The organism is Aureispira sp. CCB-E (assembly GCF_031326345.1).
Taxonomy (GTDB): domain Bacteria; phylum Bacteroidota; class Bacteroidia; order Chitinophagales; family Saprospiraceae; genus Aureispira.
Genome location: NZ_CP133671.1, coordinates 6780515 through 6838185, shown reverse-complemented (window position 1 = coordinate 6838185; position 57671 = coordinate 6780515). Strand labels below are relative to the sequence as shown.

General features: G+C 37.4%; 27 protein-coding genes (2 of these 27 running past the window's edge). 17 read left to right on the top strand and 10 right to left on the bottom strand.

The features are described from left to right. From QP953_RS26420 to QP953_RS26405, 4 genes are all read left to right on the top strand, one after another. Nucleotides 1-13255, top strand: partial view of a gliding motility-associated C-terminal domain-containing protein gene (locus tag QP953_RS26420; RefSeq protein WP_309553421.1) — the 3' portion only. Its footprint begins 4442 nt before the window's first position; 13255 of the gene's 17697 nt are visible here — the last part of the coding sequence; its start codon lies off the left edge, out of view; it ends in the stop codon at nucleotides 13253-13255. Between the two features lie 69 nt (nucleotides 13256-13324). Next, a complete protein-coding gene (locus QP953_RS26415; RefSeq protein WP_052596811.1) occupies nucleotides 13325-14251 on the top strand; it encodes a type IX secretion system membrane protein PorP/SprF in 927 nt (308 codons plus the stop codon). Between the two features lie 95 nt (nucleotides 14252-14346). Next, nucleotides 14347-17001 carry an OmpA family protein gene (locus QP953_RS26410; RefSeq protein ID WP_309553420.1) on the top strand — a complete coding sequence of 885 codons (2655 nt, stop codon included), beginning with the start codon at nucleotides 14347-14349 and terminating at the stop codon, nucleotides 16999-17001. A gap of 450 nt (nucleotides 17002-17451) precedes the next feature. Next, entirely contained in the window at nucleotides 17452-22341 is a 4890-nt protein-coding gene (locus QP953_RS26405) for a LamG-like jellyroll fold domain-containing protein (RefSeq protein WP_309553419.1), read from the top strand. Nucleotides 22342-22480: 139 nt separating this feature from the next. Here QP953_RS26405 and QP953_RS26400 read toward each other — a convergent pair whose 3' ends face one another. Next, on the bottom strand, nucleotides 22481-23113 hold the full coding sequence (locus tag QP953_RS26400; protein WP_052596807.1) for a TetR/AcrR family transcriptional regulator: 633 nt from the start codon (nucleotides 23111-23113) through the stop codon (nucleotides 22481-22483). Between the two features lie 219 nt (nucleotides 23114-23332). Here QP953_RS26400 and QP953_RS26395 point away from each other — a divergent pair, with 219 nt between their 5' ends. Then, nucleotides 23333-23752: a DUF3995 domain-containing protein gene (locus tag QP953_RS26395; RefSeq protein ID WP_063833096.1), complete on the top strand. Its 420-nt coding sequence runs from the start codon at nucleotides 23333-23335 to the stop codon at nucleotides 23750-23752. Nucleotides 23753-23832: 80 nt separating this feature from the next. Next, a complete protein-coding gene (locus QP953_RS26390) occupies nucleotides 23833-24966 on the top strand; it encodes an FAD-dependent monooxygenase (RefSeq protein ID WP_309553418.1) in 1134 nt (377 codons plus the stop codon). Nucleotides 24967-25240: 274 nt separating this feature from the next. Here the strand turns inward: QP953_RS26390 and QP953_RS26385 are convergent, their stop codons facing one another. The 3 genes from QP953_RS26385 to QP953_RS26375 form a co-directional block, all read right to left on the bottom strand. Next, a complete protein-coding gene (locus tag QP953_RS26385) occupies nucleotides 25241-26311 on the bottom strand; it encodes a hypothetical protein (RefSeq protein WP_309553417.1) in 1071 nt (356 codons plus the stop codon). 20 nt (nucleotides 26312-26331) lie between these two features. Beyond that, a complete protein-coding gene (locus tag QP953_RS26380) occupies nucleotides 26332-27189 on the bottom strand; it encodes a hypothetical protein (protein WP_309553416.1) in 858 nt (285 codons plus the stop codon). Nucleotides 27190-27425: 236 nt separating this feature from the next. Further along, nucleotides 27426-28907 carry a hypothetical protein gene (locus QP953_RS26375; protein ID WP_309553415.1) on the bottom strand — a complete coding sequence of 494 codons (1482 nt, stop codon included), beginning with the start codon at nucleotides 28905-28907 and terminating at the stop codon, nucleotides 27426-27428. An 897-nt stretch (nucleotides 28908-29804) separates the two neighbouring features. Here QP953_RS26375 and QP953_RS26370 point away from each other — a divergent pair. The 5 genes from QP953_RS26370 (at nucleotide 29805) to QP953_RS26350 (ending at nucleotide 42143) form a co-directional block, all read left to right on the top strand. Beyond that, nucleotides 29805-32456, top strand: coding sequence for an AAA family ATPase (locus QP953_RS26370; protein WP_052596799.1), 2652 nt, complete (start codon nucleotides 29805-29807; stop codon nucleotides 32454-32456). A 233-nt stretch (nucleotides 32457-32689) separates the two neighbouring features. After that, a complete protein-coding gene (locus QP953_RS26365; RefSeq protein WP_309553414.1) occupies nucleotides 32690-38329 on the top strand; it encodes an MG2 domain-containing protein in 5640 nt (1879 codons plus the stop codon). 297 nt (nucleotides 38330-38626) lie between these two features. Further along, nucleotides 38627-39334, top strand: coding sequence for a SatD family protein (locus QP953_RS26360; RefSeq protein WP_052596795.1), 708 nt, complete (start codon nucleotides 38627-38629; stop codon nucleotides 39332-39334). Nucleotides 39335-39453: 119 nt separating this feature from the next. After that, nucleotides 39454-39888, top strand: a complete 435-nt coding sequence (locus tag QP953_RS26355) for a hypothetical protein (protein ID WP_052596793.1) — start codon at nucleotides 39454-39456, stop codon at nucleotides 39886-39888. Nucleotides 39889-40010: 122 nt separating this feature from the next. Next, entirely contained in the window at nucleotides 40011-42143 is a 2133-nt protein-coding gene (locus tag QP953_RS26350) for an OmpA family protein (RefSeq protein ID WP_052596791.1), read from the top strand. A gap of 62 nt (nucleotides 42144-42205) precedes the next feature. Here QP953_RS26350 and QP953_RS26345 read toward each other — a convergent pair whose 3' ends face one another. The 4 genes from QP953_RS26345 to QP953_RS26330 all read right to left on the bottom strand — a co-directional run bounded on the left by QP953_RS26345 (nucleotide 42206) and on the right by QP953_RS26330 (nucleotide 48058). Continuing rightward, a complete protein-coding gene (locus QP953_RS26345) occupies nucleotides 42206-43822 on the bottom strand; it encodes a type IV pili methyl-accepting chemotaxis transducer N-terminal domain-containing protein (RefSeq protein WP_309553413.1) in 1617 nt (538 codons plus the stop codon). 339 nt (nucleotides 43823-44161) lie between these two features. Then, nucleotides 44162-45760 (bottom strand): type IV pili methyl-accepting chemotaxis transducer N-terminal domain-containing protein, encoded by a 1599-nt coding sequence (locus QP953_RS26340; protein WP_081909544.1) that lies wholly within the window; start codon nucleotides 45758-45760, stop codon nucleotides 44162-44164. Between the two features lie 206 nt (nucleotides 45761-45966). Continuing rightward, nucleotides 45967-46746: a hypothetical protein gene (locus tag QP953_RS26335; protein WP_052596786.1), complete on the bottom strand. Its 780-nt coding sequence runs from the start codon at nucleotides 46744-46746 to the stop codon at nucleotides 45967-45969. A gap of 73 nt (nucleotides 46747-46819) precedes the next feature. Further along, nucleotides 46820-48058 carry a DUF819 family protein gene (locus QP953_RS26330; RefSeq protein WP_309553412.1) on the bottom strand — a complete coding sequence of 413 codons (1239 nt, stop codon included), beginning with the start codon at nucleotides 48056-48058 and terminating at the stop codon, nucleotides 46820-46822. Between the two features lie 554 nt (nucleotides 48059-48612). Between QP953_RS26330 and QP953_RS26325 the strand changes: the two genes are divergently transcribed. From QP953_RS26325 to QP953_RS26300, 6 genes are all read left to right on the top strand, one after another. Further along, a complete protein-coding gene (locus tag QP953_RS26325; protein ID WP_052596781.1) occupies nucleotides 48613-49050 on the top strand; it encodes a 5' nucleotidase, NT5C type in 438 nt (145 codons plus the stop codon). Between the two features lie 172 nt (nucleotides 49051-49222). Further along, nucleotides 49223-49939 (top strand): DUF998 domain-containing protein, encoded by a 717-nt coding sequence (locus tag QP953_RS26320; protein WP_309553411.1) that lies wholly within the window; start codon nucleotides 49223-49225, stop codon nucleotides 49937-49939. A gap of 3 nt (nucleotides 49940-49942) precedes the next feature. Beyond that, nucleotides 49943-50338, top strand: a complete 396-nt coding sequence (locus tag QP953_RS26315) for a hypothetical protein (protein WP_309553410.1) — start codon at nucleotides 49943-49945, stop codon at nucleotides 50336-50338. A gap of 179 nt (nucleotides 50339-50517) precedes the next feature. Then, nucleotides 50518-51465: a cation diffusion facilitator family transporter gene (locus tag QP953_RS26310; protein ID WP_309553409.1), complete on the top strand. Its 948-nt coding sequence runs from the start codon at nucleotides 50518-50520 to the stop codon at nucleotides 51463-51465. A gap of 174 nt (nucleotides 51466-51639) precedes the next feature. Then, nucleotides 51640-52464: an Omp28-related outer membrane protein gene (locus QP953_RS26305; RefSeq protein WP_052596773.1), complete on the top strand. Its 825-nt coding sequence runs from the start codon at nucleotides 51640-51642 to the stop codon at nucleotides 52462-52464. Between the two features lie 6 nt (nucleotides 52465-52470). Beyond that, nucleotides 52471-53286 carry an Omp28-related outer membrane protein gene (locus QP953_RS26300; protein WP_309553408.1) on the top strand — a complete coding sequence of 272 codons (816 nt, stop codon included), beginning with the start codon at nucleotides 52471-52473 and terminating at the stop codon, nucleotides 53284-53286. A 58-nt stretch (nucleotides 53287-53344) separates the two neighbouring features. On the opposite strand, the gene QP953_RS26295 is transcribed toward QP953_RS26300, so the two are convergent. Continuing rightward, nucleotides 53345-54127 (bottom strand): enoyl-CoA hydratase-related protein, encoded by a 783-nt coding sequence (locus tag QP953_RS26295; protein WP_309553407.1) that lies wholly within the window; start codon nucleotides 54125-54127, stop codon nucleotides 53345-53347. A gap of 240 nt (nucleotides 54128-54367) precedes the next feature. Continuing rightward, a protein-coding gene (locus tag QP953_RS26290; RefSeq protein WP_309553406.1) for a C25 family cysteine peptidase crosses the window boundary here: on the bottom strand, nucleotides 54368-57671 show its 3' portion. The gene runs 1754 nt beyond the window's last position; the window shows 3304 of its 5058 coding nt (coding positions 1755-5058); its start codon lies off the right edge, out of view; the stop codon is at nucleotides 54368-54370.

The following is a 57671-nucleotide window of genomic DNA, read 5'->3' as shown; positions in this document are numbered from 1 at the left end:
AGTTAACCCTAATCCTGCGGCAGTAAGTCCTGGTTATACACCGCTATGCTCTGGGGATACAATTTTCTTATTTGCCAATGCAACTGCAAACATATATAACTGGACAGGACCAAATGGATTTGTTTCTAATTTAGAGAATCCATTTATAGCTAATTCTGCGGCTTTGAATGCAGGAAGCTATACAGTTAGTATTACAGATGCTAACGGTTGTAGTAATTCAGGGATTGTACAAGTAGCAGTTGACGAACGACCTGTTACTCCAACGATAACAGGCAATGGACCTGTTTGTGAGGGTGATAATATTCAATTGAATATAGGAAGTTATACGGGAACAACAGTTCAATATACTTGGTCAACTCCAACAGGAGTAGTGACAACAGGAGTGCCTAGTTTAAATATAAACAATACTACGGTTGCAGACAGCGGACTTTATAGTGTTGTTGTTGCTGTTGACGGTTGTACATCTTTGGCAGATTCCATCAATATAGTGGTTCGACCCAACCCTATTGCGCCTAATGTTCCTTCTAACTTTAGTGTTTGTGAAGGAGATGGAATAGCTTTAACTACAACTACGAACGCTAACATATATAACTGGACAGGACCAAATGGATTTAGTTCCAATTCTCCTAATCCAACAGTTATTAGTCCCGCTAGTTCAGCAAACGCAGGAACATATACTTTAGTAGTTCAAGATTTTAATGGGTGTACCTCGCCTGCTGCTAGTACTGTTGTAACAGTAAATGCAGCACCAACTCAACCTTCTATGACAACGAATTCTCCAATATGTAATGGAGCCGACTTAGTGATGAGTACAAGTGCGGTGGGCAATTCTTATATTTGGAGAGCACCAAATGGAGCAGATACGACAACAGCAAGCAGTACATTAACAATAGTACCAACAAGTAGTTTGTATCAATCAGGTAACTGGACGTTATCTGTTGTGAATGCAGCAGGTTGTGTATCGCCAGCGTCTATAGCTTCTGCGGTTGAAATAAACAGCATCCCATCAACAGCAAGTGCAGGGAATAATGGACCTGTATGTACAGGAACAGATGCTTCATTAAGTGCAGGAACAGTAAGTGGAGCAAGTTATGCTTGGTATACGGATGCAGGGACAAGCAATCAATTCTCTACCTTACAAAATCCAACAGTAAACAACTTAACGAATGACAGTACGTTCTATTTATTAGTAACGGTAAATGGCTGTCCTTCCGCTTTGGATTCTACAACAGTAGTGGTTTATCCATTGACACCAAGCCCATCGTTGCCAGCAGATTTTGCGGTATGTGAGGGAGATGACATAGCATTGAGTACAAGTACAGTAGCATCGAGTTACGATTGGAGTGGACCAAATGGTTTTACCTCGAATGCTCAAAATCCAGTAGTAATCACCAATGCAACAGGATCGAATGCAGGAGTATACACCTTATCTATAGTAGATGGTAATGGTTGTTCTTCCGCAGATACTAGCGTACAAGTAACGGTAAATGCAGCACCAGCTCAACCTTCTATGACAACGAATTCTCCAATATGTAATGGAGCTGACTTAGTGATGAGTACAAGTGCGGTGGGCAATTCTTATATTTGGAGAGCACCAAATGGAGCAGATACGACAACAGCAAGCAGTACATTAACAATAGTACCAACAAGTAGTTTGTATCAATCGGGTAACTGGACGTTATCTGTTGTGAATGCAGCAGGTTGTGTATCGCCAGCGTCTATAGCTTCTGCGGTTGAAATAAACAGCATCCCATCAACAGCAAGTGCAGGGAATAATGGACCTGTATGTACAGGAACAGATGCTTCATTAAGTGCAGGAACAGTAAGTGGAGCAAGTTATGCTTGGTATACGGATGCAGGGACAAGCAATCAATTCTCTACCTTACAAAATCCAACAGTAAACAACTTAACGAATGACAGTACGTTCTATTTATTAGTAACGGTAAATGGCTGTCCTTCCGCTTTGGATTCTACAACAGTAGTGGTTTATCCATTGACACCAAGCCCATCGTTGCCAGCAGATTTTGCGGTATGTGAGGGAGATGACATAGCATTGAGTACAAGTACAGTAGCATCGAGTTACGATTGGAGTGGACCAAATGGTTTTACCTCGAATGCTCAAAATCCAGTAGTAATCACCAATGCAACAGGATCGAATGCAGGAGTATACACCTTATCTATAGTAGATGGTAATGGTTGTTCTTCCGCAGATACTAGCGTACAAGTAACGGTAAATGCAGCACCAGCTCAACCTTCTATGACAACGAATTCTCCAATATGTAATGGAGCTGACTTAGTGATGAGTACAAGTGCGGTGGGCAATTCTTATATTTGGAGAGCACCAAATGGAGCAGATACGACAACAGCAAGCAGTACATTAACAATAGTACCAACAAGTAGTTTGTATCAATCAGGTAACTGGACGTTATCTGTTGTGAATGCAGCAGGTTGTGTATCGCCAGCGTCTATAGCTTCTGCGGTTGAAATAAACAGCATCCCATCAACAGCAAGTGCAGGGAATAATGGACCTGTATGTACAGGAACAGATGCTTCATTAAGTGCAGGAACAGTAAGTGGAGCAAGTTATGCTTGGTATACGGATGCAGGGACAAGCAATCAATTCTCTACCTTACAAAATCCAACAGTAAACAACTTAACGAATGACAGTACGTTCTATTTATTAGTAACGGTAAATGGCTGTCCTTCCGCTTTGGATTCTACAACAGTAGTGGTTTATCCATTGACACCAAGCCCATCGTTGCCAGCAGATTTTGCGGTATGTGAGGGAGATGACATAGCATTGAGTACAAGTACAGTAGCATCGAGTTACGATTGGAGTGGACCAAATGGTTTTACCTCGAATGCTCAAAATCCAGTAGTAATCACCAATGCAACAGGATCGAATGCAGGAGTATACACCTTATCTATAGTAGATGGTAATGGTTGTTCTTCCGCAGATACTAGCGTACAAGTAACGGTAAATGCAGCACCAGCTCAACCTTCTATGACAACGAATTCTCCAATATGTAATGGAGCTGACTTAGTGATGAGTACAAGTGCGGTGGGCAATTCTTATATTTGGAGAGCACCAAATGGAGCAGATACGACAACAGCAAGCAGTACATTAACAATAGTACCAACAAGTAGTTTGTATCAATCGGGTAATTGGACGTTATCTGTTGTGAATGCAGCAGGTTGTGTATCGCCAGCGTCGGTTGCATCTATGGTGACTATTAATAATGGAACGAACCCAACAGCATTTAATAATGGACCTGTTTGTCGTGGTGATGCTGTTCAACTAAACACTACTACTATTAATAATGCTTTGTATGAATGGTATAGCGATGCAGCTTTAACAAATTTAATTTCTACTCAGCAGAATCCGACAGTTGCCAATATAACGACAGATAGTACTTTCTATTTAGTTGTCACTGTGAATGGATGTCCATCTTCGGCTGTTGCGACTACCGTAACGTTGCATCCAACACCAGCAACACCAAATATTCCAGCAAATTTTGTAGTTTGTGAAGGAGAAACTATTGCTTTGAGTACATCGACAGTAGCGTCAAGTTACAATTGGACAGGACCGAATGGTTTTGCCTCTAACTTGCAAAATCCAGCAGTTATTCAACCAGCAACAACAGCTGATGCTGGCAGTTATACCTTATTCATAGTAGATGCTAACGGCTGTCAATCGGCAGATACGAGTGTCGTAGTAGGTGTTAACAGAGCACCTGCTGCACCTGTGTTAACTAATAATTCTGCAATTTGTGATGGAGATACATTATTATTATCAACCACAGCGAGTGCAGATACATTCCGTTGGATAAGCCCCAATGGAATTGATACTATTACAACTGTTAATAGTTTGATGATTGTTCCAACAAATGGGACTTATTATCAATCTGGAGATTGGACTTTAATTACGCAGGTAGCGAATAACTGTCCTTCGGAGCCATCGGCACCTTCATCGGTAGTTATTAACTCCAGTACAGCAGCACCAACAGCATTTAATGATGGACCAGTCTGTGTAGGGGGAGATGTTACTTTAAGTACTCCAAGTGCACCAGGAGCATTTTATCAATGGTATACAGATGCTGCCTTGACGAACTTAGTAGCTACTACAGCTTCTTTTACGGCAATCAATATTACACAAGATAGTACTTTTTATTTAGTAGTAACTGTTAATGGATGTACGTCACCTGCAGGTTCTACTGTGGTTAATGTCATTGGACAACCCTCTGCACCTAATGTGCCAGCAGATTTTGAGGTTTGCGAAGGAGATGATATTATATTGGGAACAACAACAATAGCAGCTAGCTATAGCTGGACAGGACCAAATGGTTTTACATCTAACTTACAGAATCCAGCAGCAATCACCAATGCCTCTTTAATTGATTCGGGTATTTATCGTTTGGTAGTGACTTATTCTAATGGTTGTGTTTCTGCGGATACAACTGTTCGAGTGGGGGTAAATAGTAATCCTCCTGTCCCTAATATAGTTAGTAATGGTCCGATTTGTTTTGGTGATACATTAGTGTTATCATCAAGTACAAGTTGTGGTCAGTCTCAATGGATAGGACCCAATGGAAATAGTCAAAGTACTTTAGGAACACCAGGCGGAAGTAACGTATTATGGACAATAGGGAGTACCACAAGTATACCTATGAACAATGCGAATTATTTGCCAGGAAATTGGTATATGATCTGCATTGATACTGTAACAGGGTGTCGCTCAGAATCGAATACAATTAATGTAATTATTAATGCCAATCCAGACACTCCTGCGGTATTTAACGATGGACCAGTTTGTGAGGGAGGGAATTCAAATTTGAGTACAGCCACGGTATCGGGTGCGAGTTATGCTTGGTACAGCGATTCTAGTTTGACGAGCTTAGTGTCTACGGCTCAAAATCCGATGATTGTTAACATCAGCACGGATACGACTTGGTATTTAGTAGTGACGGTAAATGGTTGTTCTTCTGTAGCTGGTTCGACAACTGTCATCGTACATCCAACACCAGCAATACCAAATGTACCCGCCAATTTTGCGGTATGTGAAGGAGATAACATAACATTGAGTACAAGTACGGTAGCATCAGGTTATAATTGGAGTGGACCGAATGGTTTCACCTCAAACGTTCAAAATCCAGTAGTAATCACCAATGCGACAACATCGAATGCAGGCGTATATACCTTGTCGATTATAGATGGAAATGGTTGTGAGAGTGGTGATACGGCGGTAACGGTTACGGTAGATTCAATACCTGCGACGCCTGTACTAAGCAGCAATTCTGCGATTTGTTCTGGAGATACTTTAGAATTGAGTACAACAGCGTTGGCAACGAGTTATGAATGGATTGCGCCAGATGGATCAAGGATAACAACAGGGACAAATATCTTGTCAATAAGTTCTAATAATAGCTTGTATCAATCGGGTGATTGGATGTTGGTAACAACCAATGCATCAGGATGTACGTCTATGTCATCGTCAGTAGCGACAGTAGTTATCAATGCGAACCCAGCACAACCCGCGGTATTTAACGATGGACCAGTTTGTGAGGGAGGGAATTCAAATTTGAGTACAGCCACGGTATCGGGTGCGAGTTATGCTTGGTACAGCGATTCTAGTTTGACGAGCTTAGTATCTACGGCTCAAAATCCGATGATTGTTAACATCAGCACGGATACGACTTGGTATTTAGTAGTGACGGTAAATGGTTGTTCTTCTGTAGCTGGTTCGACAACTGTCATCGTATATCCAACACCAGCAACACCAAATGTACCCGCCAATTTTGCGGTATGTGAAGGAGATAACATAACATTGAGTACAAGTACGGTAGCATCAGGTTATAATTGGAGTGGACCGAATGGTTTCACCTCAAACGTTCAAAATCCAGTAGTGATTACCAATGCGACAACATCGAATGCAGGCGTATATACCTTGTCGATTGTAGATGGGAATGGTTGTGAGAGTGGTGATACGACGGTAACGGTTACGGTAGATTCAATACCTGCGACGCCTGTACTCAGCAGCAATTCTGCGATTTGTTTTGGAGATACTTTAGAATTGAGTACAACAGCGTTGGCAACGAGTTATGAATGGATTGCGCCAGATGGATCAAGGATAACAACAGGGACAAATATCTTGTCAATAAGTTCTAATAATAGCTTGTATCAATCGGGTGATTGGATGTTGGTAACAACCAATGCATCAGGATGTACGTCTATGTCATCGTCAGTAGCGACAGTAGTTATCAATGCGAACCCAGCACAACCCGCGGTATTTAACGATGGACCAGTTTGTGAGGGAGGGAATTCAAATTTGAGTACAGCCACGGTATCGGGTGCTAGTTATGCTTGGTACAGCGATTCTAGTTTGACGAGCTTAGTGTCTACGGCTCAAAATCCGATGATTGTTAACATCAGCACGGATACGACTTGGTATTTAGTAGTGACGGTAAATGGCTGTTCTTCTGTAGCTGGTTCGACAACTGTCATCGTACATCCAACACCAGCAACACCAAATGTACCCGCCAATTTTGCGGTATGTGAAGGAGATAACATAACATTGAGTACAAGTACGGTAGCATCAGGTTATAATTGGAGTGGACCGAATGGTTTCACCTCAAACGTTCAAAATCCAGTAGTAATCACCAATGCGACCGCATCGAATGCAGGCGTATATACCTTGTCGATTGTAGATGGGAATGGTTGTGAGAGTGGTGATACGACGGTAACGGTTACAGTAAATGGTAACCCACCTATTGCTACGATTACAAGCAATAGTCCTGTTTGTTTCGGAGATACATTGACTTTGAGTTCTAGCACGAATTGCGGTCAGTCACAGTGGATAGGACCAAATGGAAATAGCAGTGGTACTTTAGGAACACCAGGAGGAAATAATGTTCTCTGGACAATAGGAAGTACTACGAATATTCCGTCTACAGATGTAAATTATTTATCAGGAGATTGGTATATGATCTGTATTGATACGATTACAGGTTGTCGTTCTGAATCAAATACTATTACTATTGAGATAAATCCAATACCAGTTGTTTCTGCGTTTAATAATGGACCAATCTGTGCTGGAGAAGATGGAGAATTGAGTGCTACGTTTATAACAGGAGCGTCGTACCGTTGGTACAGTGATGCTACTTTAACAACATTGATTTCTACATCTAGAACTCCCATCATTTCTAGTATGATGAGTTCTGAGACCTACTATGTGGTCGCGACGATAAACGGTTGTACCTCATTGGCGGACTCTACAACTATTGTTGTTAATCCAACACCAGTAATACCAAATCCAACGTATACACCATTGTGTCAACTAGATACTTTATTCTTGCAAGCGAATGCCGTTGGACCAATTGCAACCTATTGGTGGACAGGACCGAATGGATTTACCTCTCATTTAGAGAATCCTGTCATTCCAAATATTTATCCATTCAATGCAGGAAGTTATATTTTGACTGTAACGGATTCGTTAGGGTGTGAAGCTGTTTCTACGGTTGAGGTAACCATTTATCCGAAGCCTCAAACACCTACTATTGCACACAATGCTCCATTCTGTGAAGGGACTAATGATTTGACATTAACAACTCAAGCTTATTTTGGAACAGACGTGCGTTATATATGGACCTTACCTAATGGTAATTTGGATACCACTTTTGTTCCTTCTTTGGTACTACCTAATGCAACTGTTCAAGATACAGGAGCTTATAGTTTGGTGGTATGGATCGATGGATGTCTGTCATTGCCTGCTGAAGAGATCATTAGAATTTATCCAACTCCAGCTACTCCAAATGTGCCTGCGGACTTTGCAGTATGTGAAGGAGAGGCAATTGTATTAACAACAACAACGAATGCAACCAGCTATTTTTGGACAGGACCCAATGGATTCCAGTCTAATTTGCAAAGCCCAAGTGTTGTGAATGCTACTTTAGTAGATGCAGGAAGTTATCATCTATATGTAACCAATACATGGGGATGCCAAAGTTTGGATACTTCTGTACAAGTTACAGTAAATGCCAACCCACCTGTTGCTACGATTACAAGCAATAGTCCTATTTGCTTCGGAGATACATTGACATTGAGTTCTAGCACGAATTGTGGACAATCACAATGGATAGGACCGAATGGAAATAGTCAAAGTACTTTAGGAACACCAGGAGGAAATAATGTCCTTTGGACCATAGGAAGTACGACCAATATTCCATCTACAGATTCAAATTATTTGTCAGGAGATTGGTATATGATCTGTATTGATACGATTACAGGCTGTCGTTCAGAGTCGAATACCATTACTATTGATATTAATCCAATACCTAGTACTCCTGCAGCCTTTAATAATGGACCTATTTGTATAGGAGGTACTGCACAATTGTCAACAACTACTGTTAGTGGTGCTATGTATGCATGGTATGCAGATGCTACGTTAACTACTTTAGTGGCAACTAATCAGAATCCTACGATTAGTAATATTACAACAGACAGTACTTTCTACATAGTAGTTACTGTAAATGGTTGTTCTTCTCTAGCGGGGTCAACTACTGTCAGCACATACCCTGTTCCAGCTACTCCAGCTGTGCCAGCAGATTTTGCAGTATGTGAAGGAGACAATATTGTGTTGAGTACTACTACAGTCGCAGCAGGGTATAATTGGACAGGACCGAATGGGTTTACATCCAATCTTCAAAATCCATCCGTTGTGAGTGCAAGCTTGGTAGATTCTGGAACTTATACTCTATTTATTATAGATGCGAATGGTTGTCCAAGTGGAGATACTAGTGTTCAAGTTAGTGTACACCCAAATCCTGTACAACCTGTATTGAGTAGTAATAGCGCTATTTGTGATGGAGATAGTTTGGTACTAAGTACAACTGCAACCGCAACAACTTATCGATGGGTGGCACCTGATGGTGCAGATACTTTGACAACGGTCAATACGTTGGTTATTTTGCCATCTAATGCGTTCTACCAAGATGGAAATTGGGCTTTAATGACGATGGATGCGAATGGTTGTCAGTCTATTTTGTCAAACCCAGAATCTGTAACCATTCACAGTATTCCAGCAGCACAAGCCGTATTTAATAATGGACCTGTGTGTCGAGGAAGTTCTGTGAATTTATCAACTTCATTTATAAGTGGTGCGACTTATGAGTGGTATGCAGATGCTGCACTAACTATCTTAGTTGCAACAAGCCAAAATCCAACGATTAACAATATTACAACAGATAGTACTTTCTACTTAGTTATTACTGTTAATGGCTGTACTTCGGCTGCTGGTGCGACAACTGTAGTGGTGCACCCAACGCCAACAACTCCAAATGTGCCGTCAAATATTACGGTATGTGAAGGAGATGCAATTGTCTTAACGACAACAACAAATGCGAGTGCTTACGTATGGTCAGGTCCCAATGGTTTTAGTTCTAACCAGCAAAGTCCAACTGTAATTAATGCTGCTACTGTTGTAGATTCAGGAAAATATAGTTTGTATGTTATAGATGCGAATGGTTGTCGTTCAGAAGACACGAGTCTTCAAGTTGTTGTTAATCCAACACCAACTACACCTTTGATTGTATCTAATAATACACCTATTTGTGAAGGAAGTAATATTGTTTTGTCAGCCAATGCTGGCGCAGCAGGAACGACCTATGAATGGTTTAATGCTTCTAACGTGTCAGTTGGAACAGGACAGACTTTAACGATAGTTGGGGCTACTGTGGCAGATGCTGGCGACTATTATGTTATCACAACTCTCAATTCTTGTTCAAGTGCTGCTTCAAGTACTACTACAGCAATCGTTGATCAGGTACCAAGCACCGCAGCGTTTGCAGGAAATGACATCAATCTTTGTAATAGTTTCACGACGACTTTAGATGCTACGCCACCAAATAGTGCTACTGGTTTCTGGACAACCAACTCTGGAACAACTATTGCCAACCCTAATCTAGCCAACTCGGCAGTTTACAATTTGCCAACAGGAACAAGTACTTTCTATTGGACATTGAGCAACGGAGCTTGTATAGATTTTTCAGTTGATTCTATGGTTGTTGAGGTAACACCAGCAAGCACAGATGTAGCAGATGCAGGGCTAGATCAAAACTTATGTGGACAAACTAGTGCTACCCTAACTGCTGCTAATCCAAGTACTGCAACAGGACAATGGACACAAAGTGCTAGTCAAGCAGGACAAGGAATTGTTATTACGAATCCAACGAATCCAAATACGACAGTTACAGGATTGCAGCAAGGAAATAATTATACCTTTACATGGACGCTAAGTAATGGAAATTGTACAGATTATAGTACAGATATGGTTCAAATTAATGTCGATGTATCGCCTCCTGATAATGCTTATGCAGGAGTAGACATTTTATTGTGTAATCAAAATACGGCAAATCTAGATGCCTTTGTTTCTCAATATGGTACAGGGATGTGGACCAGTACTTCGTCAGCAACGATCATTGATCCTACTTTAGCAAATACAACGGTCATTAACTTGCCACAAGATACAAGTGTTTTTGTTTGGACATTAAGCAATGGGACTTGTCAGAATTATTCTACAGATAGTGTTTTGGTAGTCGTTTCAACAACGACAGATACAGCAGAAGCAGGCAACAATCAAGTTGTTTGTAGTGTTAATGCGTTGACATTGGGGGCAACAATGCCTAGTTCTGGATTTGGTACATGGTCACAAACAGCAGCACAAGCGGCACAAGGAGTGGTTATTGTAGACGTAAATGATCCGAATACACAGGTCGTTGGTCTAAATGCGGGAACAACCTATGCCTTTACATGGACGTTGAGCAATGGAACTTGTCAAGACTATTCTAGTGATGTTACAACAATATCGGTTAATGCAACACCACCAGACAATGCCTTTGCAGGAAATGATATTAATTTATGTGGGGTAGCAACGACCACTAACCTCGCTGCATCAGTACCTACGGTTGCGATGGGATTATGGACTACTACTTCAAGTGCTACGATAAGTAATCCAACACAACCTAATTCAACTGTTTCTGGTTTGAGTGCTGGACAAAACATTTTTATCTGGACATTGAGTAATGGAACTTGCCAAGACTATGATAGTGATACCGTCATTGTCACCGTGACAACTCCTTCTTCAGATGTGGCAGATGCAGGCTTAGATTCTGCGTATTGCGCACAAAGTGTTGTTACCTTAAATGCTGCTGCACCAAGTGTAGGAGGTGGCTATTGGTCACAAACGCCTTCGCAAGCAAGTTTAGGTGCTGTAATAGATAATCCAACAGATACCGCAACTACTGTGAGCAATTTAATGCCAGGGGTAACCTACACCTTTACATGGACCTTGACGAATGGAGGTTGTGTTGATTATTCTTCCGATCAGGTATTAATTACGATTGATGTCTTGCCAACCAATGTTGCTTATGCAGGAGAAGATACTATCTTGTGTGGAGGCAACGCTGTACAATTAGATGGGCTAGCTCCGCCGATAGGGACAGGTTTTTGGACAACCAATGACACCGCTACAATTGTGACACCTGTTGATCCTAATTCTTTGGTCGTAAATATAGCAGAAGACACAACCACTTACTATTGGACCTTGTCAAATGGAGCCTGTGTTGATTATTCTGTAGACTCTGTTACGGTAATCATTTCACCAGCAAGTACAGACTTGGCTTTTGCAGGATATGATGAAGTTTTGTGTGGAGTAGATTCGATTATGTTATCAGCAGCAGTTCCAACAACAAGTACTGGAATTTGGACACAATCTGCGGGGCAGGCGAGTCAAGGTATTGTAATTACGAACCCTACGAATCCTAATTCTTCTGTAACAGGAATTCAAGCAGGGCAAGTGTACACCTTCACATGGACATTGTCCACTTTTGGATGTGCCAACTTTAGCACTGATGACGTTCAATATACTATTAATGCTTTACCTCCAGAGGTAGCCTATGCTGGTCCAGATATTGTTTTGTGTACTGGTAATTCTGTTACAATGGATGCAAACAATCCAATTTTTAGCACAGGAGTTTGGTCTAGTAATTCATCAGCAGTTATCGTAAATCCTACATTGAGTAATTCTAATATTGTAAATATACCAACAGATACGGTAGCGTTTTATTGGTCGTTGAGTAATGGAAGCTGTGCAGATTATTCTATAGACACTATATTGATTATCGTCACGCCAACCTTCTCGGTAGATACTGCCAATGCAGGTTTAGATATTAATCTTTGTAACGAGGATACAGCACAACTGATGGCAATAGCGCCGAATGTAGCTACAGGTCGTTGGACACAGCCGTTTAATCAATCTAGTGCAGGGGTTGTTATTACAGATCCTAATGCAGCGATGACTACGGCAACAGGGCTACAACTAGATTCTACCTACACCTTTACTTGGTCGGTATCGAATGGACCTTGTCGAGATTATGATAGGGATCAAGTAATTGTTCAAGTAAGTACTTTACCTACAGATGCTGCCTATGCAGGAGAAGATTTTGTCATCTGTGGAATTGATACGGCGATTGTTAGTGCAACAGCACCAAGTATAGGGACAGGAATGTGGACAACAACAACGACGGCAACTATTGTGACACCTCCAAGTACTAGAACAGAGTTGTTAAACTTAAGTCTAGGGTCAAATGAATTTATTTGGACCTTGTCAAACGGTGCTTGTAGAGACTACTCTTCAGACACGATAGTGATTACGATGGATTCTGCACCAATTGCTAATGCCGATAGTTTTGTAGTTATTTATAATAGCAATGGTAATACGATTGATGTTACTCCGAATGATGGGCTGAATAATAATTGGGTAATTACAATATCAGAATCCATCGCTAGCGGTACACTAGATAATTTGGGAACAGGTGAATTTGATTTGTTTTTGCAAGATGTCTTAGTAGATCAACGTTTTATTTATCAACTGTGTAATCCGAATTGTCCAGCTATTTACTGTGATACCGCTTTGGTTACAATAGATGTGCAAGGTGGGACGGAATGCAACTTCCCGAATATGATTACACCTAATAATGACGATGCTAATGAGACTTTCATTGTACCTTGTTTAGATGGTTTGGAAGGAACTAAGTTTGCTGTTTATAATCGTTGGGGAGATCTGATGTACGAGAATGATAATTATAAAAACGATTGGGGAGGAACTCATAATGGTGTTCCTGTGCCAGATGCAACTTATTTCTATATTATGGAATTAGCAGACGGCCAGCGTTTCCAAGGTTTTGTTGAAGTAAGACGATAAGAGAAAAAAAGCTAGTGAGATTGAATCTCACTAGTCTTTATAAAAAATAAAAAATAAAAAATAAGAATCATGCTTAGATTGATTTTAGTTATTGTTTTGGTCTGGACTAGTGTAGGTGTATGGGCGCAACAAGATGCTCAGTATACGCAGTTCATGTTTAATAAATTATATTTTAATCCTGCTTATGCGGGAAGCAAGAAAGCGCTGTGTATTGCTGCTATTTATCGAAACCAATGGATGGGAATAGATGGAGCACCTCAAACAGCAACTCTAAACATCCATGCGCCTGTATGGAAACGTCGAATGGGGCTAGGATTGTCTATAACCAACGATAGAATTGGTTTGACCGATCGTTGGAACTTTGACTTGAGTTACGCTTATCGAATTCGATTTAAGAACGAATCTTTTTTGAGTTTAGGCTTAAGAGGTACAGTCTCTTACATGACAATTCGTTGGGATAATGCCAAATTAACACAGACAGTTGATCAGTCGGTTCCTGCAGCTGTGTCCAGTAAGGTTTTGCCAAATTTCGGAGCGGGAGCATATTATCAGGCTCGCAATTGGTATGTTGGTTTTTCAATGCCTCGACTGTTTAGAAATCGAATTGACTTTAACAACAATGCCAATTCGTCTATTGAGCCAGAGTTAGAACAGCATTATTTTTTGATGGGAGGAGCTTCTTTTGAAATTGCTAAAAATGTGCGTATTCAACCCAATGTATTGCTTAAATATGTTCCTGACACGCCTTTTGATGCGGATATAAATTTGAGTTTTGTCTTTTTCGAAAAAGTATTGGTAGGGGTTACGTATCGAGTTGGGGATTCTATAGATGGGTTGATCCAGTGGAGAATAGTTCCTCAATTTACTATTTCAGCTGCGTATGATTTTACCTTAACTCCTTTACAACAATACAATGCGGGAAGTATAGAGGTGATGTTAGAGTACTGTTTTTGTTGTATGAAAGGCAAGCGATTACACAATCCTCGCTTTTTCTAAAAAACAATCTTTTAGTAGTCTAATGATTAAACAATTGTAGTAGGGTAGCTAACTACCAATTAAAACTATGTTAGTTAAAATTAAAATTATTAAGCATGAAATATAGTATACTTATTGTTGTGTTGATATACTGTTGGCAACCAGTATGGGCGCAAAAAACAAAAGGAAATAGTGCTAAAGCGGAGCGGTACTTCAAAAACCTAGGGTATGCAGAATATATTGCCCTGATGGGAGGCGGAGAATGGACTAAGTACGATAGAGAGACATTATCTAAATTAGGGGTAAGCTATCGCAAAGTAGGGGATTTTAAAAATGCAGAGAAGATTTACCGCACTTTAATTGAGCAAGGAGATGATACGCCGCTATATAGGTTGTATTACGCACAAGCTTTGCAAGCCAATGGCTATTATTTTAAGGCAGGAGAGGAGTACAAAAAGTGCCATCAGGCTTTAAAGGCAGATCAAATTACAGTAGAAGATGAGCGAGCAATAGAAGGATACGAAGCTTGTAATCAAGTTGCTGATTTCAAAGCCAAAGGAGCTGTAAAACTTCGAAATGTAGAGGAATTAAATACAGCTAACTTAGATTTTAGTCCTATGTATTATCAAGATGGGCTAGTATTTGTTTCTACCAGAAAGATGGCTTCTTTAGAAAAAGTAGATCAGTGGTTGAATGAAAATTGTATGGATTTGTATTATGCACCTTTAAATGGTACTCGATTTTCAGAACCTAGCACCTTCTCAGATCAATTGAATACAAAATTTCATGAAGGACCAGTTACTTTTACGGATGATGAGCAGCGAGTATTTTTTACTCGCAATAATTATCAAAATGGAAAGCGTGGGAAAAGCAAGGACAGAATTACCAAATTAAAGATTTATTCCGCTGTTCTCAAAAAAGGATTGTGGAAAGAAGTAACAGAATTGCCTTTTAACGATGACAACATTGATGTTTGTCATCCAGCATTATCGGCTGATGAACGTGTTATGGTTTTTTCTAGTAGCGAAGGAGAGAACAGTCAAGGAGGAATGGATTTATATGTGAGCTATTGGGTAGGCAATAACTGGACAACACCTGTTAATTTAGGACCAGATATTAATACCGCAGGCGATGAAGTGTTCCCTTATATTTATGCAGATGGACGTTTGTATTTTTCCTCTAATGGTCATGGAGGTGTAGGGGGCTTAGATTTGTTTATGGCAATGTCAATGGGAAATGATACCTTGACCAAATGGTCTTTTCCGATGAACATAGGGGTACCTTTTAATTCTCCACACGATGACTTTGGGTTTATTTTAAATCCAGAAGGTACAGAAGGGTATTTAACGAGTAATCGTTTAGGAGGAAAGGGACAAGATGATATTTATCATTTTCAATTGAATGAAGCTTCTTTAGAATCAGTTAAACCAAAGCCTTTGATGCCAATTGAAATTTGTGTTTATGACAAGGCTACGAACGCCAGAATAGAAGGGGCTACTGTAACGATTCGTAAAGCTAACTCTGCTACTTTGTCGGATGATTTGCGTGAAAAAATAGGAATTAAAAACGGGCAGAATATTATATTAAGCCTTACCCCTGTCCGAGAGGGATCCAATGAATATGTCATTCAGTTGAAAGGTGACGAGGATTGGATCGAAGGATTAAATGAAGAAAAAGGTGAAGTGTATGAAACCGATGATGAAGGAACTTTCTTATACAGTTTATATGCCAGTCAAGAGTATGTTTTTGAAGTGAAAAAAGAGGGGTATTTGGAGGTGCAAGAATACTTCTTGATGCCTGCGGATATTGAACTTGAGGAATTTTGTGTAGGTATGAGTAAAGGAACAGATGTCTATGCAAACTCTTGGAATTCCAATAATTCGAACAATTCCAATAACCCAAATGATCCTAACAACCCTAATGGTACGATTAATCCAAATGGCAGTAATCCTAATTATAACATAGACCCTAGTAGTTTGAGAGGCCCAGACGGAAAGCCATTGCCCAAAGGACAACCTTATGTAACAGGAGTGGTCTTAAATAAGGAGTACAACCGTCCATTGCCTAGAACAGAAGTTACTTTATTAGATCGTTGCACAGGAGAAGAGTCTGTCATTACAGTAGACAAAACAGGATTATTTGCTTTTCCATTGGAATGTGGGTGCGACTATGTGGTAAAAGCACGCAAAAATAACTTCATAGGCTCCAATAAGATTCTTTCTTTAGTAAAAGCCGAAGATTGTAAGCCTGTTGTAACTGAATTGTTGATGACGCCAGGGTTTGACAAACTAGGAGAACCAATTACCATTGCTGGACAGACGATAACAGAAAGCTTAAAGGAAGGAGACATCATTCAAATGAGGGATATTTTTTATGATTTTGATAAATATTATATCCGAGACGATGCTTCTCCTGATTTGGATCGCTTGGCAGCCTTGATGCAGCAATTTCCTAGTATGAAAATTGAATTGTCATCACATACAGATAGCCGAGGAACGGATAAATACAACAAGCAATTGTCAGAGAATAGAGCAAAATCTGCCAAAGAGTATTTGGTTCGAAAAGGAATTGCTGCTAATAGAATAAATGCTATTGGGTATGGAGAAAATCGCCTTCAGAACAATTGTAAGGATAATGTTGATTGTAATGAATACGAACATCAACGCAACCGACGTACAGAAGTGCTAATTACGTCTTTTGACCAAGCTGAATACATCAAAGTTTATTATCAAAATAATGAACCTACACGAGTGGACCCTAAAAGAAATTAAAGTTTTTTTCCACTTGGTGTTCAAGTGATTTGGTGTAACAAGTATAATAATGATGAAGATGACTGCCAACAATTTGTTGGCAGTCATTTTTGATTTTAATAGGAATTGTCTAGCTCATAAAGTAACAAGTCTTCTATTTTTTGCATACATGATAGAGGTATACTGCTTGCTTTTTAGAAAGGTATGCCGTTGAATTTATTGTTTAATAATTGGAATGTAAATTATGTTAATTCATAATGTGCAATGGATAAAAATAGGCTTTTGTGAATAACAATAGGTATAATATCAGTACTTTACACAATTAATATATATAAGTCCAACAAACTACTAATGATATAATATGAACCCCCCGAGATACTATTTTATTAATATGGTACATACAAAATTAGGATAAACACTTGCTTTTTAGGTAGCTCCCAATGCTTAAAAAATTACTCAAATTACACCAATATGACACACTCAAATTACACTAAATGGGTATTCCTCTGCTTTTATTTTTGCTTTTATTACTCTAGTAATGCACAAACCTTAGATTGGGTTGGAAGCATCGCCAATCCCCTACACAATGTACAGCCGAATGCTATTATTGAAGATAAAGCAACCAACATCTATGTAGTAGGTCGATTTAGAGAAACTGCAGATTTTGACATGGATGCTGGCGTTACCAATCTTTCTTCGGCTTCTAATTACGATGGCTTTGTTGCCAAATATGATTTGAATGGCGCTCTAATTTGGGCAATGAATCTAGGAGCTACTACTACTAGTTTTTCTGAAAATACAAGAGTATATGATGTAGCAGTAGACGGTGCAGACAATATTATTATAGTAGGACAATATAGAGGCGCAAATGTTAATTTCGCTCCAAGGGGAGGCAATGCAGTTTCTCTAACAAGCAATAACACAGGTAGTTTTTCAGATGCTTTTGTTGCCAAATACAATGCATCAGGGCAGTGTATTTGGGCAATGGGAATGGGCTCGACCAGTTCTAGTGATGAGTTTTTAGGAGTGGATGTAGATGCGGCTAATAATATTTATGTGATTGGACGTCTGGACGATAATTTGGGAGGAGGCATCAACATTAATTCCTTAGGAACAGCGCATTTTCTGAATACATCTAACAATAGTAGTGATGCGGTCTTAATTAAGTATGATGCCAATGGTATCCATCAGTGGGATTTAAGTATAGGAGGAACGGACCTGGATTATGGTTATGATGTAAAGGTTGACGGTAGTGTCGTTTATTTAGGAGGACGTTTTAGAAATGCAATTACTGATTTTAATCCTCTAGGAACTCCTATACAACGCACTCCTGTTGGCGGTTATGATGCTTTTTTAGCACAGTACAATACTTCAAATGGTTTGTGTAACTGGGTAGTTGATTTTGGCTCTACTGGAACAGAAAGAGTCGAGGAACTAGAAATAGATTCGGATGGAAATGTATACATTACTGGTGCTTTCCAAAATACGGTTGATTTAGACCCGATAGGAGGCAGCAATAGTATCAGTGCACAAGGAGGAAACGACATTTTTGTTTCTAAGTATAATTCATCAGGAGTAAATGTATGGGGATTTGGAATTGGTGGAGCCAATTCAGACGAAGGTTTAGATATATCTATTGACGGTTCAAATTTGTATCTAACGGGTTATTTTGAGAACGCAATGGATTTTGACCCTAGCCCAAACACAGCAACGATTACAGCACAGGGAGGAGCCACTAGTGATGAAGCTTTTTTAGCAAAATACACGACAGGTGGAGCTTATCTAAATGCTTTTGCGATAGAAGGGGCGGATAATGATAGAGCTTATGGCATTGATGCTAATAACAATAGGATTTACCTGACAGGTTATTTTGGTGGTAACAATGTTGATTTTGATCCTAACGGAACGGCAACTCTTAGTGCTGCAAGTACTTCTCCTAATCACGATGGTTTTGTGGTCGCTTATAGCGATGTTCCTCCAGCAGGTCCAGAGGTAGCTATTGTAGAGTGGTTGGCAAATCCCTCTGGAATAGACGCAGAAGAGGAGTGGGTGGAAATTTATAATTATGGCAGCGCTGCGGTTAATTTAAGAGGGTGGCGTTTGAAAGATGAAGATACTGATAATGCCCTTATTTCGGCAACAGATTTGTTTTTACCCGCTGGAGCATCTTTAATCTTAGCAAGAGATAAAAGTGAATTTGAGCAACATTGGATGAAGGGCTGTGCGAATAATCAAGTAGTCGAAGTTGCAATGATATTAAACAACGGTAACGACGAAATTGTATTAGAGGATGATTTAGGTACTGTTGTTTGGTCGGTTGCCTATCAAAATGATGAAACAGAGGGGCGTGCAACGCACTATACAGAGGTAACTTATACGACAAGCGTATTTGGTAGCAAAGCTAGTCCGGGGGTCAATCGTTCTGGAAATGATGTATCGGGAACCTTGGGATATGAACGCAATGATGCAACGGCAGATGCCAATGCTTTTGCCAACGATATTGGTGACATCGGCAGTCCTCTTTTTGAGAGTAGAATCGATGAGAATAGAGGAAATAGCGTGCTTTTAGATGGGGCAAATGATTATATTGATTTAGGAGCAACAACAGCTTTAGAAAATCAATCTGGTTTTACGTTTGAAACATGGATTAAGCCGATTACGATTGATGTAAATTCAGAACGTATTTTCTCGAAGCGTTTGAATAATACTAGTAGGATTGAAATTTTCTTGGGGAATGGAGGAACAGAGGCTACCAACCAATTTATAAAAATTAGTATTTGTAATGGAACAAGTCAAACAGCTAATGCCCCTAATTTGTCGGTTCCTGTTGGTGAATGGACGCATATTGCTGTTACTTTTGATGGCACCGCTTCGGCAGGAAATCGCCTTAAATTCTATGCCAATGGTATTCGCCAATCGTTGAGTTCGGATCCTGTTGCAACAACAACTCCTTCGGGAACAGGCAACGCTCATATAGGTAAGCGTTCTGATAATAATAACAAACCATCTAACATTGAGCTGGACGAAATTCGTTTGTGGAACCTTGCTAGAACAGAGCAGTTGATTCGAGAAAATATGCACTTGACATTAAGCGGCTGTGAGACAGGGTTGGTTTCCTATTATCAATTGAATGAAACATCAGGTACTGCAACAGAAGATGTGGTAGGAAATAATCCTGCCACCTTGGTAAATGGTGCTGCACGAATAAGTTCAGGGGTGAATACAGGCAATTCTAACCCTTCCAATAGTCAAACGATTGCAGCTATTGCTACGACAGGAGTTCAGTCTTTTTCTAATGCTCATTTGGATATTGATTTTACAGCAAAGACAGGGGCAGAAGATATAACCGTAACCTATCAGAATTATACTCCGAATACAATCTCAGGAGCTACTGCAACCACTATTTATAACAATCCTACTTGGACGATCAATAGTTCCTCTACAACAGGGACCTCTACAGGAAACTTTACATTTACTTTTCCTTCGGGGACATTTAACAGTTTAGATCCTCTAAAATACCGTTTGTATCACAGAGCAATGAACGCAGATGGAGCTTGGCAAGAAATAGCGATTGCTTCTGCTTTGACAAATACGACGGTTACATTTCTTAATATTGAAGTGTTGGGACAGTTTATGGTGGTTCAAGAAAGTGCAGATGGGATAAGTCCTGTTAGAGGAAATATGTATGCCTTTGATGGTGTAGATGATTATATTGATTTTGGAAATTTAGCAAGGTTTAATATGACCAATAATATCACCTTAGAAGCATGGGTTAAAATGACAACTACTAGTGGTGATCAGAAAATTATCACTAAGTTTGGAGATGTAGGTGGAGATGATGCTTATGCCTTGCAAGCGATTAATGGAGAACCACAATTTTTGCTCAATTTTGGTCCTACATGGGTAACCGTTGCCGCAGGGATGACCATGGCAGCGAATGAGTGGTATCATATTGTTGGTGTTTATGATGGCACCGCAATGAGGATTTACGTTAATGGAATAGAGCAAAACTCTATCGTACAATCAGGAACCTTTGATGTCTCGGCTTCTACCTTCAAAATTGGAGGTTGGGCAGGCGTTGGTCATTGGAATGGTTGCATTGATGAAGTTAGAGTTTGGAATGCAGCCCGAACCCTATCGGATATTCGAGAAAATATGCATTTAACACTCAAAGGGACAGAAGCCAATTTAGTCGCTTATTATCAATTTAATACAGATGATCCAACAGGTACAGCCAACGGTGTCAAAGATGCTTTGGGCACCGCCCATGGGGTAACGGTTAATATGACTAATACAGCTTATCAAGCTTCGGAGGTGGCAGTAGCTGGAGGTATTTCTCAAACGCTTACGATTCCCAACATTGGACCATTTACAGCGAATTATTCGAGTGTGGGAATGGGAATAGAATTTGGAGCAACAACACCAGATGGAGATGTGGTGGTTTCTAGATTAGAAACAGAAAGTCCGCACGGTGCCAATACTATAGGAGGGCAAGCAGATGATGAATATTTTGTGATTCGAAACTATGGCAGCAATACCACTTTCACAACCTTAACAAGTTTATCCTTACTCAATGTTGGTTATATTGACCCTTCCGATGCTGCTCAACCAGAGGCTTCTTCTCCCTTAGGTGTTTACAAAAGAGCTTCTAATGATTATGGAGCTAGTTGGGGAAGTGCCTTAGCGAATGCAAATACCGCTACCAGTGGTCATAATGGAAGTGTCGTATTTGATAATTCCGCAGGAATTACTAGCTTTAGTCAAGTTGTGTTTGCCAATGCCAACGGTGGTTTGCCAGTAGAGTTAATAGAATTTAAGGCAACTCGCCAAAATGTAGATGAAGTGCTGTTAAATTGGGCAACTGCTACTGAAATTAACAATCAAGGATTTCAAATTGAACGCATGTTGGAAGGAGAGAGCTCCTTTAGTGAGATTGGATGGGTGAATGGAAAAGGGAATTCGGTTGTAACCAATCATTATCAATATATAGACGAAAATAGTAGCTTGGAAACTAGTTACTATCGCTTAAAGCAAATGGACTTTGATGGAACTATCAGTTATTCAGACATTAGAGCAGTAAATGGTCAATCCAGTGGAAAGTACATCGACTGGAAAATTTATCCGAATCCTGTTGGGCAGGAATTGCACCTTACTTTTAAGCAATTGCCCAAACAAGTATCTAATGCTATGTTTTCTATTTTGAATATGGAAGGTAAACGGTTGTACGAACAAAAGCATTCGATTCAGACCAATCAAACAATTGTTTTAGATTGTGTACGTACGTTGCCTAGTGGTACCTATACGTTTGTCTTAACAACGGATGATGATGAAATATCTACTTATAAATTTGTAAAAGAGTAAGCTCTAGGTTTTAGTAATGAGTAATATTTTTATCTGATTTAGAATGGTGCAAATTTCGGAGATAGGAAATTTGCACCATTTTTATGGTGTCAATTGCCAATAGGGAATTAGAGCATCTATTGTTTGACCATTTTAGCAACTACTCTATGATTTCATGAAATTGCTTTTTCCCTTTAGGTGTGAGGTAAGGGTATAAATTTTGAAAAAGAATCATATTGTATTGGTCAACAAGATCCATACTCAAATCTTCTTGCACCATAGCTGCAGACAACCAAAAATCGCCTAATATACTAGAGCGCAGATAGAGGTTGTGTAATTCTCCTTTAAATTCTTCTGGTCGCATAAGCCCTTCGTGAATCCATAACTCAAACATGCCTAAAAATTGTTGTTGTCTAAGGATACTTAATTGTTTGTAATGCGAGTGAATGGTTTGGTTTTCTCGCATGATTTGGACAAAATCAAGCATAAAAAAGCGATAGTTAAAAAAATGCTGCATCATTTTTTTAGAAGTTTGAAAAGAGCTTGCAAGTGTAGGAAGACTCAAGCCAGCTTGATGTACTTCTTTATCCATTAATGTAACTAGTTGAAGATACAGCGCCTCAAGAATGTCTTCTCGCTTCTTAAAATGGTAACACAAATTGCCTTGGCTAATTCCCATTTCTTTGGCAATACTTCGCAAGGTTACTTTGGGTAAGCCCAATTCATTAAACAGCTTTAATGCGGTTGTTAATATTTTTGATTTTGTATTTTTTGGTGTCGATTTAGATTTCACAGAAAATCTTTTAAAGTATTTAAATTAGTAATATTGACCTAAAGATAGATAAAAAAATGAATTTTGAATATTATTCATCTTGAGAATGGAAGTTTAGTTAGAATGCAAAAAAAGCCCTCGATTGTAGGAGAGAAAATTATTTTTTGATTTTTTAGTAACTTTGACCTAAAGTTAATTTTTTTTAGTAACTTTGACCTAAAGTTTATTAAAAATAAAATTATGATGGTACTTAGTAGCTTAAATATGATGATTTTTATTCTCATCAGTTTATTACACGTTTATTGGGCTTTGGGAGGAAAATGGGGGATAGATGCTGTTATCCCTGAACTAGATAACGGAACAGTAGCGTTTAGACCTCCTGTATTTGCAACCTTGGTTGTTGCTGTTGGCTTGTTAGGCTTTGCTTTAATACATGCGAATGCTATAGGACTTGTTTTTTGGATAGATACTTATTATGTGCGTATTGGTTTAGGTGTAATAGGGGGAATTTTTGCTTTGCGGGCTATTGGAGATTTTAACTATGTTGGTTGGTTCAAGAAAAAACGAACAGGTGCTTTTGCTGAAAACGATACGCGCTATTATGTGCCATTATGTGTGCTGCTTTCGTTGAATGCGTGGATGACCTATTTTTTGCTCTAGAAAATAAATTAGTAATTCCTCTCGATAGATTGATGATCAAATAGTTATTGTATGAGGAGTTGCAGTAAAAATATATTATTATGAAAGTAACAATAATCGGTGCAGGAATTGGAGGCTTGACCTTAGCAATAGCTTTGCAACAAAAGGGAATTGAAGTAGAAATTTTTGAAGCTACTCCTGAATTTAAGAAAGTAGGTGCAGGAATAGCTTTGGCAATCAATGCAATGCAAGTTTATCAACGTCTAGGATTGGCACAAGAATTAGAAGCTAGTGGCAATTGTTTGGATACGATGGCTATTACGGATGCTGCTCTTAATATCTTAGCAGAAAATGGGATGGCGTATTTTAAATCGCATTATTCTTTAAATAATGTAGCCATTCATAGAGCGACACTTCATCGCATCTTGTTAGCTCAATTGCCCAAGGTGCCTTTACATTTGAATAAAAAATTAAAAACGTTAAAGGAACATAAAGAAGGGGTAGACCTAGAGTTCTGGGATGGAACCACGCATCGAGCTGATTTGGTGATTGGAGCAGATGGAATTCATTCGGGAGTACGTCAAGCAATTTTTCCTAAGATTCAAGAGCGCATGGCCAAACAAGTTTGCTGGAGAGGAGTTGTTTCACATGATTTGGGGGACGAAAAACGAAACTTGATGCGAGAAGCTTGGGGAGGTGATCGTCGTTTTGGAATTGTTCCTATTGAAGACAAACAAATTTATTGGTTTGCATGTATTAGCTATCAAAACAATGCCGACGAGTTTACAAATACTGATATAGCGCCCTTGTTTTCAAAATTTGCCCCTTTGGTTCAAGAGTTGATTAAAAAAACGCCTAAAGATAAAATCATTACGGCAGAATTAAGTGATTTAGAAATTCTAAAAACTTGGCACAAAGGAAGAGTTTGTTTGGTGGGGGATGCTGCACATGCTACCACTCCTAATATGGGACAAGGCGCGAATCAAGCAATTGAGAGTGCTTGGGTATTGGCCGACTGTTTGACGAGCCAAAAGGATTATACGAATGCTTTTGATGCATACCAAAAAATTCGCCAAAACAAAGCCAGTCAAATTATAAAAACAAGTTGGCAAATCGGTAAACTAGCACATGTCAAAAATCCACTTTTAGTAACCTTTAGAAATGCAGCCATGCGTATGACTCCAGAGTCGGTGGGGCGCAAACAATTGGAAAAAATATTTGAATTGGATTATTAGACCTGATTAGATTGGTGTTCGTACTTATTGGTGTGCTGTCCTAAAAAAAAGTTTGCATTGTATCCATAGAGTTACCCCTAGCTTTGTGATATAGTCTCTATTGGATACGCTGCAAACTTGCTAATGAATATGAATGCTTAATAAGCAATTGTATGCTTGATAATTAAGGTTGCGAAATGTCTGATTGCCTGTGGTGCTATGAGCCAATTAATTGGTAGTGCCACAGGTATAAAAGGATTGTAATCCTTTTCTGTTCGTACTAAAATAGGCTAATTTATTCAGCCTTTAAATCCTTTGTTTTGGGAATAATGCCAGCTTTTTTCCATGAGTTGAATAGAAGCTCGTTGCCCGATTTAAACGCTAATGTGTTAGAACCTTTCTTTTCCGCTTTACATATTTTGCCTGAAGAAGATAGAGGGTTTACGATGGTTAGATACAAATCTAAAGGAATCTCTTCTAAGGGAGTATTGATTCCGAAAATTAGTTTCATAGCATCAGCTGTGTCTTTGCCTCTAGAGGCATCATCTATATATGCTTCGTGGATTTTCCACTTATTTTGCAAGAGTTGTATTGTAACTTTGAACACTCCTGCTTTTCCATTGTCCCAATCTAAACCATCTTTACTTGACTTGACCCATGCTATCATTAAAGCCATTTTTAAAACATCAGCACTAGGTAGTCTTTTGTTGAGATACGTTACCTCCCTTAACGCCGCATTTAAACTTAAGGTTGTTTTTTTAGAAGAACAGTTAGCAATTAAAGCTTGCTTAAAATGTGGAAATATAATTTTTTCATGAAGTGTAGCATTTTTTGCAAAGTTTTGCAATGCAGTTCTCCATTTCCTGCAAAACACTTCTACTTTTTCTCTAGTTTTGTCATTTGCATTACTATGGCTAGCATCAGTAGTTCCATTAATAATCTCCTTGGCAATAGCTTGACCGTACTGTGTATAGGTTTTTTTGAGAATTGATGTCATTGGTCCACCAATATATAGAGTACCTAGTTCTATTGTTAGCTTTACTAAAAAACCATTACCGGAAGAACTAGTCTTTGTCAATTTATTTTCAACAAAATCGATAGCTTTTACCATATTACTAGCCCACAAAATTAGAGAAGTAGAGAATTTGGACTTAATTTGAAGCCAGTCTTTTTCGGAAATCGAAATATTCTTTTCTCCATTGATTTGACAAGAAAGTTGGTGAATATTTAACTTTGCAAGTTTTTGAATTTGCAAGTTTTGCTTATTCTTAAGTTTACCCTTGCTAATAATTTGATTTCTTTTTTTTGCAAGAGCAATTAATTTTTTGATAATTTTTGTATTGACTTCAGATTGTTTGTTTGACATAATGAGTTAATTTTTGGGGTTTATGAAGTTTGGATAGCCTCCTCTAAAGTTAAACCTAAAGAAGCTAGTAATTTATTAATTTCATTATCAATAGAATCTACTTGAGATTCCATGATTTGAGGATCTGAAGAATCTACTTTAATGAGAGCTGTTTTAATTTTTTCTACTTTTATTTCAGCTATATTTAATTTGTTTTTTATGTCAACGAAAGTGTTTTTGAGCTTGGTTGGTAGTTGTTGGTAAATTTTTAAAGCTTGATTAATTTTGAGAAAGGTAGCATTAGCATACTCTATATCTTGAGGTGTAATTTTGTTAGTGTTGATATTTTGAATAATTTCTCCTATCTTCTTCAATTCAGGTTTAACACGCTTAACGATGTCCTTAAATTGTTGCACTAATTGTTGCTGTTCTGCTTGTTTCGGAGATACAGGAGAAGTCTCTTTTTTATCAATCGTCTTCTTTTTAGGATCAGGGATGTTATTATTATCAGGAACTCCATCTTTAAGAACAACCTCCATTTTCATCTTCTGAAATAAAGCGATTACATCGGATTTGATATTGGCAGCGCCTTTTAAAGGAGTGATTTCCAAAGCTGTTTTACCATTACTCTGTTTGACCATTTGAGTGCTCGCTACCAAAAAGAATTTAGGAGCAAGTTCCTTTTTTACTTCTTCCTTATACGTTTTTAAGGCAACTATTTTTTTGCGATAGGGAATACAAACTAATGGAACTTTTCCGTTGGTAAATTTGTGTTTAACCACACAAATCATAGCTTCTGCCTTTTTCCAGTCAACAGGTCTTTTAAAGCATTTGTAATACTCTGTCTTGGTCATTTGCTTAATTCCAGCAAATGAGATAACGTTTTCTTTTTCGTTCATTGTGGTTGGTTTATTTATTTGGGATAAATTGATACCTCTAAAATATTTGAAAATGATCAACCATAAAAGAAGAAAAAAGTAACTTTATTAAGGTCTTAAAAAGTTTTTTAAATTTATAAAAACTTGTTTTTTAGTTGTTTGTTGGGTTTGTTTTCTTAGGTTTAAACACCAGTTTATAATTTTTTATCAAGGAAGATAAGTAAGAAAACCAAATGTTTAACAATCATTTTTAGTGCTCATTTAATATTATCATCCGTCCATCGGATAAAATCAAAGAGTTGAAAAGCGCCGACTTCCATAGGGTCTTTTTGCAATTCGATTAAATCTGCTTTGAATGCTTTAAAAATTTCTTTGGTCTTTTGAGAGGAAGTAATCTGAGCACTTAATTGCCGCAATCGTTTGATTACATTAGCTTCTAATTTGTACAATCGTTTGTTATACATCAAAAAGCGATAAGTAGATTCATTTGCATTAAGTAAGTAGTATTGATGGTCTAATTCATAATGAATAATTAATTCAATAAGCCTAGCTGCTATTTTTAAATCAGGAATAATATTTTTGGTATAATATACTTGAGTCCTGTTGAGCCAATCCAACGCCCTGTGGTATTGATTTTGCCAAAAATAAGAACAAGCCAAACCATAGGGAATTATAATTTTGAAATCATACCCTATTTTATCCTTATAGATTTCAAATTCATCTTCAATATTTTTTAAATCCTTGGAGTGATTGACTTTACTTTTACTATACGTGATATAAATAAGCATTGTTTGCGCCCAAGATTCAAAAATTTGAATGGTTTCATGAGGGTTTTTTGGGGTTATTGCTTTGAGTTTTTGTGCTGTTGTCAAAAGACCTTGAAAATCTTGTAGATGACGCTGATTTACCCCTAAGTTATTAAGAATGGTAATGTAAGCTATCTGATTCAGTTCCAAAAATAATGGATGTGCTTCTAAAAGTGTAATTTGTTCTTTGAGCAGTTTGCTAGAAACTTGAAAATTTCCCTTTTGATTATAATAATCAATACAAGTATGCAACTGAAGGAATTTAGCTTTGGCACTTAAGGGAGGGGCAGATTGCTGAACGTCTTCCAAAATGGTATTGGTGATCTGATCGGAGGCATCTGTTCTGCTAGTATATTGTTGTCGACTCCAATAATTTGACTTGGTAGCTAAATATCTATAATGTCTAAGATTGAGCCATTGCTTTGTAATCTGTATTTCTTGTTCAAAACCATATTCAATATACCGTTGTAGTTCTGGTGTCATTTGTAATCTTAAAATCTCTTCTTCTTGCATTTGGAGCAAAAGCAAATGAAGAAATGCTTCGTGTTTTTGAGCTAGTTTTTGAGCTTTGTGTAGTGTTTTTAGGGCTTGTGTTAATAAAGATCGTTTGGTTAGTAGTTGGATGGTTTCAATTTGTTCATGTAATTGTGCATCAATGGACTTGTTTTTCTGGTAAGCCAACAAAGAAGTTAACAACAAATTATAAAGATAGTGCTTGGCAATAGAAAGTTGTTTTTGGGTCATCTTTCTCTTGCGAAACTTTTTGAGTAATAGCGCACTATTGTAAGTCTCTTGTTGGTCAATAGCATCAAAAAGTTTAAAATAAAAATCATCTTTTTCGCGTTGTTGTTTTCGAGCGTATTTTTTGAAATAAGCCTTCTCAGTACGGGACATGGTTTGGATGAGTTGATGCGTAGTATCTTGGTTGGACATTGAATAAAGGAATATTTAGGTATAAATAGGATAATTCTAGAACAATTTGTTAGGATCATTCGTATTGTGGGATGAAGAATTTTGATTTTAGTCAATCAGCATGACATTATGCTCGTGTTTGAGGTGGCACAGAATGAAAGACAACGAGATAAAACAACATGGTGATTATAAGTTGATTAACAGCTTATTTCCATAATGCATAATTCAATTAAAGATACTTAACTTAGCTCAAAATTAAAGGTTCATTTAGTAGTTAATGAGCAAAAACTAATCAATGTTTTTGTTATTTATGATTAAAAAAAATACTTTAAAAGAGTTTGATAACTATGCTTATAGCTCAAATAATGAATGTTTTTTAAAGATTTGTTGGAGGTGATGTTTCTATTTAAAAGAAAAAATAGAAAGAAGTATGTTAAGAAAACTAAAAAGTTTAAAAATCTGTTATAGATAACAAACAAAACTAAGGTAAATTTATTACCTTGTATAAGTTAGAGATATTAGTATTGGCATAGTTTGCCAATTCGTTTGTTATACTAGTAAGCATGACAATTTGTAATTGTCTTTGTTACTTTACCTTTGGTACATTAGTTGTGCTACTGTTCGGTGGTTTTTACGAACTACAAGGTAGTTTAGATTCTATACTCGTTTTTATAAAATAGCATATCTAATAACTTTGGATAGGCTCAAAAAGGAATAGGTTTGTTTTAATAGTAGTTAGCTGTGTTATGGCTGCGTAGTTTTTACGAGCCATTGTCAAAATAAACCAATAAAAAATATGAATCGTTAAGTTTATCTTAGCTAAGTAAGTGGGCAGCAAAAGTATAAGAAGCAAAGCATTCAATTTTCTTATTATTTTTTCTGAACGATTGCTTATTCTCAAAAAAATATATATACACCATGTCAAGAGTTCTTGATCCTAATTTTACAAAATACAAATTCAGAGATTTAAAAGTTTACTGTTCTACGGAATGGTTGGCTGATAATAAGAAGAAGTACCGTCAAGTATTTGATCGATACGAGGCAACTTATATCTATGCTGAGTTATCTTTTTACAACAAACTATTTGATGATGAAGACTGGAATGTTCAGATAAACATCAAATGTTATTCTCTCAAAAAGGGACGCAAAGAGCTTTGTGACTTGAACTTTGATCGTAAAGTTAGCAAATACGACAATGTTGTTTACATTCGAGAAGGATGGGGGAACAAGAAATTTGGTGCTTTTTGGAAAAAAGGTACTTACTATTGGGAGGCTTATATTGATGGTCAGAAGGTAGCAACCAAGTATTTTTATATTGAAGAAAGCTCAGAGAAATATCCAGAGCCAAATGCTTATGTAAACATCAAGTCGCTCAAATTATATGAAGGTCCTTACGATGATCTTCCAAAAGAAGAGCGGGTTTATTACAAAACCTTCTCAAAAGAAGAAACACGCTATATTTATACCGAAATTAGCTTAGAAAACTTACTGCCAAGTAAGAGTTGGTATTGTGAATTGTTTGTAAAGTTCTATAATGGTAGCCGTCAGTTAAAGGGACAAACAATGAAATTGCACCATGTTGACAAAGAGGATGAAACAATTGAATTGTCGATGCATTGGGGCTCTAACATCAAAGGTTCTTGGACCGAAGATAATTATACCGCAGAGATTATTTTTATGGATAAACTCTTAGCCGTTATTCCTTTTGAAGTGGATGTTGATTTTGAAGAAGGTGTAGCTGGAGCTGTATTGCCCAATCAGTATCAACCTGTAATATTGAATGAGGAAGGTACTGATAATGCTAATTTTGAAGAGGTAATGGGCAAGTTAGATGAGCTTATTGGCTTGCAAGATATCAAACGCCAAGTGCGTGACCATGCTAGCTATCTTCAATTTTTGCAATTAAGAAGGGAAAAAGGCTTTGAGGAAGAGGAGGAAATTAATATTCATTCTGTTTTTATTGGTAACCCTGGAACAGGAAAAACAACGGTAGCTCAGATGATGGGCAAACTCTACAAGAGCATGGGCTTATTGTCCAAAGGGCACGTTCACGAAGTTGATCGGGTTGATTTGGTAGGAGAGTATATTGGACAAACAGCACCCAAAGTAAAAGAGGCCATAGAAAAGGCTAGAGGTGGTGTGTTGTTTATTGATGAAGCGTACTCTTTGGCACGTTCTAACGACGATAGTAAAGATTTTGGACGAGAAGTAATCGAAATTTTGGTGAAAGAAATGTCTAATGGAGAGGGAGATATGGCTGTTATTGTAGCAGGTTATCCTAAGGAAATGGAGCATTTCCTAACTTCTAACCCAGGTCTAAAGTCGAGGTTTAAATTGTACTTTACATTTAGTGATTACTTGCCACACGAATTATCAGCAATATCTCAGTATGCTTGTGTCAAAAAGAATGTCGTTTTGGAGCATCATGCTAAAAAAATGATTGATGAAATCATTATTGAAGCTTACCGAAATAGAGATCGTGCTTTTGGCAATGCTCGTTTTGTTTACGACCTAATTGATCAAGCTAAAATTGCATTAGGGTTGAGAATTATGAACGATACAGATCCGAAACAATTTGATAAAGAGCAACTGGAAACGGTTTTGGTAGATGATGTACAAAAAATTGAAGTAAAACGTCCGAAACGTCTGCCCAATCTGCCTATTGATGAAAAGTTGCTAGAATTGGCAATGGATGAACTCAAGCACATGATTGGAATTGAGAATATCAAGAAGGAAATTGATGAAATGGTTAGCTTGGTTCGTTTCTATCGTGAAAGCAGCAGAGATGTACTCAATAAGTTCTACTTGCATACTGTTTTTGTGGGTAATCCAGGAACTGGAAAAACAACGGTCGCTCGGATTCTAACAAAAATATACAAAGCCTTAGGAATTTTAGAAAGAGGACATATGGTCGAAACAGACCGTCAAGGTTTGGTCGCTGGATATGTTGGACAAACTGCCATCAAAACCGCAGAACGCATTGACGAAGCAATGGGAGGGGTGTTATTTATTGACGAGGCTTATGCCTTGACAAGCAGTGGTAGTGGTAGCTTGGCAGGAGGTTCTGACTTTGGAAATGAAGCCATTCAAACCATCCTAAAACGAATGGAAGATAGTCGAGGAGAATTTTTTGTTTTTGCAGCGGGCTATCCAGATAATATGGAAACGTTTTTAAAGGCAAATCCTGGCTTGCGCTCTCGCTTCGATAAAGTACTAAAGTTTGAAGATTATGACAGCAGTTTGTTGTATCAAATTGCGCTTCAAATGTTAGAAGAAGAAGGTCTAGAAGTTGATGAAGATGCTAAAGCACATTTAGTAAAATACTTGGACTTCTTGTACGAATATAGAGACAAGTATTTTGGCAATGCTCGTACAGTGCGAAACATTATCAACGATATTGTCAAGAATCAAAGTTTGCGCTTAGCTTCTGTTCCTAGCGAAGAAAGAGATCCTAATATTGTGAACTTGATTACCTATGAGGATGTTGCGACACTTAAGTTGAGCCACGATGATGATATTTTTAATAAAAAATCTATCGGTTTTCGTAAAAAATCAGGAGCAGGCAAATAAAACTCCTTTAGAAATATCCTAAATACAATAGGAAAAAACATTGGCCATTTCGATACCACTCGAAATGGCTTTTTTAATGCCAAATAATAAGTATTATTACGGAATACTCAATCAAAGGTGTTAACAGTTGGAAATTAGCAAGATATATTTTATTTTAGAAGACTATGTCAACAGGTATAGCGTACTTGTTGCACATGATATCCAAACACTGTTATACACAAAATTGAAGAACCATGATACCGTACCGCACTCTAGTAAGTTTACTCTTATTGCTGCTTATAACAGCTTGCCAACCCAAAACCACGTCCGATACAACAACAGAAGGCGTACCTAGTTTTAATCGTTCAAATGCCAAATACAAATACTTTGTTAGTGCCTATACTTCTGGAATGATTTCTTCAACGGCAGACATTCGAGTTCGTTTTGCCAATGATATCGTTTCAGCAACCAAAATAGGCACTGTTGCTCCTGTAGATTTGTTTAGTTTTGAGCCTGCAATAAAAGGGACGGCTGTGTGGGAAAGTCGTCAAACAATACGCTTTAAACCTGACGAGAAGTTGCCTGCGGGACAATTTTATAGCGCACAAGCAAACCTTAGAAAGATATACCCTGATATTGATAAAGATCTGACAACTTTAAATTTTGATTTTAAAGTATTAGAACAAGGTTATGCAGTAGATATTAGAGGGTTAAGAGAGCAGAGCCTAACGAACTTAAAACAGATGCGGTTGATAGGAACCGTTTATACAAATGATGTAGCGGTACCTAGTCAAGTAGAAGAAATGTTGACCATTCAACAAGCCAATAATAAAAATACTTTTTCTGTTTCGTGGGAACATTTGGATAACAACAAAGAACATCAATTTGTAATAGAAGGAGTACAAGTGTCTGAAAGTGCGAGTCGTTTGATGTTGAGTTGGGACGGTACAGCTATTGGTGCAAAAAATGAAATAAAAACACAAGATACAATTGCAGTACCTTCTACAGAGTTTAGCATTATTAGTACAAAGGTTATTCAGGAGAAGAATGAAAAAGATCCTTACATCATGATCTTGTTTTCTTTGCCATTACAGCAAACTCAAAATGTGGATGGTTTGATAGGAATTGATAACTATAGAGGTAGAGATTATAATGGGAATAGTACGTTTCGATATGTGATTGATGGTAATGAATTGCGTGTTTACCCGCTTCAAAATGTAGAAGGAGAACATACCATTCGAGTGTCAGCAGGCATACGAAGCATTCATAAAACAGCTATTGCAGCACCAATAGAGTTTGAGGCTTCTTTTGAACGGATGAAGCCTGCGGTTCGATTAGTCGGAAATGGAGTGATTATTCCCAAAACAGAAGGATTGTATTTCCCTTTTGAAGCGACCAAGTTGAGAGCAGTACAAATAGAAATCTTTAAAGTATACGAAAATAATGTATTGCACTTTTTACAAGAAGGTGGATTAGAACGGAACTATATGCGTGAAGTAGGGCGGGTTGTTGCACAAAAACGCCTTTCTTTAGAAGATTTAAACCCTAAAGTAGGGCAGAATGGTTGGACACGCTACGGAATAGATTTAAATGATATTGTTAAAGAAGAAGAAGGGGCAATCTATCAAGTACGGCTTGGATTTTCTAAAAAAGATGCTATTTGGGATTGTTCTGACGAGCAAGATGCCCATATGGTAGAGGTTGATAATGAGCCTGAAAGAAATGAAGATGGGGAAATTATAAGCTTAAATACTATCGCTGATAATAATTATTCTTATTATGATTATGATAAAAGAGACGATCCTTGTTTCAAACAATATTATACATCTAGTAGAATCGTTGAACGAAATGTTTTGGGGTCTAACTTGGGAGTTTTGGCAAAAAGAGGAAAAGATAAAGAAGTATTTGTGGTTGTAACAGATTTAAAAACAACTGAACCTGTTCGTGGGGCATCTGTTGAGATTTATGATAAGGTATTACAAAGAATTGCAAAAGTATCAACAGATGCAGAAGGAATTGTTCGCACCCAAACAGACTATGCGCCTGCTTATGTTGTCGTTAGTCATAACAATCAAAAAGGCTATTTAAGATTGCAAGAGGCAGAAGCATTGTCTATGTCTACGTTTGAAACTTCTGGTACAAATGATTACAAAGGAATAAAAGGAGCGTTGTATGGAGAGCGAGATGTTTGGCGTCCTGGTGATTCTTTATTTTTAACCTTTGTCTTGGAAGATAAACGAGGTGAATTTCCTGATGCCCATCCTGTTACTTTTGAGTTGTATGATGCGAGGGGCAATTTACATCAAAAATACACCACCAATAGGCACGTGCATAATATGTATGACTTTAGAACCAAGACATCTAGTGATGCAGGAACGGGCTATTGGTCGGCAAAGGTTCATGTAGGGGGAAGGACTTTTTACAAAGGTATTCGAATTGAAACCATTAAGCCCAATCGTTTAAAAGTTGATTTTAATGTAGGAAAAGAGCGTTTGTTATCTAAGGATGCGACGCTAGTTGGCGATTTGGCTGTTAAGTGGCTACATGGAGCACCTGCTTCTAATTTGCGCACCCAAATAGATGTCAATTTGAATCCGTCTAATACTTCGTTTGAAGGGTACGAAGGGTATGAATTTGACGACCCAGCAAGAGCATCTTACTATGCGTCACCGATGACTATTTTTGATGCTAAAGTTGATGAAAATGGTCGAGCAAGTGTCACAGGAAATTTAGAATTGGCGTCAGCGCCTTCTGGTTTTATGCAGGCTGGGTTTACAATTCGTGCCTATGAAGAAGGAGGTGATATCAGTGCTGATAATTTTAGCATGTTGTATTCACCTTACGCTGCCTATGTGGGAATGAAGTCTCCTAAGGGAGAGTACGATAAAAGTTTGACTTTAAATGTTGCTAATGAGATTGGCTTTGTTGTGCTTGATGAGCAAGGGAAGCCATTAAAAAATGAGAAAGTTGCTGTAGGGGTATACAAAGTAAAGTGGAATTGGTGGTACGATAGTGATAATGATATTAGTAACTTTAATACGACGCAACATTTAGGAGCGATTACGACAGTTGAAGTAACTACCAATTCTAAAGGAGAAGCAAGCTGGAGTTTTGCACCTGAGGAATGGGGGCGCTATTTGATCCGTGCCGTACATACGGCATCTGGACATTCTAGTGGAGTGATTTTTCATGCTGGTTCACCATGGAATGATGAGAACTTTAATGACAAGCAAGGGGCTACGATGTTGGCATTTTCTGCGGACAAAGAGTCGTACAAAGTAGGAGATGAAGTAGTTTTGGAAGTCCCTACGGGTATGGCAGGGCGAGCTTTGCTAACATTGGAGAATGCCTTTAAAGTAGTTGAGCATCAATGGGTCGATATTAAAAATGACGATGGTATACAGACCATAAAGTTCAAAACCAAACCAGGAATGGCTCCTACTATTTATGCTCATGTTACGTTATTGCAACCCCATGAGCAAGTAGAGAATGACTTGCCTATTCGCTCTTATGGCGTTTTGCCCATTAAGGTAATTGATCCTAAAACGAAGTTAGAACCTGTGTTGGATATGGCTGATGTTTTAGAACCAAACTCTAAAGTACAGATAAAAGTATCTGAAAACAATCAACAGGCCATGACGTATACGATTGCCATGGTTGATGAAGGGTTACTTGATTTGACTCGATTCAAAACGCCTGATTTATGGGAGCATTTTTATCAAAAAGAAGCTTTAGGAGTGCGCACATGGGATATGTATAATTATGTCTTGGGAACTTATGAACTCAATCAAATGCTGGCTATTGGTGGTGGTGCAGGTGAGGAAGATGCTGGAAAAAAAGCAAATCGCTTTAAACCTGTGGTTCGTTTTGTAGGTCCTTTTCATCTAAAAAAAGGAGCTACAGCAGAGCACGTTTTGGAAATGCCGAACTATGTTGGATCAGTTAGAACTATGTTGATCGCAGCAGAAGCAGGTGCTTATGGAAAAGTGGAAAAAACAACTCCTGTGCGCAAACCATTGATGGTTTTGGGGACTTTACCAAGGGTATTGAGTCCAACAGAAGAGGTAAAGTTACCGGTTACTGTTTTTGCAATGGAAGAACAAATAAAGAAGGTGAAGGTAACCATAGAAACCAATGATTTATTAAAAATAAGAGGTGCCAAAGTCAAAGAAATTCAGTTTGATCGAATCGGTGATGCTGTTGCTAATTTTGATTTGATCGTTGCCGATAAGTTAGGAATTGGAAAGGTGAAAATATTAGTAGAAAGTGGTTTGGAAGAGGCAAGTTATGAGGTGGAGTTGGATGTTCGCAATCCGAATCCTTATAGCAATAAAGTCGAGCAGGTTGTTTTGGATGGTGGCAAGTCTTGGAATGTATCGATTGAACCCATCGGAATGAATGGAACCAATGAGGCTTACTTGGAAATCTCAACCATTCCTCCAATTGATTTGGCAAAGCGCTTAGAGTATTTGATTCGCTATCCTTATGGTTGTATAGAACAAACAACGTCAGCTGTTTTTCCGCAATTATACGTTTCGAATTTAATGTCTTTAGATGCCACAAAAGAAAAAGCTATTGAAGACAACATACGTGCGGCGATTAAGCGATTGCAAGACTTTCAAACTGGTTTAGGTGGTTTTGCTTATTGGCAAGGTGGAACAGAAAATAATAATTGGGGAACCAATTATGCGGGGCATTTCTTGTTGGAAGCGAAAGAAAAAGGATACAATGTTCCAACGTCTTTATTGGAAAACTGGAAACGTTATCAAAAGACATTAGCCAAAAACTGGCGGCAAAGAGAAGTTGCTCTTGTTGGTCCTGTTACGAATTATTCGAGAAAGGATCAAGAGGCATTGATGCAAGCATATCGTTTGTATACGCTGGCACTAGCCAAAAGCCCTGATTTGGGGGCAATGAATAAAATGCGGAATATGCAGGATATTCCAGCAACGGCTAAGTGGCGTTTAGCAGCAGGATATGCCTTGTTAGGTAAAAAAGAAGTAGCTAAACAACTTATTCGTGGATTGTCTACTCAGGTAGAGGCTTATAGAGAATTGAGCTATACCTATGGTTCTGCTTTGCGAGACGAAGCTATGATTTTAGAGACATTGACATTATTAGGAAAACGTACGGATGGGGCTAATCTCTTGATGCGTATGTCCAAAGAATTGAGTTCTCCTAAATGGTTGGCAACGCAAACAGTCGCTTATTCTTTAATGGCTATTGCCAAATTTGCAGGAGATGAGAAATTAGAGGCTGAAATACCTCTGGAATATCAGATAGGCAATCAGTCAAAACAATCCGTTGTTATTAAGAAAACGCCAATAGTTCAATATGAAATTGAGATAGAAAAAGATAACCAGCGTTCGGTATGGGTAAAGAACAGAGCTAAAACACCTTTGTTTGCTAGTGTTATCATGAGCGGGCAACCGTCGTTAGAAGATACTAGAGCTACTGCTGCTAATATTGAGATGGAGGTAGTTTATAAAGATATGAATGGAGCTATTATAGATCCAACTGCCTTGCCACAGGGAACCAACTTTGTCGCTCATGTCAGTGTTACGCATCAAGGAATTGGAGGGAATTATGATGAAATGGCTTTACATCAAGTATTCCCTTCAGGGTGGGAAATCATTAATACAAGAATGTCCGCTGCTTATGATAATTCGGGAAGCTCAAGAATGGACTATCAAAACGTCTTAGATGATCGAGTCTATACTTATTTTGATTTGCCAATGGGACGAACCTATCAGTATAAATTCTACTTAAATGCAGCGTATCAAGGAAAGTTTTATATGCCTAATATATCTTGTTCAGCAATGTATGATAATAGCATCTATGCCAATACAGCAGGTAAGTGGGTACAAGTTCAAGCACCTAAATCATCTCTATAAAGTCGTTGCCACTCTTAGAAGAGTGGCAATTTATTGCTTTTTAATTGCAATAAATATGCTTGTTGTAGGAAAATTGCAATAAAGCTATTTATTGCAATTTTTTTGCAATAAAAGATTATGTTGCAACTTTTTTGCAAAAAAAACGTTCTTAATTAAGACGAAACACATACCATACAAACAATAGCAAGTTATGTATTAACAACAATAAGATTCTAAACACTTAACTTATTCGGAAGAAAATAGTAGTTGAGTCCTTGTTGTGGTGTATGAAACAACTTGACCAAAAGCAAACGAGGCATGAAAGAGCAGCATTATATTCTGATGGCTGACATTATTGGTAGCGGAAGCCAAAATGGAGGCGATTTAATGAAGGATTTTAAAGAATTGGTGGAAAAGGTAAACCGTGAAAATAATAATAAGTTACTTTCTCCATTAACCATAACACTGGGCGATGAATTTCAAGGTGTAGCAACTTCTTTGGAGGATGCCATCAACCTTATTATTGCCTTAGAAGAAGAAATTATTGACTTGAAAAAAGCTTTTAAGCTTCGGTACGTTTTGTATCATGGAGTAATTGATACGCCTATAAATTCCGAAGTAGCTTATGGTATGTTGGGGGAAGGCTTGACACAAGCAAGAGCTTTGTTAGAATCGTTAAAAAAAGATCGAAAACGGCGGTTTCATGTCCATCTTATGACCAATGAGTATCTAATGTCTTTGCTCAATTTGACATTCTTAAATTATCAGTCTATTGTTGACGATTGGCGAATGAAAGATTGGGATATGGTTAAGAGTTTTTTAAATTTGAAGGATTATAAAAAAGTTGCAGAAGTATTGGGAAAAGATAACTCTAGTGTGTTTAGACGCAAGGATAGCTTGGAAATCTTGGAGTATTTCTCTTGCCGAGGCGTTTTGAGGTTATTGAGTTCTAATGCGTCGAATATACAAGCTTCTTTTGTACCTGAACGAGATGAAATTTTGGAAGAAGTTGCAGAACTTTTGTAGAATAGCTTTTGTATAAATTAAAAAATAGCTAAATTGTGGAACGTCTTATTCCTTGATTCTGTGTTTCTTGATGCTTGGATAAAGAAAACCGTAACAAATTCCCTACACTAGTATTTTTTATGATAAATTTTATTCATAGCATGTTTGTTGGATATGAGTTGGTTGGCATTGTACTCGTTTGGCTATTGGGAGAAGCAGTCGCATATGTGCTGTTCTCTAGATTGAATAAATTGTACAAAGTAGTAGACAACGAAGCGTTATTGTCTACAGAAGATGAAGAAAATAATGCCGTTCCTAAGCAAGTTGAATTTAAAGTCAACAATATTTTAAAAGGAATTATTGAGCGACTTTGCTTGTTCCTCTCATTTATTATTGGTTTTCCCCAAATGCTAATTGCTTTCGGAGCGTTAAAAGTCGGTACCAAGTTAGGCAAGGAATGCCAAGTGTCCAACGATTATTATTTGGTAGGTAACTTACTATCTATTATTATTGTCTTTTCTGTGTATTTGATTTGCATCAAAACAGGATTGATTGATGTCTGCCCTTGCTCATAGCTTTGCTAGATTGCTCTATTCATTCTTTATAAGGTGATAACTTCTTGTTGGAATAAGTATTTATACTAGACGCTAGAAAACAAATTGATTTTCTAAACTCTTCACTATAAATTCTTATTCTTATGAAACAAATGTACCCATTGTTATACGGGCTGTTATTGCTTACAATTATTGAAGCAAAAGGACAAGATAATTCCCAGTCAATCTATTTTGAATCGGCAAAGTACGAATTAGATACAACGGCACAGCAAACGTTAGATACTTACCTAACGACACTATCATCCAATTGGTCGAATTATGAGTTTTTGCTAGTTGGGCATACTGATAATATAGGAAATGCTACCTATAATCAAGAGTTGTCTCAAAACCGTTGTCAATCCGTTAAAGATTATTTATTGAAAAAAGGATTCAAAGCAAAACAAATTGCTTATGAAGGAAAGGGGTACGAGGCACCTGTTGCCTCGAATGTAACAGATGAAGGCAAGGCTAAAAATCGACGGGTGGAATTGGTTTCATTAAAAAAGGGAACCTTATCTGAAGCCCCTTTTCAAGTACCTGTAGAACAAGTTGCTTTTGATGCAAAAGAAGGTCTTAATTATACTTACCAACGTTCAGGCACGATTGTTCGAATTCCCAAAGATGCTTTGGTTTATGCCGATGGAACTCCTGTACAGGGAAAGGTGGATTTCTCGTATCGAGAATTTCGAGATGCTGCGGACTTTATAGCAACAGATATTCCAATGATGTACGATCATCAACATCAGTTTGAATCGGCAGGAATGTTTGAAATGACAGCTTCACAAGCAGGACGAGCAATTTTTGTCAAGGAAGAGGCTTATATAGATGTAGATTTTAACCTAACCAACGACAGTTTAGAGGGTGTTAGCTTTTTTGAGTATCAAAATAATAAATGGTCGAATTTAGGTGTTTTAGATCGCAATACCCAGCAAAATACGTTTGAGGTTAATAATCCTTGCACACCAATTTATAGATACCGAATGCCACCTATTCAAGATACTTTTCAGACATTTTTGGATGCTATGAATGTTGGATACCAGTTATCAAAAGAAGCCCAAGTGGAACAATATTACCGTTTAGGATTTAAAACATTACAAGAACGTTTTGAAGATATGCATTATGCCTCTACAACTTATTTGCATTATGATACAGAAAAAATAGATTGGAATGCAGTTGCCATGTCTAATCACTTAATGGGCATCCGATTTAGTTATAATGACAACTACAAACAATTAGATCCAAAGATGTATAATATTCGATTGCCAGAAGGTTTGTTGATGGAATTTAAGGCAACCAACTTGATGCAACGACTGCCTGAAATGCAAGCTTTGTGTAAAAGGACTTGGATGGTTTTGCCCAAAGGCAAGCAACGACCATTGCCAAGAGTAAAAGCCCTTCAAGTCTTGGAAAATCAATACATGGACATTCGTGTCAACTATTTGGGGGACAATAATTTTCAATTTGTATTAAAAGGGATAGGTGTTTATGATACCTTAGTCGCTCAACCTGTTTTTAATGTTAAGGAGAAGCGAAATAAACTAGCTGTTTCGGATTCTTTAATAGGGCATTATAATCGAAACTTTACAAAACGTGCCCAACGATTTGATGATAAAATGGCTTATTATGAAGCCAACTGGAAGTATTTTTTAGCATTTTCTAAATCCATTATGCCGATTGAAGAACAGTGCAAAGGAATTAATAATTGGCTCAGATATTTTGGTAAGAATCCTAAAATCATGGAACCTCGATATTATGCTTATACGGGCTTAGGAGGAAATCAAGAGGTCTTAAGACCTCTAATGTCAAAAGCAGTCGCAGGTACGCCTATTCGCTTACAAGATTTTATTTTAACGAAACCAACTTCTAATTTACAGCGACTAAAGTTGAGTGGCTTTGGAGTGTTTAACTGCGATGCATTAGAACGACTAGGACCTGAACAAATAACGGTACCCGTAGAATTTGTAACAGAAGATGGAACAACTATTGATGCAAGGGTGGTTAATATAATTGACTATCGTATTAATAGTATATTGAGATTAAGTGGAAACTATATTAGTTATAACCCTACTAGAACCACAACAATTGTAATTGTCGATTATTTTGGAGATGCTTATTCGGTTTCATCAGAAGAATTGTCTAATAATTATGCACAAAAAAACAAGCTGTTTCGTTTAAAATCAATCCCAATAGAAGGAGAAAATACAAATGCGATTCGAGCTGTTATTGCTCAACAGTAAGAAATGGGTGTATCAAGAGTTTGCTTTGTTCAAAGGCAGGCTCTGTAGTTTCTAATAAAAAGCTACTGTACGATCAATTTATCCATCAATTTTTCATACAACTCATTTAATTTATCCAACTTTGAGAACAGAGTATCGCTATGATCTAAAATAGTGAGAATAGCCTCTTGAGGATTGTTTTTAGAAGCTTTGACAATGATTTCCCATTCTTTCTGGCTACTGTGTAAGACTTGTTTAATCGCTTGTGTATTGATAGAAGAATTATTTAAAAGCTCATAGCCTTCCTCGTATTTTTGGAAGCATTGGTATAAGCGTTCTTGTGATAATTGAGAATCTTTGCCTAGGGCATTCATGATAAAATAAACGACAATACGTTGCGAATAAACACGTTGTACACCAACAGTATAAACTTGTTGAGCAATATTGTTCTGAGCACCTTTTTCATGATCGTTTTGTTCATAAAAAGCTTTGTATTCAGGAATAGTTTGTGCGTAATCTTCGATAGCTTTGGCTACTTGATCACAAGAAGCCATGATGACGTGGCTTTTTTCTAAGAGTTTCCCTACGCTAATGTCATTCATATCTTGCCAGTCTAAGGCTAATTTTCGATAATTTTTCCACATAAGATTGACAACACGTATGGCTTCTTTGGTATCCTCTGTGGGGGCAGATCGTTGCAACGAATTAATTTGTTCTTCAAACAAATCAATACTGGCGACTAATTCTCGCTTGTGTTTGGGGATTGCATATTTGTAGGTCATAGCGACATATGATTTGGCAATCCGTTGCGTCAACATATTTTGATAAGCAATGACATTTAAAGTTTTGCTAATGGATAACTTTTTCCCTAAATCTTGGTACATAGCAGCTATCTTATCGGCTTTTTGAGTCAATTCGTTGGATAGTAATAACATACTATTGACGTAGGCAGGATCTTTATCAAAGAATTGGATGTAATTACTTAAGCCCGACCAGTACTTTTGTATTTCTTTGATTTCCACTTGAATTTTAGGAGAGTTAATTTCTGCATTAGCAATTTTGGCAACAACCAAGTCGTATTCCTTAGAGGTTGCTGTTAGTTTTTTGATACAAGCATCTTTGTCAATATCTTGCTTGGCAGCCAAATAAAACAACATGATACGTTGGGTTAGCATTCGTTGATTACCCGTTTCTTTGATCAATTTGATAATATCAGATAGCTCACTATTTCTATACAATTCACCTAACTCTTGGGCATATTCTTCATAAGAAGCAACCAAATGAGTAGAAGCACGAAGCATATGATCGCATTGTGTCAGTAGTTTTGTGGCACCTTTCTCATTGATAGACCAACTAGCAACTTTCTTATATTCGAGCCATAATTCTCGAACATTTTTAATAGCTTGTTTGATTTTATCTGTAGGAGCATAATTTTTAAGCTTTTCTAGCTGAGAATCAAATGTTTCGATGGCTTGGTCTCTTTCTTGATAAAACTTAGGCTCGTAAAGATTATTGTTCAATGCAAAGTAAACTTTGGCTATACGTTGACTCAAGGTTTGTTGACGCATGGCGATGTTTAGTGCTTCACGAATCGTCAAGTTTTTGTCTTTTTCGTTAACGAGAGTAGGAGAGGAGATGGTATAAGAAGGGTAGGTTAGCCCAGTTAGTAGGGCAAACCATAGCAATGTTTGACGATACATAGAAATCAAATTTAAGGACAGTTGTTTTAATAAACAAACGACTTTTTATAAAAAATAATGAATAATTGGGGGCTTATTCATTGGGGATAAAATTTTATAATATCGGGTAATAAATGCGTTGATGATTTCCAAAAAAGATAATTACGTTCAGATAATGTTGATTATTAGCTGAATACTTATCGTTGGTAGTTCGTTGTGTTGTTAGTTACTGTATTATACAAATATATGGTAAAAAAAATTGAATAGGCAATACAATGTTTTTAAAATTAAAAAAAAAGATAAAAAAAAAGCCTGTAATACAATAGATCACAGGCTTTGATGTATTTGGAATATTGTTATTTACTTTTGCTGCATAAACACATTGTCAATATGTTTTTCATAGCTACTATTTAATTGGTCTAATTTGTAAAATAGTGTACTACAAAGTTCTAATACAGTAGGAATCGAGTCTTGGTTAGGCGTTGCACAATGTTTTTCTATGGCTGCCCAGGCTGTTTTTGCCTCTTTTAGCTCGGCATTGATTTGACTGCTATTGACTGGTGATGCAAGCATATCTTGCATGTTTTTATTATAATCATTAATGGTATTTTTCATACGCTGACTAGAAAGGTGGGCATCAATTTCAAGCGCATTCATAATGTAGTAGATAGCAACTCTTTGAGAGTAAACTCGTTGCAAACCTGCTAAGTGCATTTGGTGTGCAATATTTTCTTGTTTGTTTGTGGGGGTACCATTTTCTTTAACAAAGAATGCTTTGTAATCAGGAATAGTTTTGGCTAATACCTCTATTTCTTGAGCAACTCGATCGCAAGTAGCCATCATAACATGTCCTTTTTCAAGAACTTTGACAACACTAATTTCGTCTATTTTTTCCCAAGAAGTAACTAGTTTGCGATAATTTTTCCACATGGTTTTTACAACTCCAACGGTTGCTTTAAAATCCTCTGTTGCCCCTGATGAGCGAGTCATGGATAGCATATGTTCTTCAAAAAGATCAATAGAGGTTAAAATCTCACGTTTATATTTGGCTGGTGCATAACCATAAGCAATTGCTACATACGATTTGGCAATACGTTGTGTTAACATATTTTGGTAAGAAGCCAGATTAATCGCTTTACTAATGGTTAACTTGATACCTAGTGCTTCGTATAAAATGGAAATTTTATCTGCTTTTTGAGAGATATCATCTGCTAATGACATCATTTGATTAACTTCATCTACATCATTATCTAAATTGCCAAGAAGTCCGTTTAAGGCTTTCCAATTTTCTTGAATTTTTTGAAGTTCTGTTCGAATTTCTTGAGAATGGAACTCGGCCGTTTCTAACTTTTCTTGCGTGCTTTTATATTCTTCAACAGCTTTGTCTAGTTTTCTTTTGGCTGTACTAGGATCAATGTTTTGTTTGGCGGCTAAATAGAACAGCATGATGCGTTGGGTTAACATTCGTTGTGTTCCCGTTGCTTGTATCAATTTGATAATATCTAGTGTTTCCGTATTATTAAAGGCATCTTTACTGAGTTCTTGTGCATATTCTTCGTAAGAGATAAATAGTAAGTTGGAGGCATACAGTATTTCATCACACAATCTAAGCAATTCTGTCGCACCTTCTTTGTTGATGGACCAATCAGCAACAGCTTTGTAGTCTTTCCAAAGAGTTTGTACATGCTTTAGAGAGGCTTTGATTTTGTCCGTAGGTGTATACCACTTTAGCTCATCGAGTTGACTTTGAAAGAGCTCAATAGCAGCATCTCTTTCTTGATAAAATTTAGGCTCATATAAATTGTTGTTGAGTGCCAAATAAACCTTTGCGATACGCTGAGTTAAGGTTTGTTGACGAGCGGCTTTATTGATAGCTTCTCGAATTGTAAGCTCTTCCAAAGCCATTAGTTTTCCTCCGAAGCATAGTGATAGTAATAGAATGAATATTCTAAGCGACATGATTTAATTATTGAATGAATAAATGTAGTGAATTGTTTTTTAGAGTGTGTTCTTAGGGCTACGACTATTGTACCAAAAAGTGTCATTCACTTTTGGATAGTAAAATATTAACGATAAATTAATGTAAGATTTGTTGATTAGGGGAATATTTATTTATATGTTCTCAATTAGAAAATCAAATAGAAGGGAGCTATTTAGGGACTGAACTACTGGGGATTGGTAGGGTCCTCTTTTTCTAATTGACTAATAATGGTTTTAATTTGTTGCTCGAATTTTTTTTCTACATCTTGGTCAAAAGGATCGTCATGCAACTGGCTCAATTGAATGTACTGACGAAGGCATTCTTCTTGATGCGTTAGTTCTTCTTCAATGTCATTGATAAGCAGTTTGTTATAGATAGCTTGTTTTTCTAGCTGATTGTTTCCTTCTAATTCTGCCAATTTGTTTTCGTGCAAAGATACTTTTTTGGCTTGACTATTTTGTGTTTTAACACCAGAAATTCGTTCTAGGTTTTCTTTATGAGAAAGAATTAATTTTTCAAATAGTTCTTGTTGTGTGAGTATTAATGAAATATGATTGTTATATTTTTGAACAATTTTTTTTGTATTTTCTAAAACATCAGGAGCTATATTTTTAGACAAATCACGTTGATAGTAAAAGTGACGATCTTGTGTGGTCGGGTTATAATATTCAAAATATAACGGTTTGTTCTTAATTTCTATATGCGATTTCTTGCCAATATCTTGCAGCAAATCCAATTGATTTTTACAGATGGTATTAATTTGATTTTTGCACGCCAACACATTGCGTTCGCAATCGTAAATAGCATCTCGCAATTTTTTTTCCAAAGGAATAATACCATCTACAGCAGAAGTCGTTTCTTCTGATAGTTCTTCTTGATGCAAGGTGTTTTGTCTCTTTGTTGTCCAAACACCTACAGCGATAGAAGCTATTGTTCCTACAATAAATCCAAGAATAATTTCCATAGTTGATATGTTTGTTGTTCTTATTTGTTCTCGTTATTTGCTGTTATTTTGGGAAGTAAAGGGAATAATACACTTAAGTATAACCAATCACACTAGCCACCAAAATACCTAAATAAGTACCAATAATTAGTCCCAGAACACCTAGTGCCATTCCTGGCGCCAACATTTCCTTGTTTTTGATAGCGCTGCATACTTGACCAATAAAAGGAGGACCGAATATACAAGCCGTAGAGGTGATGATAAAGGTGTCTGTATCAATTTTAAATAAAATTGCAAAAAACAAATGAAAAAGCAATAAACTCAACACCAAAATGGCATTAAATGTTAAATAGGTTGGTGCTGCTGCTGCCAATGCCGAGAAATTAGCCATAAAGCCTACTGCTATGGCAAAAATAAGCAACAAATATTGTGCAAACTCATAAACTCCCTGCAAGGATTGTATTCTAGAAGAAAAAGAAAAGAAAATACTCGTTGTTGACAAAACAATCATCAAGAGCATTTCATTTAAATTTCCATCTGCACCAGGAATTAAAAGAGCAACAAGCACGGAAAAACCGATACAAAGTATTGCTAAACCAACTGCTTTTATAATTGGAGTCAGCGATTGTTTTTTGAACGCATCTTTGAAGGACTTAGTTTCATCTAGTACTTGGTTTTGTTGTAGAAGTGCAATGTCTAAAGGTGTTTCGGGAGATAGTTTGTGGGAAGTTGTGGATTTAATGCTTGCAGAAGATGGAACAAAAGCTGGTAGAAATAGACTATAAAAATGCTTGGCAACAGAGGTTAGGAATAAAAAAAAGAGTCCAGAGCAAAAAACATCGGTTGAATTCAAAATAACAAATAATTCATTAGGAGCATTCAGCGCATAACTAATGGCGACCATATTGGGAGTCCCTCCGATGTATACCCCAACCATACAGCCCGCTGTTTGTCCCAAATGGGGCAAGTCTGGATACAAATAAACAGAGAGTAATGTTGCCAATAAAACGGCAATAATACAAAGCCCAAAAGAAAGCAAAAACTGAGGTGCATGTCGAATAGAGCTTCGAATGTCACTTGTCATGAGCAGCATCGGAATAGCTAATAAAACAGAAGCAGCTGTAGCAATTTCTGCAACCGAAAATGCTGCTTTTTGATACGCCTCTTGTGGGAGCCACCATTGCTGGGTATTCCCCATAATGACGCCTATTAAAAAGCAAATAACAACATCACTCAAAATTGTATTTAATTGAATTTTATGACCAATTTTTTGAAGGTAGTAAGGGGCAAAGATAAAAAAAAGGGTGAGTAGCGTTAATAAGATTGCTTGCATAAAGTATAGAGAATATGTGCGTTATAAAGTAGAATTTTTGACGAAGTCGATCCCAAAAGATGATTTTTTAGGTCTATTATTGCATACGTAATAAGAACTCGTATTTATTGAACAATGCCCTTAATGGCTGATGTTTATACAGTTGTTTGACCAAATATTTTGTGTAACTTCAGTCACAAAAGTTCGTTGAAACCACGCAGTAGCAGCCCCGCTAACTAAAAGTAAAGCGCTTGCGAAGTGAACTAATATGAATGTGGTTTTTTATCTTGTTTGTGACTCAACTTGCGATCGCACGAGTGTAGTGAGCTAAAAAAATAAAAAATCAACGAACTACTATCAGTTAATAATACAGATAATTCTACTCAAAAGCTTATTTTAGTGTATTAAAATATGGAAAGTATACAACTCATTCAATCAGAATTATTTTTGAAGAAATGTATGCTTGATATTTGTGTTACAAAAGGATTTAGTCAAGAATTAAAATAATACTTACTTGGTAGACTATAGTAGCAACGAACTAGCTATTGAGAAAATATACTAAAGATAAAAACGATATGAAAAAGCGGGTTTACATTGATATGGACAATACACTTTGTGATTTTGAAACCAAATCAAATCAAATGAAGGAAAGCAGTAAAGGTAAGTTATTTTATCCTCAGTCTCAATATGGTTTTTTTACAAGTTTAGAGCCTTTGCCAGGTGCCATTGAAGCGTATCGAACACTAGAAAAATATTTTGAAGTATATATTCTTACAGCTCCTTCTTACCTCAATCCTTTATGTTATACGGAAAAAAGAGTCTGGGTAGAACAACATCTGGGGCTAGAGACAACAAAGAATTTAATTATTTGCAAGCGTAAAGGATTGCTTAAGGGAGATTATTTGATTGACGATTATCTTTATCCCGAATTTGAGGGAGAACAGATACAGATAGGAATTGCTCCTTTTGAAACGTGGAAAGAAGTGTTAGACTATATGCTAAAATTAGTTTAGTTGATTTTGGTAAAGACGGTTGGTTCTTCTTTTGTAGACTTGGATTATGGCGTATTTTTTGTTATAATAACAGGCTAGTTTTGTGTCTCTTATTGATTACGATTTGGCGAAAAAGTAAGGTTTATTTTGAGAGGCAAAAGTTCTTGAACCAATTTAAATGAATACCAAAATTATGAAAAAAATTGCACCTATAGCAGGTCTAGCAACTTGCATTATTCTATATACCGTTATTATTATTGCAGCAATACCCTATATAGGACAGCAGGGAGAAAGCTATTCTGTTTTTAACCACTTTATATCCGAATTAGGAAGTACAAAATTTTCTGCTCAGCATTTTATTTATAACAATGGAATCATTCTATCTTCTATAGGTTTTGGGTTGTTCACTTTGGGACTAGCGCAGTATGCAGATACCAAAACAAGTCGGATAGCGGTTCGGTTTGGTGTTTTGTCTTCTATATTGTGTATTGGAGTAGGTTTGGTGCCAGAAGATAATCGGGTGCCGCACTTAGTTTTAGCCTTGAGTTTTTTCTCGTTTATGGCATTGTCAACGGCTATATTTTCTTGGAGTATATGGAAAGAGCAAGCGAATCCATTTCCTAAACATACGGCCATTCATGGCTTTTCGATTCCATTAGCATTTGTCTTATTTATGAGTATGCCGAAGGGGTTGATGGCTATTAAACGAGAAGCAGGTCCCTTGTTTGATCGTCCCGAAATTTGGTGGTTGCCTTTTTTAGAATGGATTATTTTTGTTGCCTTGACGTCTTGGATTCTTGTCATTTCCTTTAATATGTTTTTGTTACAACGAGTAGAGCATACTGCCGAGTTGCTAGAAGTAGAGCATCTGTCCAATTCTAATATATCCATTCCCTCAACGAATAAATAAAAAATGGAGCATACTAATATATTAGATTCAGAACTAAAAGAAAACATTTCATCGTGTGGGAATCGAGCATTATGGTGTTTGGGGGGAAGTCTATTTTGTTTGTGGTTAACTTCTTTGTCTTTGGATTATATCGAAGAACAGACGCTTTCTACAACTTTAGAAGGTATTTTAATTGGTACTCCGTTAGGTATGATGGGAATACTAAACTGGATAGGGTGTTATTGGGGGATCAAGGGAGTTCGTTTAAAAGAATCCCAGCAATGGAAATCTGTCTTAGGGGGATTGATGAACCTTTTGTTAACACTTTTTATTGTTCTAGGAGTACTGTTAGCAATGGGGCATTCTCAAGATATTGAACCAGAAGAACTCAATGTGGTTGAATCTGTAGAGATGGAATAAAGAATCGAACAAAACGCCTAAAAATGACACAAACATTATTGTAGCAAAGTGTTTTATACAAAGTTTAATTCGTATTTTAGAAAGTGTACTTTGTGAGTGAGGATAGATGTCTTGTTGTATTAATACTTATGACACTTTTTTTTGCAAGCAACGTATGAAAAAATAATGAGAGAAAAATTATGGGACATCACCACCATGACCACCACCATCACGAACTAAAATTGTCTGAGGTAAATCGGGCTTTGGTTTTTGGGATTGTACTAAATATTATTTTTGTAATCTTAGAAGCAATAACAGGCTTTTGGTTTGATTCTTTGGCTTTATTGTCTGATGCAGGACACAATTTTAGTGATGTTATTGCTTTGGTAATGGCATTAGCTGCTTTTAAGGTATTATCTATACAACCTACCAAAGAATATACTTATGGTTATCGGAAGACAACAATATGGGCAGCATTAATCAATGCTTTGTTGCTTTTAGTTGCTGTAGTTATGATTTTGTGGAAAAGCGTAGACCGGTGGTTAAATCCTGTAGAAGTTGATGGTTTAACAACCGCACTTATTGCAGCTGTAGGAATTATCATTAATGGACTTACAGCGTGGCTTTTTGTAAAAGACAAAGACAAAGATTTGAATATAAAGGGAGCTTACCTGCATATGTTGGCAGATACGCTGGTTTCTGTGGGCGTCGTTTTTAGCGGTCTTATGATTTGGCAAACGGGATGGTATTGGGTGGATACTCTTGCCAGTTGGGTAATCGTTATTATGATACTATTATCTACTTGGAGTTTACTGAAAGATAGTATTCGATTGAGCTTAGATGGTGTTCCAAAAGAAATTGATAGCTCAAAATTGAGTGAGCAAATATTGAATATAAAAGGTGTGATTTCAATGCATCATACACATATTTGGGCTTTGAGTACAGCAGAAAATGCTATGACAGCTCATTTGGTGATTGATAAAGCTTGCTCATTTGATGATGCTGTAACGATAAAAAAGGATATTCGACACTTATTGCAACATGAAAATATTCAACATGTAACCTTAGAGTTGGAAAAAGAAGGGGAACAGTGCTTGGAAAAGGATTGTAAAATTATTAGCGAGCAAGAAATACATCATCATCACTAGAATATTAAGTAATCGTTCAAAAAAATAACAAGTACCGCGCAGTAGCAGTACAACTAAAACAGCCTTCTTTTTGTGCTACTCTTCATCAGAAAAGGGAGGCGTAACTTGCTAAGACAAGTTTTTCTTCTTTGATTAACAAAAAAAAGCAATAAAACTACTATAAAACAATTTATTATGAATAAAATAACAGGATTATTAACCTTAGCTGTTGGCGGATTAATGACGCTTAGTTGTGAAGAAATTCCGCCTCAGATTACACCTTGTCAAACCAATAGAGTTGTATTGGTGGAAGAGTTCACAGGTATTGATTGTGTGAACTGTCCAACAGGTGCAGAAAAATTAGAGGTTTTGTCAAAGCAGAACCCAGGAAAAATCATTGTTGTTGGGATTCATGCAGGTTATTTTGCGACTGATCACAATGGGTTTGATTTGAGATGTTCAGATGGGGTCAATCTAGAGTCGCTGTATTTAGGTCCCGTATCGGGTTACCCTGCTGCCAGCATTAATCGTAAAGTATTTGAGGGGGAAAGTGATGTCGTAACCGACTTGTCAGAATGGGCTGGTTATATTGGTTCTGAGATTTGCGAACGACCAATTGCAGAGTTATCTTTAACCAACACATTCGATGCGGCGACAAGAAAAGCGTCTATTACTGTTGACATGACTCCAAGCACCTTTTTTGTAGATGCTATTGATGAAAATCTGGCAATAACAGTAATGATCACAGAAAGTAATATTGTTGGTTATCAGAAAACACCAGCTGGCTCAGACCCTGCTTATGTACACAAACACGTGTTGAGAGATGTTCTTTCTGATGATTATACAGGAGATGTTGTTATAACAAAAGGAAATGTATTATCAGCACAACAAAAAGTGATTTCAGATTATCCGATTCCTGCCGATTGGAATATTGATAATTGCTATGCGGTTGCTTTTATTCATTACAAAGGAGATAATAACAAAACAATATTACAAGCTGTTGAAGCTCATATAAAATAAGCTATTATGCCTAAAATGTATCATTATATTATTGCTACGATTGTCTTGTCTGCTCTATTGAGTATAGGTTGCGAAGAGAATCCACCTCAAATTACACCTTGTCAAACCGACAGAGTTGTATTGGTAGAGGAATTTACAGGTGTGCATTGTTCGGGTTGTCCGAAAGGGCATCAGAAAATCAAAGAATTGCAAGCTCAATATCCTAATAAAATTATTCCTATTGCGCTTCATGCAGGGTATTTGGCTAGACCTCATAATGGATGGGATTTTAGGATTGCAGAGGGTGTTGAAATTCACAGTTGGTCAAAACCTTTAGGAGAGCCAAGTATTAATGTTAATCGACAATATTTTGCAGATAAGGGGGTTTATGGGATTATATATCCTAATACATGGGCAGGACCAATAGCAGAAGAAATGTGTTTGCCTCCTGATGCTTCTATTGAGTTAACACCAACATTCGATGTAGGAACAAGAGCGTTAAGTGTTACAGTGGATGTTGCCCCTGTCAATGCTGTAAAGATGAAAGAAAATGTCGCTATTAGTGTGGTCATTACAGAGAACAATGTCATTGCACCTCAATTGACAGATTCTGGTTGGGAGAATAGTTACACCCATAATCACATGGCAAGGGCTTTTTTGACCGATACTTGGGGGACAAAAATTCAAGAGAAAGGGGCTGTTCTTGTGCCTTATCGAGAAACATACACGTACACTTTGCCAACAGGGTGGGATGAAAACAATTGTCATATCGTAGCTTTTGTCCACTATCAAGGCGACGAACGATATATTTTGCAAGCTACTGAAGAAGCTTTAATTCCATAATAGAGAAAGCCCCGACTTTACTGAATCGGGGCTTTTTATTCAAAATATGCTCTAAAGACTATTTGCCTTGAAAGTTCGCTTTGCGTTTCTCCACAAAAGCAGCGGCACCTTCTTTAAAGTCTTCTGTTTTTACCGTTTGAGCAAAAAGTAATACTTCTTGATTAAAACCATCTTTCTCTTTGTCAAAATAAGCATTGACAGCGGCAATCGTTTTTGCGATAGCAATAGGAGCTTTTTTAGCAATTTTCTGTAGTATTGCTATTGCTTTAGGTACCTCTTCGCCATGAGGAACAACGTGATTTGCTAGTCCCCAGTCTAGTGCTTTTTGAGCATCAATCATATCGGCAGTCATCAACAACTCTAAAGCTCTTCCTTTGCCAATATACTGTACTAAGCGTTGTGTGCCACCATATCCAGGAATCAAACCTAGGTTAACTTCTGGTTGACCAAAAACCGCTTTTTCGCTGGCAACGCGAATGTGACAAGCCATTGCTAACTCACACCCTCCGCCTAATGCATAACCTCCTACAGCAGCAATGACAGGAACATGAAACTGTTCAATTGTCGCAAAGATGTCATGACCATTTTGAGCCATATGCAAACCACCTTGAGCATCCAAACCACTGAATTCTGTAATATCAGCACCTGCAACAAAGGCCTTTTCACCTGATCCTGTTAAAACAACTCCTCTTAACTCTTTTAAGTCTAATGCATCTTTCTCAAATAATTCACGCAAATCACTTAATGTCTGCTTGTTGAGTGCATTTAGTGCTTTAGGTCGATTGATGGTGACGACCAAAATACCATCTTTATATTCTGTTAAAAGATTTGTATACTTCATCTGTCCTTATTTTAAAATTGATTCGTTTTTAGGTTCTCTAATTGTTGAAACAAAGATAGTATTTTTCAATCATTATCATAATAATAGCGCTACTTGATGCGATTACGAACAAGTCCATCAGTTGCTCTAAATACCTTTTTTAAAGCAGATTCAGTAGAGAGCTTATCGGGGGCATAAAAAAAGAGCTACAGTTTTGCAGCTCTTTATTAATATCATGTTTTGAGAAATTTCAATAATAATCTATCGCATTAGATACATTTTTCCAAAACCTTGTCGGAACATATAATCTGTTCTATTACTATAGGTTTCATAATCTTCTCCATCTCTTTTGGTAATAACTCGATAGAGATAAACGCCATTTGCTAATTGGTCGCCATATTCATCTTTTCCATCCCAAGCATATTCTGTTCGGTTTGTTCCAATTCGGAGTGTACCTAATTCATCTTGAGTAATTTCTCGGACAACTTTCCCTGTCACGGTTAAGATTTGGATTTTCATATAATTGGGCAATTCTCTGCCTGTTAAGGTGAATACAAATTGGGTAGACGTAGAAAAAGGATTTGGATAGTTGAGCATGTTAGAAATAGAAGGCTTATTAATAACCTCGAAGTCGACACTATAACTCAATTCACCCGAATTATTTCCAGATTTATCCGCAGCACTAACAAACAAGGTGTACATACCGTCCTCTTTTAAATCAGGATGCATGATAATTTTTGCCTTATTTTCAATATCCAACTTACTAGGGTCGGCAGGATAAAATTGCATATCTGTGGTAGCGGGAGACAAAAGCATCTCGCCATTTGGAAAACTAGGATGTCGGATGATAATGCTAAAATCCTCTAAGTCATCTAAACCTAAGTATTGATTTTCATCAGATAAAGTAATAACAATTTCAGGTGTACCAGATACAATGTCTTTATTCAAAATATGGACTCCGTCAAAGGTGACATCTAAGATAGGATTGATATTATCTTGTAAGACTTTAAAGGAGGCTAAACCAATATTATTAAAATGATATTGCTCTGGTTGATCTCTATTCGGATTTATTTCAACCATCAACAATTGATTGGAACCTTGTAAATTTACGGTAGGAAATTCAACACTAGCATGAAGAGTATCTGCTGTTCTCAAAGAATCCAAACGAGCATATTGAACCAAACCACTACCTAATATTTCAAACTTGACAAGCATGCTATCCATATCTAAGGGGCTAATATTTTCCATGGCAATATCCAACTTTATAGCTTGACCTTGTTGTATGCAACTATCATCCAAGGAAACAAAAAGTTCTGGTCTTAACGCTGCTTCTGGAACCATATCAGCAATAACCCGCCAATATTTTAATTGTGGAGGTGTTCGATCAACAGAATCTAGCGTGTTCCAAACCAATTCCAGATAAGGGTATTGAGCTGGATTAATAGAGGTTAATGACTCGTTGAGATTTGTCGTTGGACCGACCAGTAATGTTCGAACATTCTGATTGGCATCTAAACCATAAATCTCTACGTTAACTTGGTCGTTGGGCAAATTATCATGATCCCAATACATAGCCCCCCAATAGTTGGCTGGACCAATGATGGTGGAGGTCTGAAAGCCTTGGAACCAGTTTTCTTGTAAAGGACCTGAAATGGTTAAAATGTCACTAGGGCTAGTTGCTAAAACAGAGTTTTTATGTACATAAGTACTATCTCCTTTCTTGAAAAAAGTTCCCCATGGCAAAGGACTAGATGGGCTAGAATTATTAATCCAATCATCAATATACCAAACGCCTTCGTCTTTAAATGTATTAATCAATGAATTGGACCACGCAAATGGCTGGGCATTATTGAGGGTATATGCCAGTACATAATGTCCATTTGGAACAACATTCGCGATGAAATTTTCTAGAGAATCACGTCCCGCAACAGTATTGGTTTCAAACAAAAAGTTAGGAGAGATTCGCCCAGCAGCATCACAGTTGACGGCTCCATATTGTGTACTAAACCCTGGTATTCGCCAAAAATCTAGTGTGCCAGGTTCAATAACCGCAACATACAAACCATTCCTATTCGGACAGCGGCATTTATCAAGTTTGCTACCATTAAAATAAATAGCAACGTTTTCAGGATGCAAGACATTGGGCGTACGTGCTGTTGTTGCCGAAACTTCTTGAATTGAGTTGATGTATTTGAACTCTCGGTCGGGTTCTTCGATATAGATATTGGTATGGTTGTCTTTTAAATACTGAAAGAAATGAGATTGATTCCAACCTGGGTAACTACCATTAATATAAATAAAAGAACTCCCTGCCCAAGAATAACCAACCGTTGGGTTGGTTGAATCAACACTAACTCGCCAATAATAAACGGTACTATCTAGGTAGGACATACTTGGTGTCCATTGAACCAAGCCGCCTACTTGCGTAATGGTCGTTTGTTGCAAAAGTGGACTATTAAAGTATTCTGTTGTATCTATTTGAAAAGCGTATGTCTGAGAAGTTGCAAAGGCGTTGCCAGTAGAAGCTTTGAGGGTAATTGGGGTCGTAGGGACAATAGCAAATTCATAAGGAGAAACGGGAACAATGGCATCGGATAAAATAGCAACCGCATATTGAATGACATCGTTGTTATTTTCTGCGGATGGATTGGGGCGTTCATCAACATCGTTGTCTGCATCGACATAGATGTTGAACTTATTGATTCCTAGTGCATTGGTTCCTATCGGGACAGGAATGGTAAATTTGGTATTGTAATAGGGTGCTGTGACTTGTTGCGAAGTAACAAAAGCACTTGTCCCATCGGGGAAAATACGTTCTACTTTAATGTTAAAAACAGTATCAATAGCACGCCCAATATTGTATACATCTACTTCCAAATTAAAGGTGTTCATTTGTACTGTAACAACATCAGGAGAGTGACTAACCAAGCTTCGATCAATGTAATAGTCAGGGTAAGTAGCGGTTGAAACCTGATAAGCAGGATCACCATGATAAGTCATATAATGACAAGCCATTTGATTGGTGGTCGAGTAATTTCCTGTACTTTCTAGGCTACCTATGGCTCTTTTTACAGATTTAGAAGCCCCTTCGTTGTAATGAGTGATACTAACGCCTTGATAAAATTGTTGTGCAAATTGGTTTAAGGCTTCTAATGCTGCGGCACTTGAAGAAGCTAAGAATACGCCAGCTCCTGCTTGTGGCTCAAAAATAAACTCTTCGCTGATCAAAGGATTTTGTTCGAACATGGTACCACCATAACAACCCAATGCCATAATCAGTGGATATTTTTTATAATTAGAATAGTTTTGAGGATGATCTAAATTAAAGTCAAAACTATTGGCAGAAGAATGCCCAAAGAAGGTGAGCATCGATATTCCTGAGTTGATGAGAGAGTCCAAATAGGCGGATTGCGCAGCTTGAATTGGATTGGTCGATGTTTTGAAGAAAGACTGTACCGTCCCCCCATACGATGGATTTTCAATAATGGTTTTCATGCCGTTTAGGCGGCTTCTAATAATGTTCTGTTCATTACTATTCTTACCACCTCCTAGATGTAATATATTC

Coding starts and splice junctions, on each gene's coding strand:
- QP953_RS26415 (WP_052596811.1), top strand. CDS start 13,325: ATGCTTAGATTGATTTTAGTTATTGTTTTGGTCTGGACTAGTGTAGGT.
- QP953_RS26410 (WP_309553420.1), top strand. CDS start 14,347: ATGAAATATAGTATACTTATTGTTGTGTTGATATACTGTTGGCAACCA.
- QP953_RS26405 (WP_309553419.1), top strand. CDS start 17,452: ATGACACACTCAAATTACACTAAATGGGTATTCCTCTGCTTTTATTTT.
- QP953_RS26395 (WP_063833096.1), top strand. CDS start 23,333: ATGATGGTACTTAGTAGCTTAAATATGATGATTTTTATTCTCATCAGT.
- QP953_RS26390 (WP_309553418.1), top strand. CDS start 23,833: ATGAAAGTAACAATAATCGGTGCAGGAATTGGAGGCTTGACCTTAGCA.
- QP953_RS26385 (WP_309553417.1), bottom strand. CDS start 26,311: ATGTCAAACAAACAATCTGAAGTCAATACAAAAATTATCAAAAAATTA.
- QP953_RS26380 (WP_309553416.1), bottom strand. CDS start 27,189: ATGAACGAAAAAGAAAACGTTATCTCATTTGCTGGAATTAAGCAAATG.
- QP953_RS26375 (WP_309553415.1), bottom strand. CDS start 28,907: ATGTCCAACCAAGATACTACGCATCAACTCATCCAAACCATGTCCCGT.
- QP953_RS26370 (WP_052596799.1), top strand. CDS start 29,805: ATGTCAAGAGTTCTTGATCCTAATTTTACAAAATACAAATTCAGAGAT.
- QP953_RS26365 (WP_309553414.1), top strand. CDS start 32,690: ATGATACCGTACCGCACTCTAGTAAGTTTACTCTTATTGCTGCTTATA.
- QP953_RS26360 (WP_052596795.1), top strand. CDS start 38,627: ATGAAAGAGCAGCATTATATTCTGATGGCTGACATTATTGGTAGCGGA.
- QP953_RS26355 (WP_052596793.1), top strand. CDS start 39,454: ATGATAAATTTTATTCATAGCATGTTTGTTGGATATGAGTTGGTTGGC.
- QP953_RS26350 (WP_052596791.1), top strand. CDS start 40,011: ATGAAACAAATGTACCCATTGTTATACGGGCTGTTATTGCTTACAATT.
- QP953_RS26345 (WP_309553413.1), bottom strand. CDS start 43,822: ATGTATCGTCAAACATTGCTATGGTTTGCCCTACTAACTGGGCTAACC.
- QP953_RS26340 (WP_081909544.1), bottom strand. CDS start 45,760: ATGTCGCTTAGAATATTCATTCTATTACTATCACTATGCTTCGGAGGA.
- QP953_RS26335 (WP_052596786.1), bottom strand. CDS start 46,746: ATGGAAATTATTCTTGGATTTATTGTAGGAACAATAGCTTCTATCGCT.
- QP953_RS26330 (WP_309553412.1), bottom strand. CDS start 48,058: ATGCAAGCAATCTTATTAACGCTACTCACCCTTTTTTTTATCTTTGCC.
- QP953_RS26325 (WP_052596781.1), top strand. CDS start 48,613: ATGAAAAAGCGGGTTTACATTGATATGGACAATACACTTTGTGATTTT.
- QP953_RS26320 (WP_309553411.1), top strand. CDS start 49,223: ATGAAAAAAATTGCACCTATAGCAGGTCTAGCAACTTGCATTATTCTA.
- QP953_RS26315 (WP_309553410.1), top strand. CDS start 49,943: ATGGAGCATACTAATATATTAGATTCAGAACTAAAAGAAAACATTTCA.
- QP953_RS26310 (WP_309553409.1), top strand. CDS start 50,518: ATGGGACATCACCACCATGACCACCACCATCACGAACTAAAATTGTCT.
- QP953_RS26305 (WP_052596773.1), top strand. CDS start 51,640: ATGAATAAAATAACAGGATTATTAACCTTAGCTGTTGGCGGATTAATG.
- QP953_RS26300 (WP_309553408.1), top strand. CDS start 52,471: ATGCCTAAAATGTATCATTATATTATTGCTACGATTGTCTTGTCTGCT.
- QP953_RS26295 (WP_309553407.1), bottom strand. CDS start 54,127: ATGAAGTATACAAATCTTTTAACAGAATATAAAGATGGTATTTTGGTC.